Source organism: Pseudomonas sp. TZ252 (assembly GCF_056110345.1).
In genome coordinates, this window is record NZ_CM148566.1 from 2,956,809 (window position 1) to 3,013,794 (window position 56,986).

Sequence of the window (56,986 nt, forward strand, 5' to 3'; positions counted from 1 at the left end):
TCGACGAAGGCACCGGCTCGGTCACCATCCGCGCCGTGTTCCCCAACCCGAACAACGAGCTGCTGCCCGGCATGTTCGTTCACGCGCAGTTGCAGGAAGGCGTCAAGCAGAAGGCCATCCTCGCTCCGCAGCAAGGCGTGACCCGCGACCTCAAGGGCCAGGCTACCGCGCTGGTGGTGAACGCGCAGAACAAGGTCGAGCTGCGGGTGATCAAGGCCGACCGGGTGATCGGCGACAAGTGGCTGGTCACCGAAGGCCTGAACGCCGGCGACAAGATCATTACCGAAGGCCTGCAGTTCGTGCAGCCGGGTGTCGAGGTGAAGACCGTGCCGGCGAAGAATGTCGCGTCCGCGCAGAAGGCCGACGCCGCTCCGGCGAAAACCGACAGCAAGGGCTGATCAAGGGGATTCGTAATGTCGAAGTTTTTCATTGATAGGCCCATTTTCGCGTGGGTGATCGCCTTGGTGATCATGCTCGCGGGCGGCCTGTCGATCCTCAGTCTGCCGGTCAACCAGTACCCGGCCATCGCCCCGCCGGCCATCGCCGTGCAGGTGAGCTACCCGGGCGCCTCGGCCGAGACGGTGCAGGACACCGTGGTCCAGGTGATCGAGCAGCAGATGAACGGGATCGACAATCTGCGCTACATCTCCTCGGAGAGTAACTCCGACGGCAGCATGACCATCACCGTGACCTTCGAACAGGGCACCGACCCCGACATCGCCCAGGTTCAGGTGCAGAACAAGCTGCAACTGGCCACCCCGCTGCTGCCGCAGGAAGTGCAGCGCCAGGGGATCCGGGTGACCAAGGCGGTGAAGAACTTCCTCATGGTGGTCGGTGTGGTTTCCACCGACGGCAGCATGACCAAGGAAGACCTGTCGAACTACATCGTTTCCAACATCCAGGACCCGCTCTCGCGGACCAAGGGCGTCGGTGACTTCCAGGTGTTCGGCTCGCAGTACTCGATGCGCGTCTGGCTCGACCCGGCCAAGCTGAACAGCTACCAACTGACCCCGGGCGACGTGAGCAGCGCGATCCAGGCGCAGAACGTGCAGATCTCCTCCGGCCAGCTCGGCGGCTTGCCGGCGGTCAAGGGCCAGCAGCTCAACGCCACCATCATCGGCAAGACCCGCCTGCAGACCGCGGAGCAATTCGAGAACATCCTGCTCAAGGTCAATCCCGACGGTTCCCAGGTGCGCCTGAAGGACGTCGCCGATGTCGGCCTGGGCGGCCAGGACTACAGCATCAACGCGCAGTTCAACGGCAGCCCGGCGTCCGGTATCGCGATCAAGCTGGCCACCGGCGCCAACGCGCTGGATACCGCCAAGGCGATCCGCCAGACCATCGCCAACCTGGAACCGTTCATGCCGCAGGGCATGAAGGTGGTCTACCCGTACGACACCACCCCGGTGGTCTCGGCCTCGATCCATGAGGTAGTGAAGACCCTCGGCGAGGCGATCCTCCTCGTGTTCCTGGTGATGTACCTGTTCCTGCAGAACTTCCGCGCCACGCTGATCCCGACCATCGCCGTACCGGTGGTGCTGCTGGGGACCTTCGGCGTGCTCGCCGCGTTCGGCTTCTCGATCAACACCCTGACCATGTTCGGCATGGTGCTGGCCATCGGCTTGCTGGTGGACGACGCCATCGTGGTGGTGGAGAACGTCGAGCGGGTGATGGCCGAGGAAGGCCTGTCGCCAAGGGAGGCGGCGCGCAAGTCCATGGGCCAGATCCAGGGCGCGCTGGTCGGTATCGCCATGGTGCTCTCGGCGGTATTCCTGCCGATGGCGTTCTTCGGCGGCTCCACCGGGGTGATCTACCGGCAGTTCTCCATCACCATCGTGTCGGCCATGGCCCTCTCGGTGATCGTGGCGCTGATCCTCACCCCGGCGCTCTGCGCGACCATGCTCAAGCCGATCGAGAAAGGCGACCATGGCGAGCACAAGGGCGGCTTCTTCGGCTGGTTCAACCGGATGTTCCTTTCCACCACCCACGGCTACGAGCGTGGCGTGGCGTCGATCCTCAAGCATCGCGCGCCGTACCTGCTGATCTACGTGGTGATCGTGGCCGGGATGATCTGGATGTTCACCCGCATTCCCACCGCGTTCCTCCCCGACGAGGACCAGGGCGTACTGTTCGCCCAGGTACAGACCCCGCCGGGCTCCAGCGCCGAGCGTACCCAGGTGGTGGTGGACTCGATGCGCGAATACCTGCTGGAGAAGGAAAGCTCTTCGGTCAGCTCGGTGTTCACCGTGACCGGCTTCAACTTCGCCGGCCGCGGCCAGAGTTCGGGCATGGCGTTCATCATGCTCAAGCCCTGGGAAGAGCGTCCCGGTGGCGAGAACAGCGTGTTCGAGCTGGCCAAGCGTGCGCAGATGCACTTCTTCAGCTTCAAGGACGCGATGGTGTTCGCCTTCGCGCCGCCGTCGGTACTGGAACTGGGTAACGCCACCGGCTTCGACCTGTTCCTCCAGGACCAGGCGGGCGTCGGCCACGAGGTCCTGCTCCAGGCGCGCAACAAGTTCCTCATGCTCGCCGCGCAGAACCCGGCGCTGCAACGCGTGCGCCCCAACGGCATGAGCGACGAACCGCAGTACAAGCTGGAGATCGACGACGAGAAGGCCAGCGCCCTCGGCGTGTCCCTCGCCGACATCAACAGCACCGTGTCCATCGCCTGGGGTTCCAGCTACGTCAACGACTTCATCGACCGTGGCCGGGTCAAACGGGTCTACCTGCAGGGCAGGCCGGACGCGCGGATGAACCCGGACGACCTGAGCAAGTGGTACGTGCGCAACGACAAGGGCGAGATGGTGCCGTTCAACGCCTTCGCCACCGGCAAGTGGGAATACGGTTCGCCGAAGCTGGAGCGCTACAATGGCGTGCCGGCGATGGAGATCCTCGGCGAGCCGGCGCCCGGCCTGAGTTCCGGTGACGCCATGGCGGCGGTCGAGGAGATCGTCAAGCAATTGCCGAAAGGCGTTGGCTACTCCTGGACCGGCCTGTCCTACGAGGAGCGCTTGTCCGGCTCGCAGGCGCCGGCGCTGTATGCGCTGTCGCTGCTGGTGGTGTTCCTCTGCCTGGCGGCCCTGTACGAAAGCTGGTCGATTCCGTTCTCGGTGATGCTGGTGGTGCCGTTGGGCGTGATCGGCGCGCTGCTGGCGACGTCCATGCGCGGCCTGTCCAACGACGTGTTCTTCCAGGTGGGCCTGTTGACGACCATCGGCCTGTCGGCGAAGAACGCCATCCTCATCGTGGAGTTCGCCAAGGAGCTGCACGAGCAGGGCAAGGGCATCGTCGAGGCGGCCATCGAGGCCTGCCGCATGCGTCTGCGGCCGATCGTGATGACCTCCCTGGCGTTCATCCTCGGTGTGGTTCCGCTGGCGATCTCCACCGGCGCCGGCTCGGGCAGCCAGCATGCGATCGGTACCGGCGTGATCGGCGGCATGGTCACTGCGACCGTCCTGGCGATCTTCTGGGTACCGCTGTTCTACGTGGCGGTCAGCACGCTGTTCAAGGACGAGGCGTCCAAGCAGCAGGCTGAGGCCGAAAAGGGGCAATGATATGAAAAGGTCCTTCCTTTCCCTGGCGGTAGCCGCTGTCGTTCTGTCCGGCTGCTCGCTGATTCCCGACTACCAGCGCCCCGAGGCGCCGGTAGCCGCGGCCTACCCGCAAGGGCAGGCCTACGGGCAGAACACCGGCGCGGCGGCCGTTCCGGCCGCCGACATCGGCTGGCGCGAGTTCTTCCGCGACCCGCAGTTGCAGCAACTGATCGGCGTGGCGCTGGAAAACAACCGCGACCTGCGGGTCGCCGCGTTGAACGTCGAGGCCTTCCGGGCGCAGTACCGCATCCAGCGGGCCGACCTGTTCCCGCGGATCGGCGTGGACGGTAGCGGCACCCGCCAGCGTTTGCCGGGCGACCTGTCGACCACCGGCAGTCCGGCGATTTCCAGCCAGTACGGGGTGACCCTGGGCACTACCGCCTGGGAACTCGATCTCTTCGGCCGCCTGCGCAGCCTGCGCGACCAGGCCCTGGAGCAGTACCTGGCGACCGAACAGGCGCAGCGCAGCGCGCAGACCACCCTGGTGGCCAGCGTGGCGACCGCCTACCTGACGCTGAAGGCCGACCAGGCGCAGTTGCAGCTGACCAAGGACACCCTGGGCACCTACCAGAAGAGTTTCGACCTGACCCAGCGCAGCTACGACGTCGGCGTCGCCTCCGCGCTCGACCTGCGCCAGGCGCAGACCGCCGTGGAAGGCGCCCGCGCGACCCTGGCGCAGTACACCCGCCTGGTAGCCCAGGACCAGAATGCGCTGGTCCTGCTGCTGGGTTCCGGGATCCCGGCGAACCTGCCGCAAGGCCTGGGCCTGGACCAGACCCTGCTGACCGAAGTGCCGGCGGGCCTGCCGTCGGACCTGCTGCAACGGCGCCCGGACATCCTCGAGGCCGAGCACCAGCTCATGGCCGCCAACGCCAGCATCGGCGCCGCGCGCGCGGCGTTCTTCCCGAGCATCAGCCTGACCGCCAACGCCGGCACCATGAGCCGCCAGCTGTCCGGCCTGTTCGACGCCGGTTCGGGCTCCTGGTTGTTCCAGCCGTCGATCAACCTGCCGATCTTCACCGCCGGCAGCCTGCGCGCCAGCCTGGACTACGCGAAGATCCAGAAGGACATCAACGTCGCGCAGTACGAGAAGGCGATCCAGACCGCCTTCCAGGAAGTCGCCGACGGCCTGGCCGCGCGCGGTACCTTCACCGAGCAGTTGCAGGCGCAGCGCGATCTGGTCAAGGCCAGCGACGAGTACTACCAGCTCGCCGACAAGCGCTACCGCACGGGGGTGGACAACTACCTGACCCTGCTCGACGCGCAACGCTCGCTGTTCACCGCGCAGCAGCAACTGATCACCGACCGCCTCAACCAGCTGACCAGCGAGGTCAACCTGTACAAGGCCCTCGGCGGCGGCTGGAACCAGCAGACCGTGACCCAGCAGCAGACCGCGAAGAAGGAAGATCCGCAGGCCTGATCGCCTTCCGCGCCATGCAAGAACGCCGACCCTAGGGTCGGCGTTTTTTTATCCTCGCGGAAGTCGGCGGGTCCGCGTCACGGACCCGCTCGGCCTTAGCGGTTGCGGGTCAGCAGTGCGGGGCGCTCGCCCTTGCGCCGCGGTTCCAGCTCGTCGAGCTGCTCGGCGGTGGGGAAGCGATCCATGCGCACCAGGTCGCGCTTGTTGATCACCACCGGCTGGCGGCTCGGCTGCTTGCCGGTGCCGTACTCGGACGGCTCGCGCAGCGGCGCGTCGCTCATCCGCGAGGCATTCTCGCGACCCTGGCCGCGCGGCTTGCTGGCGCGCGGTTTCTTCGCCTTGCCCTGGCCGGCACCCTGACCGCGAGCGCCGCCTTGAGCGGCGCCCTGGGTCTTGCCGCGAGCTTGGCCCTGGCCCTGGCCTTGGCCACGACCCTGCTGGCCGGTGCCGCCCTGGGGTTTCTGCTGGCCACCGCGGCGTCCGCGTCCCTTGTTTTCCTGGCCCTGGTAGGGGCTGACGTAGTCGGCGCGGTTGCCGAAATTGTCGAAGTCGTCGTCGAGGAACTCTTCCGGATCGCGATTACCGTCGACTTCCGGCGGCCGATTGGGCTTGGCCGGACGCGCTTCGCGGCTCTGCCGCGGCTGCTGCGCTTGGCCGGCCTCGCGGTTTTCCTTGTTCTTGCCACCGCGACGGCGGCGCTTGCCGGCCGGCTTCTCGGTACCGTCCTGGGCCGCAGCGACATTGCTGTCGGGGTTGCTCGCCTGGGCGTCTTTCGGCTTGCGCTCGCGGCTGCTGCGCCGTTCCTTGTCGCGGCGCGGCTGCTTCTGCGGCGCCTCGCGGGGCTCCGGCTGGGCCACCTCGGGCAGCACGGCCTCGGGGTCGAAACCCTGGGCATCGCCATCGGGAATACGCTGTCTGGTCATCTTCTCGATGGCCTTGAGCAGCTTCTCTTCGTCCGGCGCCACCAGCGAGATCGCCTCGCCGCTGCGTCCGGCGCGGCCGGTACGGCCGATGCGGTGGACGTAGTCTTCCTCGACGTTGGGCAACTCGTAGTTGACCACATGGGGCAACTGGTCGATATCCAGGCCGCGGGCGGCGATGTCGGTCGCCACCAGGATGCGCACGTCGTTGGCCTTGAAGTCGGCCAGCGCCTTGGTCCGCGCGTTCTGGCTCTTGTTGCCATGGATCGCGGCGGCCGGCAGGCCGTGCTTGGTCAGGTACTCGGCGAGACGGTTGGCGCCGTGCTTGGTACGGGTGAAGACCAGCACCTGTTCCCAGGCGCCGACGGTCACCAGGTGCGCCAGCAGGGCGCGCTTCTGCGGCGCCGGCAGGCGGAACACGCGTTGCTCGATGCGCTCGACCGTGGTGTTCGGCGGCGTTACCTCGATGCGTTCCGGGTTGTGCAGGAGCTTGTTGGCGAGGTCGACGATGTCTTTCGAGAAGGTAGCCGAGAACAGCAGGTTCTGGCGCTTGGGCGGCAGCTTGGCGAGAACCTTCTTCACATCGTGGATGAAGCCCATGTCGAGCATGCGGTCGGCTTCGTCGAGGACGAGGATTTCCACGTGGGACAGGTCGACCTTGTTCTGCCCGGCCAGGTCGAGCAGGCGGCCGGGGCAGGCGACGAGTACGTCGACGCCCTTGGCCAGGGCCTGGATCTGCGGGTTCATGCCAACCCCGCCGAAGATGCAGGTGCTGTTCAGCGGCAGGTCGCGGGCGTAGACCTTGAAGCTGTCATGCACCTGGGCGGCCAGCTCACGGGTCGGGGTCAGTACCAGCACGCGCGCCTGGCGCGGGCCGTGGCGGTGTTCGCGGTCGGGATGACCGGCGGGGAACAGGCGCTCCAGTACCGGCAGGGCGAAACCACCGGTCTTGCCGGTGCCGGTCTGTGCCGCAACCATCAGGTCGCGACCTTGCAACACGGCGGGAATCGCCCGCTGTTGCACGGGAGTGGGCTGGCTGTAGCCCGCAGCCTCCACAGCGCGGGCAAGCGCCTCGGAGAGTCCGAGGGAAGAAAAGGACATGCGGGTTTTCCTATATGGGCCGGGGCGAGGCCGGCTGCTGTGAAATCACCAAGTTCTGCGAACTCCTGTCTACCTTCGGGCCCTGTCGGCCAGGGCGGAAGGTCTGGCCGCGGCGCTGCGTATGCGCTCGGTGGCCGGTGTCGAACGGGTGCCCTCGCGGGCATGGCCGCGCACCTGGTCGGGGGCGCTGGCCGGTTCGCTCCCGGCCCTGGGTGGGGGGGCCGGGGGCAGCGTCAACGGAGGGCTGCGGTCAGAGCAGGTCACGCTGGCGCAAATGCTGGCGGATCTCGTTGGCCCGGGAGCCAAGGAGGTTGCGCAGCAAACTGTGATTCAGCCAATCCTCGATTTGTTCCGCAATCGGTTCCTGCGGATAGCGTTCGATGGCATTGGTCGCGGCTTTCTCCCACCAGACGGGGCCGCAGGCCCGGTCGAACTCGTTACTGTATTCGTGGCAACCGTAGAGCAGTTCGATACTGAACTGGCGCATCGGAGCCGGCAACGGCAGGGTTCCCAGCTTGTACAGCAGACGCTTGGCACGCGGTGGGCGTGGCAGTCGATCGGTCACCTTGAGGGTGTCGTCGAGGGCTGCAGCGCTGAGAAGGGAGGAACCGTGCTTGCACAACCAGGCCTGGATCTTCGCGCGGAACAGCTGTTTCCGGCTCCAGTAATGGTGGATCAGGTCGGTACAACCCACCAGCTCCAGCCGCTTGTGGGCGGCGACGGCCAGGACGAATTCCTCAAGAGTATAGGCACCGTTGGCAATTGGATAGAGTTCATCCATTAATTCCAACGAACGGTCGAGTATTTTCGCCTCTTCCCGAGGCAGGCCGATGACGCCGGAGTTGAGCTGGTGCATCTCGTCGTCGGCCCAGCCGCGCTCGAACAGGTAGGGCGAGAGGTCGCGGTAGAGCGGGAAGTTACGGTGTTCGCCATAGCGCGCGCCGATCGCGTTGCACAGCAGGCTGCCGGGCTGGATGCGGTCGAACAGGCGCAGGGGCGAACTGTGGAAGAAGGTATCGGTGTCGATCAGCAATGCCTGGTCGGCGTCTTCCAGGGCGTCGCGCAGGGCCACGTGCTTGGCGCGGAAGTGATAGCCGTGCGGTTGGCACCAGGCGACCAACTCCTCGGCCGTCACTTCGCGGACCTGCACCGGCAGGCCGGCGTAGGGACTGGGGTCGTCGGTATAGACCCTGACCGTCAGGCCATGCGCCGCCCCGTCGCGGAGGTGGGCGAAGGCGCTGGCGATGCTGAACAGGGCTTCCTGGTGGTAGGTCTGTCGCCCGTAGACCAGGTAGATCAGATGCTTGCGTGAGTTGGCCATGTCTGTCGTGGATCGCGTGAGAGGCATCCCTGCCGGTATACGCTGCCGGGCCGAACCGCGTGGGCGGTATCAGCGTGGCAGCTGGAGATTCTTCCAGATCGCCAGGCTCGGATCGGCCTGGTTCAAAGTATAGAAATGCAGTCCCGGTGCGCCGCCCTCCAGCAGGCGTTCGCACATCTCGCTGATGACCTGCTCGCCGAAGGCCTGGATGCTGCGGCTGTCGTCGCCGTAGGCTTCCAGTTGCTTGCGGATCCAGCGCGGCAGTTCGGCGCCGCAGGCGTCGGAGAAGCGCGCCAGCTTGGAGTAGTTGGTGATCGGCATGATGCCGGGGACCACCGGGATGTCCACGCCGAGCTTGGCGACCCGCTCGACGAAGTAGAAATAGGCATCGGCGTTGAAGAAGTACTGGGTGATGGCGCTGCTGGCGCCGGCCTTCACCTTGCGCACGAAGTTCGCCAGGTCATCCTCGAAGCTGCGCGCCTGGGGGTGGACTTCCGGATAGGCGGCGACCTCGATGTGGAAGTGGTCGCCGGTCTCGGTGCGGATGAAGTCCACCAGTTCGTTGGCGTAGCGCAGTTCGCCGCTGGCCATGCCCATGCCCGACGGCAGGTCGCCGCGCAGGGCGACGATGCGGCGGATGCCGGCCTCGCGGTAGCGGCCGAGCAGTTCGCGCAACTCGGCTTTCGAGTCGCCGACACAGGACAGGTGGGGCGCGGTCGGCACCTTCACCTCGCCGTCCAGTTGCAGCACGGTACTCAACGTGCGGTCGCGGGTGGATCCGCCGGCGCCGTAGGTGCAGGAGAAGAAGTCGGGCTTGTAGCCCGCCAGGTTGCGGGCGGTGGCCAACAGCTTTTCATGGCCGGCCTCGGTCTTCGCCGGGAAGAACTCGAAGCTGAAACGGCGTTCGCTCTGACTCATGATCGGTTCCTTGGACGCGACCACGGCCGCGCCTCTTCTTGTTGATTCCGACTAGCGCCGGGTACTTCAGTAGTACTGGCGGTAGTGCTCGATTTTTTCCCGCAGGCGTCGGGCCGTCGCGGCGTGGGCATGGCCGAGGCGAGCGAGGATCAGCTGCGACTCCTGGTGGTAGTTCGCGATCTTGTCCTGGTTCCAGGTCTGCGGCGGTGGCTGCAGGTTGGTGATGCGGTCGCACAGCTTGACCAGGGCGTACTGCGCCGGGCCCTCGGCAAGCGCCTGGAGATAGTCGTCGAGGGAACGCTTGGGGCTGTCGCCCACGCGCTTGCTCAGGGCCTGCACGCCGGCACAGACGAACTCGCCGAACTGTTGCCGCAGCTCCTCGGGTGAGGTCGCCGTGTCTTCCAGGGTGTCGTGCAGGACCGCGATCTGCAGGGTTTCCCCGAGCCGTTCGATGGCACCGTCGCGATCGGCGGCCAGCAGCTCGTTGGCGACCATGCCCAGGTGCACCAGATAAGGCAGCGGCGAGCCGCTGAGGGTCTGGTTGCGGTGGGCGCGGGCGGCGAACAGCCAGGCCTGGTTGTAGCGATCGGCGAGGTGCGTGGACATCGTGGGAGCGCTCATGCGAACGGGGCAGGCGCATGGCGCCTGCCCCGTGGTCCGCTTAGTAGCGATAGGTGTCCGGCTTGAACGGGCCTTCCACGCTCACGCCGATGTACTCGGCCTGTTTCGGGGTCAGTTGGGTGACCACGCCGCCGAAGCCCTTGACCATCTCCAGGGCCACTTCCTCGTCGAGCTTCTTCGGCAGCACTTCGACGCTCAGGCGCTTGGCCTTCTCGGCGGCCGGCAGGTCGGCGTACTTCTGCTCGAACAGGTGGATCTGCGCCAGCACCTGGTTGGCGAAGGAACCGTCCATGATCCGGCTCGGATGGCCGGTGGCGTTGCCCAGGTTGACCAGGCGGCCTTCGGCGAGAAGGATCAGGTAGTCGTCGTTGTGCGCGTCGAAACCGTCCTTGCCGGTGCGGTGGATCTTGTGCACCTGCGGCTTGACCTCTTCCCAGGCCCAGTTCTTGCGCATGAAGGCGGTGTCGATCTCGTTGTCGAAGTGGCCGATGTTGCAGACCACCGCGCGTTTCTTCAGCGCCTTGAGCATGTTGGCGTCGCAGACGTTGACGTTGCCGGTGGTGGTGACGATCAGGTCGATCTTGCCCAGCAGCGCGGCGTCGATGCTGGCCTCGGTGCCGTCGTTGATGCCGTTCTTGTACGGCGAGACGACTTCGAAGCCGTCCATGCAGGCCTGCATGGCGCAGATCGGGTCGACTTCCGCGACCTTGACGATCATGCCTTCCTGGCGCAGCGACTGCGAGGAGCCCTTGCCCACGTCGCCGTAGCCGATCACCAGGGCCTGCTTGCCCGACAGCAGGTGGTCGGTGCCGCGCTTGATGGCGTCGTTGAGGCTATGGCGGCAGCCGTACTTGTTGTCGTTCTTGCTCTTGGTCACCGAGTCGTTGACGTTGATCGCCGGGACTTTCAGGGTGCCGTTCTTGAGCATGTCGAGCAGGCGGTGGACCCCGGTGGTGGTCTCTTCGGTGATGCCGTGGATGCGCTCGAGCATCTGCGGGTATTTCTTGTGCAGGATCTCGGTCAGGTCACCGCCGTCGTCCAGCACCATGTTGGCGTCCCACGGCTGGCCGTCCTTGAGGATGGTCTGCTCGATGCACCATTCGTACTCTTCCTCGGTCTCGCCCTTCCAGGCGAACACCGGGATGCCGGCTGCGGCGATGGCGGCGGCGGCCTGGTCCTGGGTGGAGAAGATGTTGCAGCTCGACCAGCGGACTTCGGCGCCCAGCGCGACCAGGGTCTCGATCAGCACGCCGGTCTGGATGGTCATGTGGATGCAACCGAGGATCTTCGCGCCTTTCAGCGGCTGCTGGCCGGCATACTTGCGGCGCAGGCCCATCAGTGCGGGCATTTCCGATTCGGCGATGATCAGCTCGCGGCGGCCCCAGGCGGCCAGGGTGATGTCGGCGACCTTGTAGTCGGTGAAACCGGCGGGCGTCATGACAGCGCTCATGCGTAACTCTCCATTCGTTGTCTGCGAATGGGCGCCGTTGGTGCGTTGACAGACCGGCGAGGCCGGCCTGAGAGCGCGCTCCGTTCGAGCCTGACAGGCCTAGGCCTGCTGCAGCGCCCCTCGAACGGAAGGCGGGAGCGACCCGAAGGGCCGCCTGAGCGGGCGATTATAGCGGCGCCACATGAAACTCCCAAGTCACCCCTGATACGCCGCTCGTCGCCGTGCGTCGCGCCCTCGGGCTGCGGCGATGCACCGCAGCGCAGAAGCGCGGGGAATTTGCGTGTCAGGATGCTAGAGTGCGCGGTCATGAGAATCGCTCCCATCTCCCGCTCACCGCTGCTGCAGTGGCTGAGCTTCGCCCTCTGTGCCTGCGTGCTGGTCAACGCGCTGGCTTGCGGCGTCCTGCACCTGCAGGCGCTGGGAGTGGGCAGCGACAAAGGGCAGAAGGCCAGCGTCGGGCTGTTCTGCGTCGCCGGTGCCAGCCAATGGCTATCCCTGGATCCCGACGACGGGTCCGCCGGCGATCCGGTACCGGTCAATCCCCAGTTGCCGGTGAGCTGCCCGATGTGCAGCGCCCTGGTGCTGTTCGTCGCGCTCGGGGTGATCTGGTCCTGGCGCTTGCAACGGCGACGCCAGGCGCGTTTCCGCCCGCCCGCCACGCGCGAGCCGGTGCCGCCCCGGTACGTCTGGCCGCCGGCCAACCCGCGCGCTTCCCCCGCCTGATCCTGAACGCCCGCCGCGCCGGGCATTTGCATCCGTCGCCCGTCCTGCCTCGTCCGCGCAGCGCTCGCCGCTGTCCATCCGGGCGAGGCGGGCGTGCCCACCATGCCTTGCTTCAGGATCGCTCGATGAAAAAGCACTCCACGGCCCGCCGCGTCCTCGCGCTGGGTCTCAACCTCACCCTGGCCGGCGTTCCGGCCTTGCTCTGGGCCGATGAGGAACCCACCGAACTGCCCGCCCTCACCGTCAGCGCCGGCGCCGCCGGGGAAACCCCGCCGGCCCTCGATCTCGACGACAGCGCCGGTGGCGGCTCGCGCCTGGGCCTGAGCCTGCGCGAGACTCCCGGCTCGGTAAGCGTGGCCAACCGTGCCAGCTTCGAGCGGCGCGGCCTGCGCAGCACCCAGGACATCGCCAACAGCCTGCCCGGCGTGAACGCCTCGGCGCCGCCCGGCTTCGGCGGCTTCGTCACCTACCGCGGCTTCAGCTCGAACCAGGTCAACCAGTTGTTCAACGGCATTCCGGTGCAATACAGCAGCGCCATGCGTCCGCTGGACGACTGGATCATCGACCGCGTCGAGCTGGTCGGCGGTCCGTCCTCCTTCCTCAACGGCGCCGGTGCCGTCGGCGGCTCGCTGGACTACATCAGCAAGCTCGCCGACCGCTACGGCGATTTCATGGAAGGCCGGGTGCGCTACGGCAGCTACGACGATTCGGAAGTCGCCTTCGGCTTCAACCAGGCCCTGGGCATCGGCCCTGAGCCGAAGCACTTCGTGCGCCTGGACGTCAGCCGCAGCGGCGGCAACGGCTACGTCGACCGCAATTCGCGCGAATCGTGGAACGTCGCTTTCTCCCTGCTCAGCGACCTGACCCCGGACCTTTCCCACACCCTGGCCCTGGAGTACCAGGACGAGCAGGAAGACAGCCCCTACTGGGGCACGCCGGTGCTCAATCCCTACGCCGGCGAGCTGAAGATCGACAAGAGCCGTCGCCACGAGAACTACAACGTCGCCGATGGCCGCTACGAACAGCGCGTGCGCTGGCTGCGCTCGATCCTCGAATACCGGGTCAGCGACAGCACGCGCTGGCGCAACACCTTCTACCACTACGACGCCGAGCGCGATTACCGCAACCTCGAGACCTACCGCTACAACGCCGACAACAGCGGGGTGGTGCGCTCCAACGCATTCCTCCAGCGCCACGACCAGCAGCTCAACGGCAACCGCTTCGAGCTACAGCACAGCCAGCCGCTGTTCGGACTGGCCAGCGACTGGGCGCTGGGCTTCGACTACAGCATCAACAAGCAGACGCGCTTCCCGAGTACCGCCTCCGGGCCGTTCGGTACGGTCGATCCGGCCAGTTTCGAGCCGGGCCACTTCTACGACCTGCCGGGCATGCGTCCCGGCCACCGGAAGGACCGCAGCAACGAGGTGCGCACCAGCGCGTTGTTCGCCGAGAACCGCCTGGGCCTGACCGACGAGCTGTCGCTGGTCACCGGGCTGCGCTACGACCACCTCGACCTCGACGTGCGCAACCATCGGGTACCCGACAAGGACAATCCCGCACACTTCGAACGGCGCTGGGACGTGCTCACCGGGCGCGCCGGGCTGGTCTACCAGTTCACCCCGCACGCCAACGTCTACCTGCAATACAGTACCGCCGCCGACCCGCCGGGCGGGGTGCTGACCAGCGCCAGATTCGACCAGGTCCGCGACTACGACCTGTCCACCGGCGACCAGTGGGAGCTGGGCAGCAAGTTCGATTTCCTCGACGGTCGCGGCAGCGCCACCCTGGCCGCCTACCGCATCGTCCGCCGGGACTTCTCGGTGGCCGACCCGAACAACCCCAACCTCAGCGTGCCGGTGGGCCAGCAGACCTCCAGGGGCATCGAGGCCGCCGCCTCCCTGCGGATCACCCCGAAGCTGCTGGCCGAGGGCAATTTCGCCTGGGTCGACGCGCAGTACGACGAGTTCACCGAGAACGTCGGCGGCGTCGCCGTCTCGCGCAAGGGCAAGACGCCGCCGAACGTGCCGGAGCGGGTCGGCAACCTGTGGCTGACCTACGACTTCGACCCGGCCTGGCAGGGCGGGGTGGACGCGCGCTACGTATCCTCGGTGTACGCCAACAACGCCAACACCTGGCACGCGTCGTCCTATACGGTCTACGGGACTTTCCTCAGCTACCGGCTGGACGAGCGCACGCGGATCACCGGGCGCGTGCGCAACCTCACCGACGAGGTCTACGCGCGCTTCGTGCAGAGCACGCCGCTGTACTACGTCGGCGACCCGCGCACCTTCGAGCTGAGCGTGCAGACGCGCTTCTGAGGAGTCGTCGATGAAACGCTACCTGTACCTGTGGCACCGCTGGCTGGGCATCGGCTGCTGCCTGCTGATGGTGCTCTGGTTCGTCTCCGGCATGGTCATGCTGTATGTCGGCTATCCCAAGCTGACTCCGCTGGAACGCCTGGCCCACCTGCCCGAGCTGGACGGCTGCGAGGCCTGCGTACCGCTGCGGACGGCCCTCGCCGGCGGCGACGGAAAGACCCCGCGGAGCATCCGGCTGGCCAGCGTAGGAGGCCTGCCGACCTACCTGCTGGACGATGCCGACGGACGCACGCGTGCGCTGGCGGCGCGCGACGGCCGACCGCTGGCGGTGGACGCGGACAGGGTGCTGGCTTCGGCCCGTGCTTTCAGCGGCGAAGTACCGATGCAGTTGCAAGGGCGGATCGAGGAAGACGCCTGGACCCATACCCGCAACCTCGATCCGCACCGGCCGCTATGGCGGGTGCAGACCGCGGACGAGCAGGGCCGGCTGCTCTACCTGTCCTCGCAGACCGGCGAGGTGGTACGCGACGCCAGCCGCCGGGAGCGTGCCTGGAACTGGCTCGGCGCCTGGCTGCACTGGCTCTATCCGCTGCGCGGCGGCTGGTTCGACGGGCAGTGGGCGAACCTGGTGATCGGCCTGTCGCTGCTGGCGACCCTGGCGACCGTCCTCGGCATCCTCGTCGGCCTGCTCCGCTGGCGCTTCCGCAAGCCCTACCGCAGCGGCTCGCGCTCGCCCTATGCGGGCGGTTTCCAGCGCTGGCACCACCTCGCCGGCCTGCTCTTCGGCGCGCTGGTGCTGAGCTGGATCTTCAGCGGGCTGATGTCGATGAATCCGTGGAACCTGTTCGGCCGCGGTACGCCGCTCGACCTCGCGGCCTACCAGGGCGGTAGCTGGGACCGGGCGCTGCCCGCCGGACTGGAGGCGGACGCTGTCCTGCGGCGCTTGCGTGCCGCCGGGTTGCGGGTGCGCGAGCTGGAGTGGCGGGCGCTCGACGGCGAGCCCTATGCGCTCGGGCGCAGCGCCAGCGGCAACAGCCTGCTGCTGACGGCGGATGGCGAAATCCTCCGCGAGCTACCCGCGGATCGCCTACTGGCGGCGGCTCGCGCGCTGCTGCCGGGCGTGCCGATGCAGGCCGAACGATTGGAACGCTACGACTTCTATTACTACCCGCGCGAAGAACACAGCATGATGGGCTACCTGGAACGGCGCCTGCCGGTCTGGCGCCTGCGTTTCGACGATCCCCGGCATACCTGGGTGCACCTGGATCCCTACAGCGGCGCGGTGGTTGGCGTGCTCGACGACGGTCGGCGCGGCAGCCGCTGGCTGTTTTCCCTGTTGCATAGCTGGGACTGGCTGCCGCTGCTGACCCGGCGTCCGCTGTGGGACCTGTGGATGCTCGGTTTCAGCCTCGGCGGCCTGGTGGTCTGCGCCAGCGGCTGCTGGATCGGCTGGCGTCGCCTGCGCGGCCGCCGTCCGAAGCGTCGCTGAGAGGGGCTACCTGGCAAGACTGGGCGTCGCCGCACGCCCGGATTTGCTGGTAGCCTTGGTTGAATTCGCAGTAATGGATCGCACATGGGCACACACAAGATCGAGATCCGCCGCCGCAACGTCGAGAAGATTCTCCTGGCCGCCGAAAAAGTCTTCGCCGAAAAAGGCTACGCCGGCACCTCCATGGGCAACATCGCCGAAGAAGCCGAACTGCCGCGCTCCAACCTGCACTACTACTTCAGCACCAAGGACGAGCTGTACCGCGACGTCCTCCTCGGCCTGCTCGAGGTCTGGAAGCAGGACGCCCTCTGCTTCGAGATGTTCGATGACCCAAGGGTGGTATTGACCAGCTATATCCGCGCGAAGATGAACCACTCGCGTACCCGCCCGCATGGCTCCAAGGTCTGGGCCAACGAAATCATGCATGGCGCGCCGCTGCTCGGCGCCACCCTCGACGACAGCCTCTACGAATGGGCCAAGATGAAGGAGGCGAAGATCCGCCAGTGGGTCGAGGAAAAGCGCATCCTGTCGATCGAACCGAGCAGCCTGCTCTACATGATCTGGGCCTCCACCCAGCACTACGCCGACTTCGGCTACCAGGTCGAGGTGCTCAACGGCCACCAGCCGCTCAGCGACATGCAGTTCGAAAGGGCGGTACAGACGGTGACCAGCGTGGTCCTGCGCGGAATCGGATTGGAGCCCTGAGCAGCGGAGCCTTCGCTAGAAGGCTCTGGCGAAGGCTCAGCTGGCGCGGGTGAAGTCCACCGCTTCAGCCTGTTCGAGGAACACCGTGGTCTGCGCCGGGACCGTCTCGGCGAGCAGCCGTCCGCCGCGGATCGAGTAGCGCACCGGGACCTGCCGGCGCACCGCGTCGAAGCCGTCGCGGGCCGGCAGCACCAGCAGGTTGGCCGGATGGCCGACCTCGATGCCGTATTCCCGCAGGCCGAGGGTGCGGGCGCTGTTGCGGGTGATCAGGTCGAGGCCGCCGTCGATCTCGTCGTAGCCCATCATCTGCGTCACGTGCAGGCCCATGTGCAGCACCTGCAGCATGTTCGCGGTGCCCAGCGGGTACCAGGGGTCGAACACGTCGTCGTGGCCGAAGCAGGTGTTGATCCCGGCGCCGAGCAGTTCCTTGACCCGGGTGATGCCGCGGCGCTTCGGGTAGTCGTCGAAGCGACCCTGCAGGTGGATGTTCACCAGCGGGTTGGCGACGAAGTTGATTCCCGACAGTTTCAGCAGGCGGAACAGCCGCGAGGTGTAGGCGCCGTTGTAGGAGTGCATCGCCGTGGTGTGGCTGGCGGTGACCCGTGCGCCGAGGCCGTCGCGATGGGCGAGCATGGCCAGGGTCTCGAGGAAGCGCGACTGCTCGTCGTCGATCTCGTCGCAATGCACGTCCACCGGCAGGTCGTAGCGCTTGGCCAGGTCGATGGCCTTGTGCAGCGACTCGACGCCCAGCTCGCGGGTGAATTCGAAATGCGGGATCGCCCCCACCACGTCGGCGCCCAGGCGCAGCGACTCCTCCAGCAGTTCCAGGCCGTTGGGGTAGGAGAGAATGCCCTCCTGAGGGAAGGCGACGATCTGCAGGTCGACCCAGGGCGCCACTTCGCCGCGCACCTCGAGCATGGCCTTGAGCGCGGTGAGGGTCGGGTCGGAGACGTCGACGTGGCTGCGCACGTGCTGCACGCCGTTGGCGATCTGCCATTTCAGGGTCTGCCAGGCGCGCTGCTTGACGTCCTCGTGGCTGAGCAGGGCCTTGCGCTGGGCCCAGCGCTCGATGCCTTCAAACAGCGTGCCGGAGCGGTTCCACTCCGGCTGGCCGGCGGTCTGGGTGGTGTCGAGGTGGATGTGCGGCTCGATGAACGGCGGCACGGCAAGACCGCCGGCGCCGTCCAGGCGCTCGCCGGCGTCGTCGGCGGCCTGTTCCATCGGCACCAGGGCGGCGATACGGCCATCGGCGACGCGCAGTTGCCAGAGACCTTCGCGGCCGCGCAGGCGCAGGTTGTCAATCAGCATGGAGGACCTCTTCTGGTTTGTTCGGGCTGCGGCTCAGCAGGGGATTGAGCAGCAGGTAGGCGATGGCGGCGCCGAGCACCGCGTTGACCGGCACTATCCCCGGCAGCCAGTGGCCGGCGGCGGTGCCGCAGGCGACGGCGAGGATCGCCGCCCAGTTGATCGCCTGGATGTCCGCGCAGGGGTGCTGGCGGTAGCGCCGGCGGCGACTCAGGTAGTCGGCGATGATCACCCCGCCGATGGGCGGGATGGCGGCGGAGAGGAAGGTCAGCCAGCCGACGAAGTGGTTGTACAGCCAGAGCGCGGCGAGGGTGCCAAGGGCGCCGTTGAGCATCGCCAGGAAGCGGCTGGAGAGGCCGGTGATGTTGGCGAAGCCGAGGCCGGAGGCATACAGCGCGTTGTCGTTGGTGGTCCAGATGTTCAGGCCGAGGACCAGGATCGCCGGGATCAGCAGGCCCTGGGCGATCATCACGTCGGAGATGTCCGACTTGCCCACCGCCGCCGCGCCGGCCGCGCCGAAGATGAACATCAGCGAGTTGCCGAGGAAGAACGCCACCAGGCACACCACCACGGCGGTACGCGCGCTGCGGCCGAAGCGGACGAAGTCGGCGGTGAGGGTGCCGGCGCTGACGAACGAGCCGACCACCAGGGCGATCGCGGTCGAGAGGCTCAGCGGCGCGCTCGGCGTCACCTGCTGCAGCGCCGCCAGTCCGCCGGCGTCGCGCACCGCGAGCCATACCGAGTAGCTGCCGAGAACGACGATCGCCGGGACCGCGATGGCCGACAGCAGGGTCAGACCGGCGATGCCGAAGAACACCGTGAGGGTCATAAGCGCTCCGGAAACCAGGATCAGCAGGTTGACGTCGAGGCCGGTGGCCTTGGCCGCCGGGATGGCGAACATCGCTACGCCGACGCCGAACCAGCCGACCTGGGTGCCGCCGAGCAACGCCGAGGGCAGCCAGGAGCCCTTGCTGCCGAACGAGTAATGCGCCAGCAGGTGGGTGGAAAGGCCGGTGCGCGCGCCGATGAAGCCGAGGATCGCGGTGTACAGGCCGAGCATCAGGTTGCCCAGCAGCACGGCGAGGAAGAAGTCGTCGTAGCTCAGGCCGGTGCCGAGGGTGCCGCCGGTCCACATGCTGGCGGAAAAGAAGGTCAGGCCGAGCATCACCACGCTCAGGGCCAGCGCGCTCTTGCGCGCTGCCAGCGGGACCGGTTGCTGGCTGTAGTTGCTGTCTGCGGACATGCGCGAGTCTCCGTGGGGCGCCGGCCGTCCGGGAGCGTCGGCCGGGCCGCGGCGAATGGTAGTCGAAGGCGGGTCGATCCGACAGACGCCGTTGCGCGTCGTCGGACCGCAGCGGCACGCAGGAAGCGTGCCGGCGCGCGGCAGGGCGGCGTCCGCCGGGGATGCGGGCGCCGCCCTGCGTTCAGGAGGCTTCGCGGTAGGGGTTGCGCGGATCCTGGGTCCAGTTGAGATAGGGCTTGCCGGTGTCCTGCGGCACCATTTCGATGCAGTTCTCCACCGGACAGGTGATCTGGCACAGGTTGCAGCCCACGCACTCGGCGTCGATCACTTCGTAGCGGTGCGTACCGTCGGCCCGGGGCAGGCTGGCGATGGCCTGGTGCGAGGTGTCCTCGCAGGCGATATGGCAGCGGCCGCAACCGATGCAGGCGTCCTGGTCGATGCGGGCGATCACCTGGTAGTTGATGTCCAGGTACTTCCAGTCGGTGGTATTGCCCACCGCGCCGCCGCTGAAATCGGACAGCCGCTGGTAGCCATGGCTGTCCATCCAGCGCGCGAGACCGTCCTGCATGTCCTCGACGATACGGAAGCCGTGCAGCATCGCCGCCGTGCATACCTGCACCGCGCCGCAGCCGAGCGCGACGAATTCCGCTGCGTCGCGCCAACTGCCGATACCGCCGATGCCACAGATCGGCAGGCCGCGGGTCTGCGGGTCGCGGGCGATCTCGGCGACCATGTTCAGGGCGATCGGCTTCACCGCCGAGCCGCAGTAGCCGCCGTGGGTGCTCTGGGTGCCGACCACGGGCAGGGCGACCATGCGCTCCAGGTCGACGCTGGTGATCGAGTTGATGGTGTTGATCAGCGACACCGCGTCGGCGCCGCCACGATGGGCGGCGCGCGCCGACTGGCGGATGTCGGTGATGTTGGGGGTGAGCTTGACGATCACCGGCAGCGAGCAGTGGGTCTTGCACCAGCGGGTGACCATCTCCACGTACTCCGGTACCTGGCCCACCGCCGCGCCCATGCCGCGCTCGGGCATGCCGTGGGGGCAACCGAAGTTCAGCTCGATACCGTCGGCGCCGGTGGCTTCCACCAGCGGCAGGATGTATTTCCACGACTCCTCGACGCAGGGCACCATCAGCGACACGATCAGCGCGCGGTCTGGCCAGTCCTTCTTCACCTGGGCGATCTCGCGCAGGTTGATCTCCAGCGAGCGGTCGGTGATCAGCTCGATGTTGTTGATCCCCTGCACCTGGCGGTTCGGTCCGAAGTGCGCGGAATAACGCGACGACACGTTGACCGCCGCGGGGTCTTCGCCGAGGGTCTTCCAGACCACCCCGCCCCAGCCCGCCTGGTAGGCGCGGACCACGTTGTAGGCCTTGTCGGTGGGCGGCGCGGAGGCCAGCCAGAAGGGGTTGGGCGACTTGATGCCGGCGAATTCGATAGACAGGTCGGCCATCACGCAGCCTCCACGTTGAGCATGAGTTGGGCGTGGATCGCTTCCGCCGCCAGTTTGCCGTGCTGCACCGCCTGCACGGTGAGGTCCTCGCCGAGCGCCACGCAGTCGCCGCCGGCGTAGATGCCGGGGATGCTGGTGCGCATCTGTCCGTCGACCTGGATGCGCTCGCCGTCGCGCCGCAGTTGCGCTGCCAGCGGATCGCCCAGGCTGGCGCCTTCGAAGGCCTGGCCGATGGCCTTGAAGATGGCGTCGGCGGCCAGTTCGAAGTGCTCGCCGGTGTCGCCCAGGCGACCGTTCTCCAGGCGCGTGCGGGCGAAGCGCATGCCGCGCACCCGGCCGTGCTCGTCAAGCAGTACCCGTTCCGGTCGGGCCCAGGTCAGCAGGCGCACCTGGCTGGCCTTGGCGATCTCCTGCTCGTGGCCGGTGGCGCCCATTTCCTCGAAGCCACGGCGGTAGACTAGGTTGACGTCGCGGGCGCCGAGCCGGCTCATCTGCACCGCCATGTCGATGGCGGTGTTGCCGGCGCCGATGACGATGCAACGGTCGGCGACGGGCAGGTCGAGCAGGTCGTCGCTCTGCCGCAGCTCGCGGATGTAGTCGGTGGCGGCGAGCAGGCCGGGGGCGTCCTCGTCTTCCAGGCCGAGGCGCTTGCTGGCGGCCAGGCCGATGCCGAGGAACACCGCGTCGTACTCGTCGTGCAGGGCGCCGAGCGCCAGGTTGTCGCCGAGACGCTGGCCGTGGCGCAGTTCGATACCGCCGATCTGCAGGAGGAATTCCACTTCGCGCCGGGCGAAGTCGTCCACCAGCTTGTAGCGGGCGATGCCGTACTCGTTGAGGCCGCCGGCCTTGGCGCGGGCCTCGAAGAGCACCACGTCGTGGCCGTGCATGGCCAGGCGGTGGGCGCAGGACAGCCCGGCCGGCCCGGCGCCGACCACGGCGATGCGCTTGCCGGTGGCCGGCGAGCGCTTGAACGGATGTTCGCCGAAGCCGGCGTGGTCGAGGGCGTAGCGTTGCAACTGGCCGATCAGCACCGGTGCGCATTCCTGGGCGTTGTTGCGTACGCAGGCCCGCTGGCAGAGGATTTCCGTGGGGCAGACGCGGGCGCAGCTGCCGCCGAGGATGTTCGCCGAGAGGATCTTCTGCGCCGCGCCCTGGACATTCTCCTGGGCGATGCTGCGGATGAACCCGGGGATGTCGATCTCGGTCGGGCAGGCGTTGACGCAGGGCGCGTCGTAGCAGTACAGGCAGCGGGCGCTTTCCAGGGCGGCCTGGCGGGCGTTGAGCGGCGGCGCGAGGTCGGCGAAGCGCTCGGCGAGCGTGTCCGCGCCGGCGTCCGGACGGGGGAGGTGGTTCAGGGAATCGATCACGGTTGTAGCCTCTCTTCTGGTTTCTTCTCGGGGCAGTCAACGGCAATACGGCACCGTCCGGCCTCTACGGGCCGGTCCGGTATTGCGGGAAGGATCAGCGCTCGACGGCGACCGGGCGCTGGCGTTCGGCGCGGCGGCCGAGCACTTCGTACACCGACGGGTAGGCCGGGCGCTCCACGTAGCGTCCGGCGCCGGGTTCGGCGCGCAGGTCGCCTGCGGCCCAGAGCAGCTTGCCCTGGCTGATGGTGTGGCTGGGAATGCCGCGCACGGTGCGACCTTCGAAGATGTTGAAATCGACCCGCTGGTGATGGGTGGCGGCCGAGAGGGTGCGGCTGCCCTGCGGGTCCCAGAGCACCAGGTCGGCATCCGCGCCGACGCGGATCGCGCCCTTGCGCGGGAACAGGTTGAAGATCTTCGCGGTGTTGGTGGAGGTCAGCGCGACGAACTCGTGCAGCGACAGGCGCCCGCTGTTGACCCCGGCGTCCCACAGCAGCGCCATGCGGTCCTCGATGCCGGCCGTGCCATTGGGAATCTTGCTGAAGTCGTCGCGGCCCATGGCCTTCTGCTCGGCGCAGAAGCAGCAGTGGTCGGTGGCGGTGGTATGCAGGTTGCCGGACTGCAGGCCGCGCCACAGCGCTTCCTGGTGTTCGACGGGACGGAACGGCGGGCTCATCACGTAGCCGGCCGCGGTGGCCCAGTCCGGGTGGCGGTAGACGCTGTCGTCGAGCAGCAGGTGCCCGGCCAGCACCTCGCCGTAGACCGGCTGGCCCTTGGCGCGGGCATAGGCGATCTCGTCCAGCGCCTCGCGGCTGGAAATATGCACCAGGTACAGCGGCGTACCCAGCGTCTCGGCGATGCGGATGGCGCGGCTGGCGGCCTCGCCCTCGACTTGCGGCGGACGCGACAGCGGATGCGCCTCGGGGCCGGTGAGGCCCTGGGCGAGGAGTTTCTGCTGCAGGTGGAAGACCAGTTCGCCGTTCTCCGCGTGCACCGTCGGCACCGCGCCCAGCTCCAGGCAGCGCTCGAAGCTGGCCACCAGGGTATCGTCGGCGGCCATGATGGCGTTCTTGTAGGCCATGAAGTGCTTGAAGCTGTTCACCCCGTGCTGTGCCACCAGCTCGCCCATTTCCCGGGCGACCTCGTCGCTCCACCAGGTGATGGCGACGTGGAAGCCGTAGTCCGCAGCGGATTTCTGCGCCCAGCCGCGCCAGGTGTGGAAGGCCTCCAGCAGCGACTGTCGCGGGTTGGGGATGACGAAGTCGATGATCGAGGTGGTCCCTCCGGCCAGCCCGGCCGCGGTGCCGCTGAAGAAGTCCTCGCTGGCCACCGTGCCCATGAAGGGCAACTGCATGTGGGTATGGGGGTCGATGCCGCCCGGCATCAGGTACTGGCCACCGCCGTCGAGGACGTCGCAGCCGGAGGGGGTTTCGAGGTTCTCGCCGATGGCCTGGATGAGGCCGTTGGCACAGAGCACGTCGGCTCGATAACTCTCTTCGTGAGTAACCACGGTGGCGCCACGGATCAACAGGGACATGCCGTCTTTCCTCGCAGGCTGACCGGTCGTTGCCGGTTCTTGAAATTGTTTTTTCGCCATGCGCCGAGGACTTTTGTAATCCTGTCAGCGCTGACAGGATTCGAATCTAGATGCTGATCATCGATTGAGCAAGATTATTTTCAAATGGTTGTTTGAGTTTGTAACTTATTGATTTTAAATAATTAAAAATAAATATCACCAAAATGGTGAGGGTTCTCACCATTTTGACGCGCTTGACAAGAATTCAAAAAGGTCGAGATTTCCCATGCAAAATCAGCCGCTTGAAAGCCGTGTTCGAACGGTTGTGGGGAGATGAAAAAAGTTCGCCTGCACTCCTTTGGTTCCTGACCGGGGCGACAGGCTCGCGCATTTCCCCCGGTGACACGCCGGACTGCCCGTCGGCGTGTCACCGACGTTGTCGATGAAGTGTTTCAGATCAGTCGGTTACCTCCAGTAGACCGGCCTGCCCAGTGACGTCGCGGGGTTTTCGGCACGCTTATTGAGTGCCGCCCGCCACGGCATTGTCCGGACCGGAGGTGCAGTACTGGTGGTGCGGTACTCCGGCCATCGCATTAGCCCGATGAGCGAATAACTAAAAGAATTCTGGAGAGGCCCATGCAACAGAGCAGATCGGAAGTGACCGAGCGCGACGGCTTGGTCGAGCTGTCCGCCGGCAGCGACGTACTCGACAGCCCCCGCTACAACCACGACATCGCCCCGACCCGGGTGGAACAGCGTACCTGGAACAGGTGGCACATCACCGCGCTGTGGATCGGCATGTCCATCTGCGTGCCCACCTACACCCTCGGCGGCGTCCTCACCGCCTACTTCGGCCTCAGCGTCGGCGAAGCGCTGCTGGCGATCCTGCTGGCCAACCTGGTGGTGCTGATCCCGCTGACCCTCAATGCCTTCGCCGGCACCCGCTACGGCATTCCCTTCCCGGTGCTGCTGCGCGCTTCGTTCGGCATCATCGGCTCCAACGTGCCATGCCTGATCCGCGCCGTGGTCGCGTGCGGCTGGTTCGGCATCCAGACGCTGTTCGGCGGGCTGGCGATCCATCTCTTCCTCGGTTCGATCTTTCCCGCCTGGAAAGCCCTCGGCGGTACCGGCGAGGTGATCGGTTTCCTCCTGTTCTGGGGGCTGAACCTGTGGGTGGTGCTGCGCGGCGCGGAGTCGATCAAATGGCTGGAGACACTCTCGGCACCGCTGCTGGTGCTGGTCGGCCTCGGCCTGCTGGTGTGGGCGCTGCCGCACATATCGGTCAGCGAACTGCTGGCGCAGCCGCCGAAGCGCCCGGAAGGCGCCAGCGTCACTGGCTACTTCATGGCCGGGCTGACGGCGATGGTCGGCTTCTGGGCCACGCTGTCGCTGAACATCCCCGACTTCAGCCGCTATGCGCGCAGCCAGAAGGACCAGATACTCGGACAGATCTTCGGCCTGCCGCTGACCATGTTCCTGTTCGCCGCCCTCGGCGTGGTGATGACCGCCGCCTCGGCTTCGCTGGTGGGCGAGACGGTTTCCGACCCGGTCAGCCTGATCGGGCACATCCCCAGCCCCGGCTGGGTGGCGGTGGCGATGGCGTTGATCATCGTCGCCACCCTCTCGACCAACACCGCGGCGAACATCGTCTCGCCGACCAACGACTTCCAGAACATCGCACCGAAACTCATCGGCCGCACCCGCGCCGTCTGGCTCACCGGTTTCATCGGCCTGGCGCTGATGGCCCACGAGTTGCTGAAGAAGCTCGGCTGGATCGTTTCCGACCTCAGCCTGGAAAGCGTCTACTCCAACTGGCTGCTCGGCTACTCCAGCCTGCTCGGGCCGATCGCGGGGATCATGGTGGTGGACTACTTCCTGGTGCGCAGGCAACGCCTCGACCTCGCCGGACTCTACCGCGACGACGTCTACCCGGCCTGGAACTGGCCCGGCTTCGCCGCCTTCGCGGTGCCGGTGGCGCTGACCGTCATGGCCCTCGGCAACCGCCAGTTCCACTGGTTCTACGACTACGGCTGGTTCACCGGCTCGCTGCTCGGCGGCGCGCTCTACTACGGCCTCTGCGGCCGCCGCGCGCGGAGCCCGGCGGCATTGGCCAAACCGCTGCCCTGATGGGCATACAGGCGGCCGGCGAGCCGCCGACACCTACTCCAAGCCTGAGGAGACGACAATGAGCACTGCCCGGAACGTCCTGCAATCCACCCAGCGACACATCGATGGCCAGCGCCTCTGGCAATCGCTGATGGATCTCGCCCGCCTCGGCGCCACCGCCAAGGGTGGGGTCTGCCGCCTGGCCCTGAGCGATCTCGACCGCCAGGCCCGCGATCTCTTCGTGCAATGGTGCGAAGCGGCCGGCTGCACGGTCAGCGTCGATCGGGTCGGCAACATCTTCGCCCGTCGTCCCGGGCGTAACCCGGACTTGCCCCCGGTGATGACCGGTAGCCACATCGACACCCAGCCCACCGGTGGCAAGTTCGATGGCTGCTTCGGGGTGATGGCCGGCCTCGAGGTGATCCGCACCCTCAACGACCTCGGGGTGGAAACCGAGGCGCCGCTGGAGGTGGTGGTGTGGACCAACGAGGAAGGCTCGCGCTTCGCGCCCTGCATGATGGGCTCGGGCGTATTCGCCGGGAAGTTCACCCTGGAGGAGACCCTGGCCAAGCGCGATGCCGACGGTGTCAGCGTAGGCGAGGCGCTGGACGCCATCGGCTACGCGGGAGCGCGCGATTGTCTCGGACATCCGGTGGGCGCCTATTTCGAGGCGCACATCGAACAGGGGCCGATCCTCGAGGACGAGGAGAAGACCATCGGCGTGGTGCTCGGCGCGCTCGGGCAGAAATGGTTCGACCTGTCCCTGCGCGGCGTCGAGGCACACGCCGGGCCAACGCCGATGCACCTGCGCAAGGACGCCCTGGTCGGTGCCGCGGCGGTGGTCGAGGCGGTCAATCGCGCGGCCCTCGGCCATCAGCCGCATGCTTGCGGCACGGTCGGCTGCCTGCACGCCTATCCCGGTTCGCGCAACGTGATACCCGGCGAAGTGAAGATGACCCTGGACTTCCGCCATCTGCAACCGGAGCGCCTGGACTCGATGATCGCCGAAGTCCGCCATGTGATCGCCGCTACCTGCGAGAAGCATGGCTTGCAATACGAGCTGGTGCCGACCGCCGATTTCCCGCCGCTGTACTTCGACCAGGGATGCGTCGGCGCGGTGCGCGAGGCGGCGCAGGCGCTGGGCATGCCGCAGATGGACATCGTCAGCGGCGCCGGCCACGACGCGATCTTCCTCGCCGAACTCGGTCCGGCGGGGATGATCTTCGTGCCCTGCGAGAACGGCATCAGCCACAACGAGATCGAGAACGCCAGCCCCGACGACCTGGCCGCCGGCTGCGCGGTGCTGTTGCGGGCCATGCTCAAGGCCTCCGAGGCGATCGCCGGCGGCCGCCTGGCGGCCTGAGTGGCGCTTCCATCGAGGCGCCGGCATTGACCGCCTTCTACACGGGGTCGGTAGGGCGAATAACGCCAGGGGCGTTATCCGCCGATGCGCGGCTGGGCGGCGGATAACCGCGTTGCGGTTATGCGCCCTACGTGGTGCTGCGCGGGGTACGGTGGGGCGTTGTCCGCCGATGCGTCGCTGGGGCGGCGCGCGGGGCTCAGATCACCTTGCCGTCGCGCAGCCTTTCCAGCGCGGTCGCGTCCAGGCCGAGGAGCGTCTCGAGGACCTCGTCGGTGTGCTGGCCGAGGGTGGGCGGCGGGTTGCGGTATTCCACCGGCGTCTCGGACAGGCGGATCGGGCTGGCCACCTGCGGCACTGTGCCGGCCAGCGGGTGCGGTAGCTCCACGCGCAGGCCGCGGGCCTGCACCTGCGGGTCGGCGAACACCTGCGCCAGGTCGTTGATCGGCCCGCAGGGCACGCCGGCGCGCTCCAGGGAAAGAATCCACTCGGCGGTGGTGTGCAGCACCGTGGCCTGGCGGATCAGCGGGATCAGCACCTCGCGGTTGGCCACCCGCGCCTTGTTGGTGGCGAAGCGCGGGTCGTCGGCCCATTCCGGGTGGTCTGCCAGCTCGGCGAACTTGCGGAACTGGCTGTCGTTGCCGACCGTGAGGATCATGTCGCCGTCGGCGGTGGGGAAGTCCTGGTACGGCACGATGTTCGGGTGTGCGTTGCCCAGGCGCCGCGGCGGCACGCCGGTGGTCAGGTAGTTGAGGGTCTGGTTGGCCAGGCAGGCGACCTGCACGTCGAGCAGGGCCATGTCGATGTGCTGGCCGATGCCGCTAACGTCGCGGTGGGCGAGGGCGGCGAGCACCGCGGTGGAGGAGTACAGCCCGGTGAGGATATCGGTCAGCGCCACGCCGACCTTCACCGGACCGGCGCCTTCCTCGTTGTCGGCGCGCCCGGTGAGGCTCATCAGGCCGCCCAGGCCCTGGATCATGAAGTCATAGCCGGCGCGCTTGGCATAGGGGCCGGACTGGCCGAAGCCGGTGATCGAACAGTAGATCAGCTTCGGGTTGACCTGCTTCAGCGATTCATAGTCGAGGCCATAGGCCTTGAGCCCGCCGACCTTGAAGTTCTCCAGCAGGATGTCGGCCTTGGCCGCCAGTTCGCGAACGATGCGCTGGCCTTCCGGCTGGGTGAAGTCCACCGTCACCGACTTCTTGTTGCGGTTGGCCGACAGGTAGTAGGCCGCCTCGCTGGTGTCGTTGCCTTCGGCATCCTTGAGGAACGGCGGGCCCCAGGCGCGGGTGTCGTCGCCGCTGCCGGGGCGCTCGATCTTGATCACCTCGGCGCCGAGGTCGGCGAGGATCTGCCCGGCCCAGGGGCCGGCCAGGACACGGGACAGGTCGAGTACGCGGATATGGGAAAGGGCGCCGGGCATGACGGTTCTCGCTGCTGGGGGCTGGAAACGGAAATGGCCGGGAAGACGGGTTCCTTGCCCGTCTCCCCGGCGGCCGGCGCGCTACCGTGAAAAAGCGCGCCGGGGTGTTGCTCGGTGGCTCAGAAGAATGCCTGGATGCCGGTCTGCGCGCGGCCGAGGATCAGCGCGTGGACATCGTGGGTGCCCTCGTAGGTGTTCACCACTTCCAGGTTGACCAGGTGGCGGGCGATGCCGAATTCGTCGGAGATGCCGTTGCCGCCCAGCATGTCGCGGGCCAGGCGGGCGATGTCGAGGGCCTTGCCGCAGCTGTTGCGCTTCATGATCGAGGTGATTTCCACCGCCGCGGTGCCTTCGTCCTTCATCCGCCCCAGGCGCAGGCAGCCTTGCAGGGCCAGGGTGATCTCGGTCTGCATGTCGGCCAGCTTCTTCTGGATCAGTTGGTTGGCGGCCAGCGGGCGGCCGAACTGCTGGCGGTCGAGCACGTACTGGCGGGCGGTGTGCCAGCAGAATTCGGCGGCGCCCAGGGCGCCCCAGGAGATCCCGTAGCGCGCCGAGTTCAGGCAGGTGAACGGACCGCGCAGGCCGCGCACTTCGGGGAAGGCGTTCTCTTCCGGAACGAACACGTTGTCCATCACGATCTCGCCGGTGATCGAGGCACGCAGGCCGACCTTGCCATGGATCGCCGGGGCGCTCAGGCCTTCCCAGCCCTTCTCGAGGACGAAGCCGCGGATCTGCCCTTCGTCATCCTTGGCCCAGACCACGAAGACGTCGGCGATCGGGCTGTTGGTGATCCACATCTTGCTGCCGCTCAGGCGATAGCCGCCGTCGACCTTCTTCGCCCGGGTGACCATCGAGCCCGGGTCGGAACCGTGGTTCGGCTCGGTCAGGCCGAAGCAGCCGATGTATTCGCCGCTGGCCAGCTTGGGCAGGTACTTCTGCCGGGTGGCTTCGTTGCCGAATTCATGGATCGGCACCATCACCAGCGAGGACTGCACGCTCATCATCGAGCGATAGCCGGAGTCGACGCGCTCGACTTCGCGAGCGATCAGGCCATAGCAGACGTAGTTGAGGCCGCTGCCGCCGTAGGCTTCGGGAATGGTCGCGCCGAGCAGGCCGGTCTCGCCCATCTCGCGGAAGATCTTCGGGTCGGTCTGTTCGTGGCGGAAGGCTTCGAGCACGCGCGGGGCCAGCTTGTCCTGGGCGAACTGCTGGGCGCTGTCGCGAACCATGCGCTCTTCTTCGGTGAGCTGCTGGTCCAGCAGCAGGGGATCTTCCCAGTTGAAGCTAGCTTTGGTGGCCATGCGTACATCCTCGTCAAGCGGTAGCGGAGGCTGGCGTGGGCCAGCCGGAATGGAAGCATCCTAAGAGCCTAGCGAATGGGGCGGCAAACGAGGAATTCGCACGCACTTGTGCTATTTTCTCACTCCGAGAAAATGAGTCTCGTATTTCATGCCCTTGAAGAGGCGCGAGGAATCGTGACCTGGGCGTCATAGATGCGAAACCGGCACTCCGGAGTCCTCCATGCGACGCAAGATCCCTTCCACCGCCGCGCTGGTCAGTTTCGAATCCGCCGCGCGCCACGAGAGCTTCACCAAGGCGGCGGAGGAGTTGTCCCTGACCCAGAGCGCGATCTGCCGGCAGATCGCCACGCTCGAGGAGTTCCTCGGTGTCGAGCTGTTCCGTCGCTCGCGGCGCGGGGTCAAGCTCACCGAGGCCGGGCTGTCCTATAGCCGGCGGGTGGCGGTACGCCTCGACGCGGTGGAGCGCGACACCCTGGCGGTGATGGGGCACCAGGGCGGCGGCGCGATCGAACTGGCGGTGGTGCCGACCTTCGGCACCCAATGGCTGTTGCCGCGGCTCAAGCGTTTCCAGCGGCTGCACCCGGAGGTCACGATCAACCTGACCAACCGCACCCGCCCGTTCCTCTTCGCCGACACCGAGTTCGACGCCGCGCTGTACTTCGGCGACGCCGACTGGTCGGGTACCGTCTCGCATTTCCTGATGCGCGAGAATCCGGTGCCGGTGTGCAGCCCGGAGCTGCTGGGCGGGCGTCGAACGCTGAGCGCCGAGCAGGTCGCCGGGCTGCCGCTGATGCAGCAGAGCACCCGGCCCTACGCTTGGCGCCAGTGGTTTCACTCCCAGGGACTGAACGTCGCCCACGACATGAGCGGGCCGCGCTACGAGCTGTTCTCCATGCTTGCCCAGGCGGCCATGCACGGCATGGGCGTGGCCCTCATACCGCCCTTCCTGATCCAGGACGAGCTGGCCGACGGAAGGCTTATCGTGCCCATGCAACATGCCTATTTGAGCGAGAATGCGTATTACCTGATCATTCCCGAGCGCAGGGTCGAATCGGCGATGCTCAATGCCTTCCGCGACTGGCTGGTGGAAGAGGCCAGGCAGTACCGCGAGGCCAACGGGCTGGGCTGAACGCGCAGGAACATCGGGTGGCGCAGGCAGGACGCGCCGCCCCCGGGACCGGGCCGATCCGCCGGGTCCCGCGGAGCCGCGGCGGCGATACCGCCGGGCATCCTCCACGACGGCCAGGATGGCGGCCGTGGGGCACCACACCAGGAGTTCACATGAATTTCCACACCCGCAAGTGGGTCAAGCCAGAAGATCTCAACCCCAACGGCACCCTGTTCGGCGGCAGCCTGCTGCGCTGGATCGACGAAGAAGCGGCGATCTACGCGATCATCCAGCTGGGCAACCAGCGCGTGGTCACCAAGTACATTTCCGAGATCAACTTCGTCAGCTCGGCGCGCCAGGGCGACATCATCGAGCTGGGCATCACCGCCACCGACTTCGGTCGTACCTCGCTGACCATGACCTGCCACGTGCGCAACAAGATCACCCGCAAGAGCATCCTCACCATCGACAAGATGGTCTTCGTCAACCTCGGCCCGGACGGCCTGCCGGCGCCCCACGGCAAGACCGAGATCACCTACATCAAGGACCAGTTCAAGGAAGACGAAGTCCTGCCCTGATCGGCGCGACGAGCGGCCGGCACCCGTGCCGGCCGCCGTGTTTCAGAACAGCCGGGTGAGCAGCCAGTAGAGCGAGGCCGAGAGCAGGATCGCCGCCGGCAGCGTCAGCACCCAGGCCATCAGCAGGTTGCGGATGGTCTTCCACTGTAGTTCCGAACCGTTCGCCGCCATGGTCCCGGCCACCCCGGAAGACAGTACATGGGTGGTGGATACCGGCAAGCCATACAGGTCCGCCGCGCCAATGGTCAGCATCGCCACGGTTTCCGCCGAGGCGCCCTGGGCGTAGGTCAGGTGGGTCTTGCCGATCTTCTCGCCGACCGTCACCACGATGCGTTTCCAGCCGACCATGGTGCCCAGGCCGAGGGCGATGGCCACGGCGATCTTCACCCATAGCGGGATGAACTTGGTGGCGTCGTCGATCTTCCGCTTGAACGCCTGCAACTTGCCGCGGGTGTCGGCGTCGAAGCGGCCGACGCCGTCCTTGTCCATCAGGCGGATCGCCTCGGAGGTCAGGTACATGTCGTTGCGCACGTTGCCCATGGCTTGCGCCGGTACCCGCGAGAACGCGCCATAGCCTTTCACTTCCTGGCCGATCGAGCCGGTCAGGGCGGCCAGCGCCGGGATCAGCTCAGGCGATGCCTGCTTGCTGCGTACGTAGTCGGAGAGTACCTGGCGCGGATCGGCCGGCGCCGGTTGCGGCGCGCTCTTCACCAGCGCTTGCTGGGTGACCTCGGCGACGGCGGCGAACTGCACCGCCTGGTCCGCCGGCATGGTGCGGTTCAGGGCGTAGGCCATCGGCAGGGTGCCGACCAGGATCAGCATGATCAGGCCCATGCCTTTCTGTCCGTCGTTGGAGCCGTGGGCGAAGGACACCCCGGTACAGGTCAGGATCAGCAGGCCGCGGATCCACCAGGGCGGCGGCGCCTTGCCCTTCGGCGCCTTGTACAGCGCGCGGTTCTTCACCAGCAGGCGCAGCGCCAGGAGCAACAGGGCGGCGCAGGCGAAGCCGATCATCGGCGAGAGCAGCAGGGAATAGCCGACTTTGGTCGCCTGGCCCCAGTCCACCCCGCTGGTGCCGTCGCGCCCGTGCATCAGCGCGTTGGCCACGCCGACGCCGATGATCGAGCCGATCAGGGTGTGCGAGGACGACGCCGGCAGGCCCAGCCACCAGGTCCCGAGGTTCCACAGGATGGCGGCGATCAGCAGGGCGAAGACCATGGCGAAGCCGGCCGAGGAACCGACCTGCAGGATCAGTTCCACCGGCAGCAGGGCGATGATGCCGAAGGCCACCGCGCCGCTGGAGAGCAATACGCCGAGAAAGTTGAAGCAACCCGACCAGACCACCGCGAAGTGCGGCGGCAGCGAGTGGGTGTAGATCACCGTGGCCACCGCGTTGGCAGTGTCGTGGAAGCCGTTGACGAACTCGAAGCCGAGGGCGATCAGCAGGGCCACGCCGAGCAGCAGGAAGGGCGTCCAGGTGGTGATCGCGGAACCGACGTCATCGACGTCCTGCATCAGGCTGTAGGCGCTGAACAGCAGTCCGGTGGCGAGCACGGCGAAGAATACGAAGGCGGTGAGGCGGCCGGGACGCTGCTCGAGATGGGGCTTGTGCGCGTTGCCGGCGGCACTGGCGACGGCGTCGGCGGGAAGGACATCGGAGGTCATGGTGCGGGTCCGCGCTGGGGATGACCGGCACATGATGGGCAGGCGATTGTGACAAGTTATGTCTTTCGCATACCGGCTTCGTCTGGCGAAGAAAGGACAAGGGCCGCGGGAGGCCGCCGGAAGCCGGATGGGGTCGGGCGCCAGGCGGCCTGCCCGCTGCGGCCGCGAAGATTAATGAATTCCTGTGGCGAGTGCCATCATTTCGTCGCTAAAAAGTTGGCATGTTGAGGGATTTGCCGATCCGGACACGCGCGGGGAAGGCGAGAGCCACTGGACTAGACTGAGAAGTGCGCGGCGGGGCCGGTCGCTTGCCGGCCCGGTGCGCGGGACGAGCGCCTTCGTCCCGGGGTGGCCCGGCCGGGCGGTCGGGGAGGTCGATATGCGGATGCCGTGCCGGCTCGCGCTGGCGCTGTTGCTGTGCTTCGCCGGCCCGGCCTGTCTCGCGGCCTCCGGACCGGTACGGGTGCTCTCGGTGGATGGTGCGATCGGCCCGGCCAGCGCCGATTACCTGGTGCGCGGCATCGAGCGTGCCGCCGAGGACGGCGCGCAACTGGTGGTGCTGGAACTGGACACGCCCGGCGGCCTGGACGCATCGATGCGGCGCATCGTCAAGGCGATCCTCGCCAGCCAGGTGCCGGTCGCCGGTTTCGTCGCGCCCAGCGGGGCGCGGGCGGCGAGCGCCGGCACCTACATCCTGTATGCCTGCCATATCGCGGCGATGGCGCCGGGGACCAACCTCGGCGCCGCCACCCCGGTGCGCCTGGGGACGCCGGACAAGCCCGCAGAGAAGCCCCCGGCGCGGGACGCCGAACCCATGGCGCGCAAGCAGGTCAACGACGCCGCCGCCTATATCCGTGGCCTCGCGCAGTTGCGCGGGCGCAACGTCGAATGGGCCGAGCGCGCGGTGCGCGAGGCGGTCAGCCTGGCGGCGCACGAGGCGGCGGCGCAGAAGGTGATCGACCTGCAGGCCCGCGACCTGCCCGACCTGCTGCGCAAGCTCGACGGCCGCAGCCTGCGCGTCGGCGAGCGCGCGCTGACCCTGGCTACCGCCGGCGCCACGGTCGAGCGCCAGGCACCGGACTGGCGCGCGCGGTTGCTGGCGGTGCTCACCGATCCCAGCGTGGCGCTGATCCTGATGATGATCGGCATCTACGGGCTGATCTTCGAACTGGCCAATCCCGGCATGGCGTTGCCCGGCGTGCTCGGCGGCATCTGCCTGCTGCTTGGCCTGTACGCCCTGCAGATGCTGCCGGTCAACTACGCCGGGCTGGCGCTGATCGCGCTGGGCCTGGCGTTCATGGTGGGCGAGGCGTTCGTCGCCAGCTTCGGCGTGCTCGGCATCGGCGGAATCGTCTCGTTCGTGGTCGGCGCGCTGATCCTGATCGATACCGAGGTGCCCGGCTACGGCATTCCGCCCGGCCTGGTGGTGGCCTTGGCGTTGCTCAGCGCCGCGCTGATCGTCGGTCTGCTGGGCATGGCCCTGCGTACTCGCCGGCAAGCGGTGGTAAGTGGCACCGCCGGATTGGTCGGCAGCCTGGCGACGGTGGCGGCGGTGGATTCCGAACAACCCTGCGCAGGCTGGGTGCAGCTCCAGGGCGAGCGCTGGCGGGTGCTCGCCGCGCGGCCGCTGGCGGTGGGCCAGCCGGTCTGGGTGCTGGCGCGCAAGGGCCTGCTCCTGGAAGTCGCGCTGGCCGACGAAGGAGGTGGATGATGGGTATTTCCTATGGTTTGGCGATGTTGCTGGTGTTCCTCGCGCTGCTGCTGTTCAGCGCGCTGCGCATCCTCCGCGAGTACGAGCGCGGCGTGGTGTTCCAGCTCGGGCGGTTCTGGAAGGTCAAGGGGCCGGGGCTGGTGCTGGTGATCCCGGCGATCCAGCAGATGGTGCGCATCGACCTGCGCACCATCGTCCTCGACGTGCCGCCGCAGGATGTGATTTCCCGCGACAACGTTTCGGTGAAGGTCAACGCGGTGGTGTACTTCCGCGTGCTCGATCCGCAGAAGGCGATCATCCAGGTGGAGAACTACCTGGCCGCCACCAGCCAGTTGGCCCAGACCACCCTGCGCGCGGTGCTGGGCAAGCACGAGCTGGACGAGATGCTCGCCGAGCGCGAGCGCCTGAACCTGGATATCCAGCAAGTGCTCGATGCGCAGACCGACGCCTGGGGCATCAAGGTGGCGAATGTGGAAATCAAGCACGTCGATCTCAACGAATCGATGGTTCGCGCCATCGCCCGGCAGGCCGAGGCGGAGCGTGAGCGCAGGGCCAAGGTGATCCATGCCGAGGGCGAGCTGCAAGCCTCGGAGAAACTCATGCAGGCGGCGCAGATGCTCGGCCGGCAGAGTGGCGCCATGCAGTTGCGCTACATGCAGACCCTCGGCGCGATCGCCGGCGACAAGAGTTCGACCATCGTCTTCCCGATGCCGATCGAACTCTTCGGCGGCAAGTACGCAGGTGCCGCGCCGCGGAACGAAAAGGCCGCCGGAGAGGAAGAGGAGAGGTGAACGCGTGCGGTTTGTGATGGAAATATCATCGAGCCGCGACACGGGGACATGCGTGCCCGGGGTCGGGATGGCTATGCTGTGGCGATCCACTCCCGGGACGCTCCTTCATGCTGCGATGCGCACTCCTGCTGCTGACATTGCTCCTCCCTTGCGCGCTGCCTGCCGCCAACCTGCGCCTGGTCGGCGACTCCTGGCCGCCTTTCGTCGATTCGCGCCTGCCTGGCAACGGCCTGGCGGTGGAACTGGTGACCACCGCGCTCAAGCGCGCCGGCTTCGACTCGAGTTTCCAGCAGGTACCCTGGTCGCGTGCCCTGTACGGCGTGCGCAGCGGCGACTACGACATCGCCCTGAGCGCCTGGTACGAGCCCGCCCGCAGCCTCTACGGGCAGTTTTCCCGCGCCTACCTGAGCAACCGCATCCGCCTGCTGCAACGCAAGGGGCGGGGTATCGAGTTTTCCCGCCTGAGCGACCTGCGTCCCTACCGCATCGCGGTCGTGCGCGACTATGCCTACGCGCCCGAATTCGACCGTGACAGCCGTTTGCAGAAGGTCAACGTGACCAGCTTCGCCAACGCCGCGCGGATGCTCGAGGCGGGGCGGGTCGACCTGGCGGTGGAGGACGAGCTGGCGCTGGGGGTCGCCTTCAAGGGCGAGCTGGCCGATTTGCGCGACAAGCTGGAGGTACTGCCCACCCCGCTTGGCGAGAACGGCCTGCACCTGCTGGTGAGCCTGAGGAATCCCCGGCATGACGAGATCGTCGACGGCTTCGACCTGGCCATCCGCGGCATGCGCGACGACGGCAGCTACCAGCGCCTGCTGGAGCGCTACGGCGCGCGCTAGGGCTGGCCTGGCAGCGGCTGCGCGCCGGCCAGTTCCTTCTTCAGCAAGTGCGCGGCCAGGGTGCGCAGCGGGGCGAGCTGGCGACAGATGTGCGCCAGTTGGGTCTGTACCAGGCGATGGCTGTCGTCCATGTCCTCGGGCATCTGCTCCAGTTCCTTGGCCAGCGCTTCCTCCTCTTCGCTGTAGATGGCGACCGGGCGTTTCTGTTCCAGGCTCGCGGCGATTTCCTCGAGGCTGGCGGAGAGCCGCTCGGCGGCGCGCTCCAGGAGGCCGTCGCTGGCGTCCTCGGGCAGGCTTTCGCGGTGCGCGCCGAGGCCGGATAGATAGCTGAGCAGGGTGTGCGAGAGGACCAGGAAGCGGAAGCCGATCTCGGCGTCCTTCCTGAAGTGGCCGGGTTCCAGGAGCATGTTCGACAGGGTGGTCGAGAGCGCCGCGTCGGCGTTGTGCGCGTTGCGCCGGGCGGTGCGGTAGTCGAGGTCGTCGCGCTTGCCGGTGGCGTACTGCTGCATGATCTGCCGCAGGTAGCGGCTGTTGCAGGCGAGGGTGTTGGCGAGCATGCGGTTGAGCCGGCGGCCCTGCCAGTCGGGTAGCACCAGGAACACCGCGAGGCCGGCGATCAGGCTGCCCAGCAAGGTATCGAACAGGCGGGGCAGGATCAGCCCGTAGCCATCGCCGACCTGGTTGAAGCAGAACAGCACCAGCAGGGTGATCGCCGCCGTCGCCAGGGTATAGCGACTGCTGCGGGTGGCGAAGAAGGCGACCCCGGCGGCGACCGCGAACAGCGACTGCACCAGCGGGCTGGGGAACAGGTCGATCAGCGCCCAGCCGACCACCAGGCCGACCACCGTACCGAGGATCCGCTGCACCAGGCGCAGGCGGGTCGCGCCATAGTTGGGCTGGCAGACGAACACCGTGGTGAGCAGTATCCAGTAGCCCTGGGTCGGATGGATCCAGTGCAGCACGCCGTAGCCGGCGGTCAGCGCCAGGGACATGCGCAGGCCGTGGCGGAACAGCAGCGAGGTCGGGGTGAGCTGCTGGCGCAGGCGCTCGAAGGCATCCTTCAGGCTGCGCGGCGAGCGGTCGAGCAGGGCGCTGTCCTGTTCGTCGGCGATGGCGTCCGGGTTGCTCGCCCCGGCCAGCTTGCGGTCCAGCGTGGTGAGGTTGGCGGCCAGGGCGCCGAGCGAGCGCAGCAGGCCCTTCCAGGCCGGGTTGCTCTGCTGGCGCAGGTGTTCGAGCGAGGCCTGGAGGTCCTCCAGGGCCAGCTCGCGGTCGGCGTAGTCGAACGGCTGGCGCAGGCGGATAGCCCGCGCCAGGGCCTGGCAGGCCTTGCCCTGCTGGTTGAGCAGGCGCTGGCAGCGGAACAGCACGTCGCTGTGGAAGAACGCCTCGGCCAGCCGGTTGTACGGGTAGTGCGAGGAACTGGCGCGCTCGTGGACGTCCTGGGCGATGAAATAGAGCTTCAGGTAGCGGCTCACCTTGGGGCCCGGCCGACCATGGCCGAGACGGTTGAGAATGGTCTCCTTGGCCTGGTTCAGCGCCACCACCACCTTGCCGTTCTGCCGTGCCAGGGCGAGGCGCTGGCCCTCCACGTCGAGCTGGCGCAACGGTTCGAACAGGCTCGACTTGATCCTCAGGTATTCGCCCAGCTCGAAATACAGGCGGGAAAGACTCTGCTGCACCGGCTGGTTGGAGAACAGCGCGTTCCACAGTACCGAGAGCAGCCCGTACCAGGCCGCCCCGGCCACCAGCAGCAGCGGTTCGTGCCAGACATCGGCGACCTCGCCGCCGCGCTGGTCCACGCCGATCATGGTGTAGATCGAGAGGATCAGGGTCGCCGAGGCGATCGCCGCATAGCGCTCGCCGAGGGCGCCGAGGAGGATCATGCCGAACGCCGACAGCGCCATCCCGGAAACGAACAGCCAGGGATAGGGGAACAGCAACTCGACGGCGAAGGCGGCGACGCTGAAGCACAGCAGGGTCACCAGCAGCGCTTGCAGGCGGCCGAGCCAGTTGTCGTCGGTCTCCGCCAGGGCGCTGGCGATGATCCCGAGGAACAGCGGGATCAGCAGCTCGATGCGGTCCTGCCACCAGCACAGCAGCAGGGCGCCGGCCAGGGCGATGAACACCCGCAGGCTGTAGGCGAACTTGTCGAGGGCCCAGAGGCGGCGGAGCGTGTGTGTCAACGAAGAGGGCGGCATGGGGCGGAGTGCTATCCGATGGTCCGTGGTTCAGCCTATGTGGCCTGTCCGGCTAATTCAATCGGCCGATTTCGCGCGACTGGAAGTCCGCTGCCCGCCGCAGTCGCAGGAAACGCTGCCGTGGGCAACTCGGTCGAGCCGGGCATCTGGCGGATGCAGGCTTCGTGCCTGCGAACGCTAAGACGTCGTCGCCGCGCCGGACGTTACCCGGCGGCGATATCGCGCGCCGGAGCGGGCCCGGCGAGCGAAGCGGCGGCGCGCTACAGCAGGCGGACCTTGAACGAGCGCCCCTTGATCTTGCCTTCGCTCAGGCGCTTGAGGGCCTGGTGGGCGAGGCCGCGCTCGATGGCGACGAAGGCCTGGAAGTCGAAGATGGCGATCTTGCCCACCGCGCTGCCGGGCAGCCCGGCGTCGCCGGTGAGGGCACCGAGCAGGTCGCCGGGGCGCACCTTGTCCTTGCGTCCGCCGGCGATGCACAGGGTGCTCATCGGCGGCAGCAATGGCTCCGGGCTGGCCTTCAACTGGCCGAGGGCGTACCAGGCCAGCGGCTGCTTCTGCAGGTCCTCGATGGCCTGCGCGCGGCTGGCCTCGGCCGGCGCCACCAGCGACAGGGCCAGGCCTTTCTCGCCGGCGCGACCGCTGCGTCCGATGCGATGGATGTGGACCTCCGGGTCACGCGCCAGCTCGACGTTGATCACCGTTTCCAGGGCGGCGATGTCCAGCCCGCGGGCGGCCACGTCGGTGGCCACCAGTACGTTGCAACTGCGGTTGGCGAACACCGTCAGGACCTGGTCGCGCTCGCGCTGCTCCAGGTCGCCGTGCAGGGCCAGGGCGGAAATCCGCTGCGCCTTCAGTGCGTCGGCCAGCTCCTGGCACTGCTGGCGGGTCTGGCAGAAGGCCACGCAGGACTGTGGCCGGAAATGCTGGAGCAGGCGTACCACGGCGTCCATGCGCTGTTTCGGATCGATCTCGAAGAAGCGCTGCTCGATCTGGCTGTCGGCGTGCAGCGACTCGACCTTCACCTGTCGCGGATCGCGCATGAAGGTCTTCGCCAGCTTCTCGATGCCGTCCGGGTAGGTGGCGGAGAACAGCAGGGTCTGCCGGCGCTCGGGGAGCTGGCCGATGATCTCGGCGATGCTGTCGTAGAAGCCCATGTCGAGCATCCGGTCGGCTTCGTCGAGGACTAGGGTATTGAGCCCGTCGAGGACCAGGGTGCCTTTGCGCAGGTGCTCCTGGATGCGCCCCGGGGTGCCGACCACCACGTGCGCGCCGTGCTCCAGCGAAGCCACCTGCGGGCCGTAGGGGACGCCGCCGCAGAGGGTCAGGACCTTGATGTTGTCGGCGGCGCGGGCCAGCCGGCGGATCTCCTTGGCGACCTGGTCGGCCAGTTCGCGGGTCGGGCACAGCACCAGCGCCTGGCAGCCGAAGTAGCGCGGGTTCAGCGGGCTGAGCAGGGCGAGGCCGAAGGCCGCGGTCTTGCCGCTGCCGGTCTTGGCCTGGGCGATCAGGTCGTGGCCCTGGAGGATCAGCGGCAGGCTCTGCGCCTGGATCGGCGTCATCTCCCGGTAACCGAGGGAGTCGAGATTGGCCAGGAGGTCCGCGGAAAGCGGCAGCGAGGAGAAAGCGGTGGAGGTCACGGGGCAGGGCTCGGCAGGCGATACGAGCGGCTAGTCTAGCAGCCTGCGGCGGCTTGCCGCGTGCGATCGCCGCCGGAGCAGCAGCGACAGGCAATGTATCTTTGGCCAGTACCGTTCGTCCGAAAAACGAAAAAAGCGCGTTTCTGTATTTTTATACAGGTTCGCTTTCCTCAGTTTTTTGTCGTAGAGTGCTGACACTGTGTTTGCATGGGTCGCCGTCGATCGTGACCTGATGCGGTCGGAAATTCCAGCCCGTCCTGCTCGACTCCTTGTAACTCCTTGCAACTCAGTTACCGGCTACGATTTCGTGGCTAAATCAATACCCATAGTTCCAAGGAGAACTTGCAATGTCCCGTCAGAACGGCACCGTTAAGTGGTTCAACGAAACCAAAGGCTACGGCTTCATTACCCCGGAAAGCGGCCCGGACGTTTTCGTTCACTTCCGTGCCATCGAAGGTAACGGCTTCAAGACCCTGGCCGAAGGCCAGAAGGTCAGCTTCGAAGTCGTACAAGGCCAGAAAGGCATGCAGGCCGAGCGCGTTCAGGTGATCAACTAAGATCCCTGGGCCCCAGCCCGAAGAACCCGGATGGAAGCATCCGGGTTTTTTATTGCCCGGAGAAAACCGTCACACTGTCTTCGCCTGCCGTTCACCCTGTCTTGACGAGTTCCCGCCCAGAGTGGCCCGGTCCCGTTCGGAGTCGTTTCGATGAAGCCTGTGCAATCCCGTCGTCTGGCCTTCGCCGCGCTGTTGTCGCTGTCGTTCTCTTCCGCGTCCTGCCATGCCGCCACCGAGCACTGGGGCTGGATCGAGCAGTCCTGGCTGATGCCCGAGCGCATGCAGGCCAAGGCCAAGCTGGATACCGGCGCGCTGACCTCGTCGCTGGACGCGAGGAATATCCATCGCTACAGGAAGGACGGCGAGCGCTGGGTGCGCTTCGATGTCGTGCTGCCCACCGCCGACAGCAAGGCGCCGGTCAGCGTGACCTTCGAGCGCAAGGTGCTGCGGCTGATCAAGGTACGCGGCGCCGGCGGCAGCGACAGCCGTCCGGTGGTGGCGATGGACATCTGCCTGGGCGCCAAGCTGCTGCGCGAGCAGTTCTCCCTGCGCGACCGCGGCAACATGAACTATCCGGTGCTGCTCGGCCGCCGCACGCTCGAACACCTCGGCGCGGTCGACGTGTCCCGAACCTTCACCCGCAAACCTACCTGCAGCGCGCTCGCCGCTCAGTAGAAGAACCAGCGCAGCAGTCCAGCGCCCAGCGCCACCCAGAACAGCACGATCAGCGCAGCCATCCACAGGTTGCGCGGGTGCGTCTCGACCTCGCGAGCCCGCGCGCGGCACTCGGCGAGCAGCGTGGGTGGGGTGAGGCGGATCGCCAGCCAGATCCCCAGCGGCACCAGCAACAGGTCGTCGAGGTAGCCGAGCAGCGGTATGAAGTCCGGGATCAGGTCGATCGGACTCAGCGCATAGGCCACCACCAGCAGAGCCACCAGTCGGGCCAGCCAGGGCATGTGCGGATGGCGGCTGCACAGCCAGAGGACGATGACCTCGGTCTTCAGCTCGCGAGCCCAGCGCTTGAGCGTAGCGATCCAGGCCATCCTAGAGGTCCGGGTCCTTTTCCGGATCGACCCGGCGCGGGCTGGTGCGACCGTCCTCGCTGCCGAGCTGGAAGAAGATCGCCGCGGCCAGCATCGACATCAGGCCGACGCTGACATAGGTGGCGTGGAAGGCGCCGAGTACGGTGTCCTGCCCCGTATCCAGGTCGGTCTGGAAACCGCCCAGCAACGCCGCCGCGCAAGCCACGCCGAGGCTGATCGACAACTGCACGACCACCGACATCAGGCTGTTGCCGCTGCTGGCGTTGCTGTCCTGCAGGTCGATCAGGGTGAGGGTGTTCATCGCCGTGAATTGCAGGGAGTTCACCGCGCCGAGCAGGCTCAGGTGCAGCAGCAGCCAGACGTAGGGGGTGTCTTGGTCGACCAGGCCGAAGCCGGCGATCAGGCAGCCGAGGATCAGGGTGTTGCCGACCAGCAGCTTGCGATAGCCGAAGAAGTCCAGCAGTGGCTTGGCCATCGGCTTGGCGACCATCGCGAACAGCGCCAGCGGGATCATGGTCATGCCCGCGGTGGAGGGCGGGTAGCCCAGTCCCACCTGCAGCAACAGCGGGGTGAGGAAGGGCAGGGCGCCGCTGCCCAGGCGGGCGAACAGGTTGCCGAGGATGCCGACGGCGAAGGTCCGCGCCTTGAACAGGCTCGGCGGGAACAGCGGCTTGTCGATGCGTAGCGCGCGCAGCCAGTAGGCGGTGAGCAGGACCAGTCCGCCGATCAGCAGCAGGACCACGCGCAGGTGCGACAGGTGCAGCTCGCCGAGCCCTTCCAGGGCGATGGAGATCAGCACCATGGAGCCGCCGAAGAGCAGGAAGCCGATGCTGTCGAAACGGCTCGGCACCGGGCTGCGCAGGTCCGGCATCAGCTTCATCGCCACCAGGCAGCCGAGCAGGCCGACCGGCAGGTTGATCAGGAAGATCCAGTGCCAGGAGGCGTACTCCACCAGCCAGCCGCCCAGCGTCGGTCCCGCCAGCGGGCCGAGCAGGCCGGGAATGGTGACGAAGCTGAGCACCCGCACCAGGTCCTGGCGCGGGTAGACGCGCAGGATCACCAGCCGTCCCACCGGCATCATCAGCGCGCCGCCGACGCCCTGTACGATGCGCGCGCCGACCAGCAGTTCGAGGCTCGGCGACAGCGCGCAAAGCAACGAGCCGAGGCTGAACAGCAGTACCGCGCCGAGGAATACCCGGCGTGTGCCGAAACGGTCGGCGATCCACCCCGAGGCCGGTATCAGCAGGGCCACCGTGAGCAGGTAGGCGATCACCACCGCCTGCATGCGCAGCGGGTTTTCGTTCAGCGAACTGGCCATGCTCGGTAGTGCGGTGTTGAGGATGGTGCCGTCGAGGGCTTGCATGAAGAAGGCGACGGCGACCAGCCAGGGCAGTTGGCGGGCGATGCGGGGGGTGAGCTGGAACGGCTCGCTCATGGATGGGCTCCCTCGGGCGGACAGGGCCCAAGCATAGAGAAGTTCTCGCCGCGATGGGACGGCCGACGACCGGATCGGGGCGAACAGCGGGCATTGCGGCGGAAGTCGCGGCCAGAGAGGTCGCCTTTCATTGTCCTGGGTCAAGCCGAAGCGCTGGCGCTCGCCGGCTGCTGTGCTAGTACTCAAGAGTCACCCCGTCAGTGGCTGCGGATGCGACGCCGGCGCTTCGTCATCGCACGGACATGTCCCGCGTTGCATGCTCGACGGCGCGTGCTTCACCGCCTTGTCGCGATGTTCTCCACGCAGCGCTCGGCGACCCCGGTCGCCGCTGCCGTCGCCGAAGCCCACCTTCCGTGGAAACAGGAGTCCTCCCATGGCCCAGGAACTTTGCGCTATCTGCCACGAACGTCCCGCCGTCGCCCGCGTCAGCCTGGTACAGAACGGCCAGCGCCGCGAACTCGCCCTCTGCGAACTGCATTACCGCCAGTTGATGCGCCAGCAGCGCATGCGCTCGCCGCTGGAGTCGCTGTTCGGCGGCGGCAGCCCGTTCGACGAGATCTTCTCCGGCTTCGGCGAGCAGAGCCCGGTCACCCCGGTGCGCGCCCGCGAGCCGGAGGCGGTGGACATCGCCGAATACTTCAGCAAGCAGACCACCGAGTACCTGCAACGCGCCGCGCAGGTCGCCGCCGAATTCGGCAAGCGCGAAGTGGACACCGAGCACCTGCTCTACGCCCTGGCCGACGCCGACGTGGTGCAGGCGGTGCTCAAGCAGTTCGGCCTGTCGCCGGCCGACCTCAAGCAGTACATCGAGGCCAACGCCGTGCGCGGCGCCAGCAAGGGCGAGGCGAGCGAGGACATGACCATCTCGCCGCGGGTGAAGAGCGCCTTGCAGCATGCCTTCGCCCTGTCCCGCGAACTCGGCCACAGCTATGTCGGCCCCGAGCACCTGTTGCTCGGCCTGGCGGCGGTGCCGGACAGCTTCGCCGGGACGCTCCTGAAGAAGTACGGCCTGACCGAGCAGGCGCTACGGCAGAAAGCGGTCAAGGTGGTCGGCAAGGGCGCCGAGGACGGCCGCGTGGACGGCCCGAGCAACACTCCGCAACTGGACAAGTTCAGCCGCGACCTGACCCGGCTGGCCCGCGAAGGCAAGCTCGATCCGGTGATCGGCCGCTCGAAGGAAGTCGAGACCACCATCGAGGTTCTCGCCCGGCGCAAGAAGAACAACCCGGTGCTGATCGGCGAGCCCGGCGTCGGCAAGACCGCCATCGTCGAAGGCCTGGCCCAGCGCATGGTCCAGGGCGAGGTGCCGGAGGTGCTGCGCGACAAGCGCCTGGTCGAACTGAACATCAACGCCATGGTCGCCGGCGCCAAGTACCGCGGCGAGTTCGAGGAACGCCTCAAGCAGGTGATGGACGAACTGCAGGCGGCGCAGAGCGAGATCATCCTGTTCATCGACGAGGTGCACACCATCGTCGGTGCCGGCCAGGGCGGCGGCGAAGGCGGGCTGGACGTGGCCAACGTGCTGAAGCCGGCGATGGCGCGTGGCGAGATGAACCTGATCGGCGCCACCACCCTCAACGAGTACCAGAAGTACATCGAGAAGGACGCCGCGCTGGAGCGGCGCTTCCAGCCGGTGTTCGTCCCCGAGCCGACGGTGGAGCAGACCATCTCCATCCTCCGTGGCCTGCGCGACAAGCTCGAAGGCCACCACAAGGTGACCATCCGCGACGAGGCCTTCGTCGCCGCCGCCGAGCTGTCCGATCGCTACATCGGCAACCGTTTCCTGCCGGACAAGGCCATCGACCTGATCGACCAGGCCGCCGCCCGCGTGCGCATCGCCAGCACCTCGCGGCCGGCCGAGATCCAGGAACTGGAGGCCGAGCTGGCGCAGCTCAAGCGCGAGCAGGACTACGCCGCCAGCCGCAAGTGGTACGACGAGGCGAAGGTCTTCGAGAAACGCATCCAGGAACGCAAGGAACACCTCGAGCAGATCACCGAGCGCTGGCAGCAGACCCAGGGGTCGAAGACCGAGGAGGTGCGGGTCGAGGACATCGCCGAGATCATCTCCAGGCTCACCGGCATCCCGGTCACCGAACTGACCGCCGAGGAGCGCGAGAAGCTCCTGCAGATGGAAGAGCGCCTGCACCAGCGGGTGATCGGCCAGCAGGAAGCGATCACCGCGGTCAGCGACGCCGTGCGCCTGGCCCGCGCCGGGCTGCGCCAGGGCAGCCGGCCGATCGCCACCTTCCTGTTCCTTGGCCCGACCGGGGTGGGCAAGACCGAGCTGGCCAAGGCCCTGGCCGAGGTGGTGTTCGGCGACGAAGACGCGATGATCCGCATCGACATGAGCGAATACATGGAGCGCCACGCGGTGTCCCGGCTGATCGGTGCGCCGCCGGGCTACGTCGGCTACGACGAGGGCGGCCAGCTCACCGAGCGGGTGCGCCGGCGGCCTTACAGCGTGATCCTGCTCGACGAGATCGAGAAGGCCCACGCCGACGTCAACAACATCCTCCTGCAGGTGTTCGACGACGGCCGCCTGACCGACGGCAAGGGGCGCGTGGTGGACTTCACCAATACCATCATCATCGCCACCAGCAACCTAGGCTCCGAGCTGATCATGAAGAACGCCCAGGCCGGCGAGTTCGCCCAGCCGCCGGAGAAGCTCAAGCGCGAACTGATGACTACCTTGCGCGGACATTTCCGCCCGGAATTCCTCAACCGCCTCGACGAGGTGATCGTCTTCGAGTCGCTGAGCAAGGCGCAGATCGAGGACATCGTGCGCCTGCAACTGGAGCGGGTGAAGCGCGCCGCGCACGCTCAGGACATCTACCTGCACATCGACGACAGCCTGGTCGGCCACCTCGCCGAAGAGGCCTACCAGCCGGAGTTCGGCGCCCGCGAGCTGAAGCGGCAGATCCGCCAGCAACTGGAGACGCGCCTGGCCACGGCGATGCTCAAGGGCGAGGTGAAAGAGGGCGAGACGGTCACCTTCTTCTACGACGCCAAGGACGGCGTCGGCTACCGCAAGGGCGCCGCGCCGAAGCCGGCGGCACGCAAGAAATCCGGCGCCGGCGAGACGCCCAAGGGCCGCGCGACGGCGGCGAGGAAGCCGGCGGCGAAGAAAGGCGCCGCCGCCAAGGGCAAGGCCGACAAGCCGAAGGCCAAGTGACCCGACCAAGGTTGGGGAACAAGGCACCGGCCGGTCGGTCGAAATCTCACCCCGGCCTGCGAATGCGGCCGGGGCGTTCGATATCTCATGAGGAATTGCCGATGCGCGTCACCACCCACGCTACCCTGGCCGCGGCCCTGCTGCTCAGCGCCGCCTCCGCGTTCGCCTTCAATCTCGGGGATGCCGCCAAGGCGGTCGCCGGGGCATCCCAGGGCGACTCCGCCCAGGTAGCCACCACCCCGCAGACCAGCGGTCTGCTCGGCGCACTCACCGGCCAGCTCGGGGTCAGCCAGGAGCAGGCGGTCGGCGGTACCGGCGCCCTGCTCGGCCTGGCCAAGAACCAGTTGGCCGGCAACGATTATTCACAACTGGTTAAGACCATCCCCGGCCTCGACAAGCTGGCCGGCAACAACGCCCTGGCCGGTCTCGGCGGGCTCGGCAACGTGCTCGGCAAGAGCGGCGGCGACAGCAAGGGCCTCGGTTCGCTGCTCGGCAATGCGGACAGCATGGGCGACGTGAACAAGGCCTTCGGCACCCTGGGCATGGATAGCGGGATGACCGAGAAGTTCGCCCAGGTGCTGGTCGACTACTTCGGCAAGCAGGGCGCCAACAGCGAGCTGCTGGGCAGCCTGAGCAATCTCTGGGGAGTGAGCAAGGCGGGCGGCTCGTCGCTGCTCTGATCTGCCGCCAGCGGATCGGCGGATAACCGCGCTGCGGTTATTCGCCCTACGAAGTGGGTGCGGCGCCCGGATATTCGTTGCCTGCACCGGTAGGGCGAATAACGCCCCCGGCGTTATCCGCCCTACGAGATGGGTGTGTTTCGGCCGGTACTTCAGCGCAGTTGCCGCAAGCGGGCGATGCGTTCGTCCTTTTCTTCCCACATGCGCGAGACCCATTCCTGCACGTACTGGCGGAACACCGGGTCGTTCTCGTAGTCGCCCTGCCACAGGGCGGGATCGATCGGGCGGGTCTGGATGTCGACGATCACCTTCGGCACCCGTCCGCAGAGCAGGTCCCAGAATCCCGGCACCTTGTCGCTCGGGTAGACCACGGTGACGTCGAGCAGGGCGTCCAGTTGCTCGCCCAGCGCGGCGAGGACGAAGGCCACCCCGCCGGCCTTGGGCTTGAGCAGGTGGCGATAGGGCGACTGTTGCCGGGCCTTCTTCTGCTCACTGAAACGCGTGCCTTCCAGGTAGTTCACCACGGTCACCGGGATGCGCTTGAACTTCTCGCAGGCGGCCTTGGTGATCTCCAGGTCCTTGCCCTTGAGTTCCGGGTGCTTCTCCAGGAAGGCCTTGGAATAGCGCTTCATGAACGGATACTCCAGCGCCCACCAGGCCAGGCCGAGGAAGGGCACCCAGATCAGCTCCTTCTTGAGGAAGAACTTGAAGTACGGGGTGCGCCGGTTGAACACCTGGATCAAGGCGGGGATGTCGACCCAGGACTGGTGGTTGCTCACCACCAGGTACGAGGTGTCCTGGCGCAGGTCGCTGGCGCCGCGCACGTCCCAGACCGTCGGCGTGCAGGTGGCGAAGATCCACTTGTCGATCTCCGCCCAGGTCTCGGCGATCCACATCACGCCCCTGGAGCAGAGGTCCTTCAGGCGCTGGCCGGGGAGCACCAGCTTGAGCAGTGCGATCAGCATCATCGGGCCGATCAGGATCAGCGTGTTGAGAAGCAGCAGAAGGCTGCTGGTCAGGCCGGTCAACAGTTCCCGCATGGTTGGTTTCCCTGTCCTGGGTGTGGGTCGACGCGGCCCATCATACGCATCCGCGCCGCGCCGCCCAAGCCGCCGGCGTGGCGAACGAAACCGCGCCGTGCTAGTCCTATGTGGACCTCGTATCACTTCAGGAGATGCCCGCGTGAAGCGTGCCCTTGCCTTGCTCTCGCTGTTCGCCCTGCCGGTCCTCGCCGCCGAACCCAACCTCTACGGCCGCTACGAATGGGTCTCCCTGCCGGAGCTGGACCGCACCCTGCAGGCGAAGATGGACACCGGCGCCTACACCTCCTCGCTGTCGGCCAAGGACATCGAGTTGTTCCAGCGCGACGGCGAGGAGTGGGTGCGCTTCCGGCTGGCCACCAAGGAGGCCGATGGCTCGGTGTTCGAGCACAAGCTGGCGCGCATCGGCAAGATCAAGAACCGCGCCGACAACCGCAACGGCGAGGACGAGGATGAGGACCGCCTGAGCGAACGCCCGGTGATCGACCTGCAGGTCTGCCTGGGCGGAGCGATGAAGACCATCGAGGTCAACCTCACCGACCGCAGCGCCTTCAACTATCCGTTCCTGATGGGCACCAAGGGCTTGCGCAAATTCCACGTCGCGGTCGATCCCTCCGAGCGCTTCGTCGCCGACAAGCCCACCTGCAAGTAAGCGTCCTACGCCACCGGCGGCGCGATTGACGCGCGCGCCGGCTTGCGGCACCGTTCCGGCATTCCCGTCAGCCGCCGTCACACCATGCCGCATATCCTGATCGTCGAAGATGAAGCCGCGATTGCCGACACCCTGCTATACGCCCTGCAGGCCGAAGGCTTCACCACCACCTGGGTGACCCTCGCCGGCGAGGCGCTGGCGTTGCAGGAGCGCCAGCCGGCGGATCTGCTGATCCTCGACGTCGGTCTGCCGGACATCAGCGGTTTCGAGGCCTGCAAGCGCCTGCGGCGGTTCTCCGAGGTGCCGGTGATCTTCCTCACCGCGCGCGATGCCGAGATCGACCGCGTGGTCGGCCTGGAGATCGGCGCCGACGACTACGTGGTCAAGCCGTTCAGCCCGCGCGAGGTGGCGGCTCGGGTCAAGGCCATCCTCAAGCGCATGGCGCCGCGCCCGGCGGCGCTGGAAGGGGCCGCGCCGAGCGGGCCGTTCCAGGTCGACGAGGAGCGCGTGCGGATCCACTACCGCGACACCCCGCTCAACCTCACCCGCCACGAGTTCCGCCTGTTGCAGACGCTGCTCGGGCAGCCCGAGCGGGTATTCAGCCGCGAGCAGTTGCTCGACGCCCTCGGCGTCGCCAGCGAGGCCGGCTACGAGCGCAACATCGACAGCCACATCAAGAGCCTGCGCGCCAAGCTGCGCCAGGTGAACGAACGCGGCGAAGCGATCCAGACCCATCGCGGCCTGGGCTACAGCTACAGCCCGGACCACGCCTGATGCCGCTCGGCGTTCGGATCTTCCTGGTCTACTTCCTGTTCGTCGGTCTCACCGGCTACTTCGTGCTGAGCACGGTGATGGACGAAGTGCGCCCCGGCGTGCGCCAGTCCACCGAGGAAACCCTGGTGGACACCGCCAACCTGCTCGCCGAGATCCTCCGCCAGGACGTGAAGAACGGCACCCTGGCACAGAGCGACCTGCCGGAGATGCTCGAGGACTACGGCAAGCGGGTGCCGCAGGCGGATATCTGGGGCTTGCGCAAGGAGGCGGTGAACCACCGCATCTACGTCACCGACGCCAGCGGCAAGGTGCTGCTGGACTCCGCCGGGGTGGCCGTCGGCCAGGACTATTCGCGCTGGAACGACGTCTACCTGACTCTCCGGGGCCAGTACGGCGCGCGCTCCAGCCGCGAAGACCCGGACGACCCGGATTCCTCGGTGATGTACGTGGCGGCGCCGATCAAGGATGGCGGGAAGATCATCGGGGTGGTTTCGGTGGCCAAGCCGAACAGCAGCCTGCAACCCTACATCGACCGCTCGCAGCGGCGCCTGGCCTGGCTCGGTGCCGGGCTGATCGCCCTCGGGCTGCTGGTCGGCGGCCTGCTCTCCTGGTGGCTCAGCGGCGCGCTGCGGCGCCTCACCCAGTACGCCCAGGCGGTCAGCGAGGGGCGCCGCGCCGAGCTGCCGCGCTATCGCGGCGGCGAGATGGCGCAACTGGCCGACGCGGTGGAACGCATGCGCACGCAACTGGAAGGCAAGGACTACGTCGAGCGCTACGTGCATACCCTGACCCACGAACTGAAGAGCCCATTGGCGGCGATCCGTGGCGCCGCCGAGTTGCTCGACGGCGAGATGCCGGCCGAACAGCGGGCGCGCTTCGTCGGCAACATCGCCGGCGAGAGCGAGCGCCTGCAACAACTGATCGAGCGCCTGCTGAGCCTGGCCCAGGTGGAGCAGCGGCAAGGTCTGGAGGAGGTCGGCAAGGTCGACCTGCGGGAGATCGCCGCGTCCCTGCTGGAAGGCCAGGCGGCGCGTATCCAGCGCCAGCGATTGCGGGTGGAGAACCGCCTGGAAGGTCCCTGCGAGGTTCGCGGCGAGCAGTTCCTGCTGCGCCAGGCGCTGGCCAACCTGCTCGACAACGCCCTCGACTTCACCCCGCCCGGCGGCATCCTTCGCCTGCTCGCCGAGGCCGACGGCGAGGGTATCGCCTTGCGCCTGTTCAACCAGGGGCCGGCGATTCCCGACTACGCCCTGGCGCGCCTCACCGAACGCTTCTACTCGCTGCCGCGCCCGGCCAGCGGGCGCAAGAGCACCGGGCTGGGACTGAACTTCGTCGCCGAGGTGGCGCAACTGCATGGCGGCCGGTTGCAGGTCGGCAACCGCGACGACGGCGTCGAGGCGCTGCTCTGGCTGCCGCGCGGCTGAGGCGTCTCCACGGAAACTCCATCGACTCTCCACACGGCGACCCGAAGCCCGCCATCGCGGCGCCGCAGACTTTCCGCCATCACCCCGACGGAGAGTCCCCCCATGAACCGCACGCTGGCCTACAAGCTCGGCGCCATCGCCCTACTCATCCTGCTATTGCTGATTCCCCTGTTGATGATCGACGGCCTGATCCGCGATCGCCAGGAGGTTCGTGACGGCGTGCTGCAGGATATCGCCCGCAGCTCCAGCTACAGCCAGCGCCTCACCGGCCCGCTGCTGGTGGTGCCGTACCGCAGGACGGTGCGCGAGTGGGTCACCGAGGAGAAGACCGAGAAGCGCGTGTTGCAGGAGCGCGAGCAGCGTGGCGAGCTGTACTTCCTGCCCGACCGCTTCGCCCTCGACGGGCAGATGCGCACCGAGCTGCGCTACCGTGGCATCTACCAGGCGCGCCTGTACCACGTCGACAACAAGGTCGCCGGCTACTTCCAGGTGCCTGCGCACTATGGCATCGAAGAAGACCTGGAGGACTACCAGTTCGAAACGCCGTTCCTGGCGATGGGCATCAGCGACATCCGCGGCATCGAGAATGCCCTGCGCCTGTCCCTCAACGGTGCCAGCGTCGACTTCGAGCCGGGTAGCCGGGTCGGCCTGCTCGGCAGCGGTGTGCACGCACCGCTGCAAGGCGTCGACGGGCGCCAGGCGCAGCGCCTGGAGTACGCCTTCGACCTGTCGTTGCTCGGCAGCGAGCGGCTGGACATCGTGCCGGTGGGCCGCGACAGCCAGGTCATCCTGAAGGCCGACTGGCCGCACCCGAGCTTCGGCGGCGAGTTCCTGCCCAGCGAGCGGGAGATCACCGCCCAGGGCTTCACCGCGCGCTGGCAGACCAGCTTCTTCGCCACCAACATGGAAGAGGCGCTGCGCAGTTGCGTGGAGGAGCAGCGTTGCGACGGTTTCCAGGCGCGCGCCTTCGGCGTCGGCCTGGTCGATCCGGTGGACCAGTACCTGAAGGCCGACCGCGCGATCAAGTACGCGCTGCTGTTCATCACCCTGACCTTCGCCGGCTTCTTCCTCTTCGAGGTGCTCAAACGCCTGGCGGTACACCCGGTCCAGTACGCGCTGGTCGGCCTGGCGCTGGCGTTCTTCTACCTGCTGCTGCTGTCGCTGGCCGAGCACGTCGGCTTCGAGCTGGCCTACCTGGTCTCCGCCGGAGCCTGTGTCGGCCTGATCGGCTTCTACCTGTGCTTCGTCCTGCGCAGCGTGGCCCGAGGGCTGGGCTTCAGCGTCGGCCTGGCAGGGCTGTACGGCCTGCTCTACGGCTTGCTGAGCGCGGAGGACTACGCCTTGCTGATGGGCTCGCTGCTGCTGTTCGCGGTACTTGCCGCGGTGATGGTGCTGACCCGCCGCCTGGACTGGTACGGGGTCGGCCGCAAGGACCTCCCGGCCGTACCCGCCAAGGCCTGACGACGAGGGCGGCGGCGCCGGCCGCCGCCGATTTCCAAGGAGGAAAAGCATGCGCCTGTTCTTCGAGTTCACCCTCTGTGCCGCCCTCGGCCTGCTGGTCAGCGGCGTGATCCTGATCTTCCTGCTGTTCTTCGGCAAGTTCGGCCTAATCGAGTACTGGATCGCCAGCGGCAAGCCCCTGGCCCACGCCATGCTGGTGCTGATGCCGGACGGATTCTGGGAAGGCCTCAGCGGCATCGAGGGCGCCGCCGGCAATCCGCACGTGCGCTCCTTCCTGGAGCTTTGCATGGGGCTCGGACAGAGCGCGCTGTTGCTGGGCCTGCTGCTGTTCCGCCTGGTGTGCTGGAAATGAATGGCTATGTCGGCCTGCGCGACGACCGTCGCGACGGCGAGCGCCTGGCGGCGCGGATCGGCCTGCTGTTCCCCGGCCCCTCGGCGGCCTGGCTGCAACGCGCCGAACGCCTGCGGCGGCAGCAGGCGTCGGCGGGCCTCGGGGTCAGGCGCGGGTGGCCTGCATCGACGGGCGCTGGCTGACTTCGGCGAACCAGGCGGCGAGTCGTGGGTAGCGGCCGCGCCAGTCCCACTCCGGCTGGCGCAGGTCGAGATAGCCCAGGGCGCAGGCGACGCCGATGGCGGCGATGTCGAAGCGCGCCTGCAGTTCGGCGATGCAGTCGCCCTCCAGCCACGCCAGGGACCGCCCGATCTTTTCCCGCTGTGCTTCGAGCCAGGTGTCCCAGCGCTTCTCCTCGGGGCGGACGAAGGTTTCGTAGCGGGACAGCACCGCGGCGTCGAGGACGGCGTCCGCCAGCGAGGCGATGGTCAGGCGTCGCCAGCGGGCGCTGCCTTCGCGGGGGATCAGCGGTTCGCCGACGTGCTGCTGGTCGAAGTAGTCGCAGATCACCCGGCTGTCGTGCAGCACCTGGCCGTCCGGCAGGCGCAGGGCGGGAATCTTGCCGGCCGGGTTGCTGGCGTTGAGCTGCCGGATGGGCGCGACCGGCGTCGGCGTGACTTCCTCGAGCGCCACGCGCTCGCGTTGGCCGGTTTCGTGGAGCAGGACCAGGACCTTGCGCACGAAGGGCGAGGCGGCGGCGTAGAACAGCGTATGGGTAGCGCTCATGCGGGCTCCTTGGAAGGATCAGTCGCGGACGACGCGCAGACGATCGGCGGCAGGCTCGGCGCTCCAGGTTTCTCCGGGGCGACCGCCGAGCAGGGCGTTGCCGGGCGCCGGCCGGTCGCTGGGCAGGACGCGGAATGTCGCCTGCTCACTGTCGAAACGCAAGAGCGCCCCGCTGGCGGCGTCGTGCAGCCAGACACGGTCCATGGCGTCGACCCGCAGGCTGTCCGGGCGGGCCTGGCTGTCCGGCAGCGGCCAGCTCTGCCACGAGGCATCGCTGGGATCGTAGCGGTACAGCCGGGCGCCACCGCTGTCGCTGGCCCAGAGCCTGCCGATGGAGTCGGCGCCGATCCCGCGCAAGGCCTTCGTGCCTTCAGGCGCGGGCAACCGCTCGGTGCTGCCGTCGAGCGGATCGACATGCACCAGCGCGTCGTCCTGCGCGTACCAGACCTCGCCGTCCGGGGTGACGCAGATGCCGTTCGCCGCCTTGCCCTGGGGCGAGGGCCAGACCTCCACCAGGCGCCTGGCTGGGTCGAGGCGACCGTGGAAGCCGCGGCTGCCGGTGAACCAGAGGCGCCCGTCGTCGTCGAATACCGCGGACTCGAGCCCGGCCGGCGCGGCCTTGGCCGGTAGCGGGAAACGTTCGCTGCCCAGGCGCTCGCCGCCGATGCGAAGGATGGCGTTGAGGCCGCTGTCGAGCACCCAGGCGTTGCCGCTCTCGTCGCTGACGATGGCTCGCGGCCGCGCGCCTTCGCCGAGCGGCACCTGCACGCTCTCGCCACTGGTCGGGTCGAGGCGCCCCAGCGAATGCCCGCCGTCCGCGCCGTACCAGACCGCACCCTGTGCACTGGGCGCGACCGCGTAGGGCGCGGAGCCCTTGTCCAGCGGGTAGTACTGTTCGCCGGCCAGGGCGGCGCCGGTCGACGACAGGGCCAGGAACAGGCCCAGCAGCGGGTAGGGCAGGTGACGCATACGGTTCTCCCGGAACGACGAGCGGAACGTGGAAAGGCTCTGTCTTGCTATTCTGGCAGCGCATTGAGCATAGGAGGAACTGCGAATGGCCACAGTGGAAATACTCGGGGCGGAATGCCGCGCGGGGGGCGCGGTGAACGACGATGCGCTGGGCTGCACGGCGCAGGCCGCCTGGGTGATCGACGGTGCCACCAGCATCGGTCGCAGCGTGCTGGGCGTGGAAAGCGACGCGCGCTGGCTGGCCCAGGCGGTGGACCGGCACCTGCGGTTGCTGCTGGAAGTCGAGCCCGAGCAATCCAGCGAGACCCTGCTGCGGCGCCTGCTCAACGATATCCAGGGCGACTTCCGCGCCCAGAGCGGCCGCGACTGGCACGACCTCGAAGACATGCCGGCGGCCTGCCTGAGCCTGCTGCGGATTCGCGGCGGAGAAATCGAACTGCTCAACATCGGCGACAGCCGGATCCTCGTCGAAGGCGCCGACGGCCAGGTACGCAGCTTCGGCGATTCGGCCCTACACGAACTGGATCGGCAATCCCTGGCGCATTTCTGCCGGATGCGCGAGGAACATCCGCAGTGGGATCACGCCGAACTGTTCAAGGCCAGCCGCCCGCGCGTGCGGCAGAACCGCCTGCTGATGAACAAGCCCGAGGGCTACTGGGCGCTGGACATCAGCGACCGCTGGCTCGGCCAGGTGCAGCGCGAGACCTTGCCGCTCGCCGCGTTGCGTTCCTTCGTGCTGATGACCGACGGCTTCGACCGGCTGGTCGAGCCTTTCCGCCGCTATACCGACGAACAGTTGCTGCGGCGCCTCGAGGACGTCGGAGTGAGCGCCATGCTCGACGAGTTGCGCGAGATCGAACAGGGCGACGACCAGGCCCTGGCTTTCCCGCGTTTCAAGATCCACGACGACGCCAGCGCGCTGTGGGGTCGGATCGCGGGGTGAACGATGATCTCCGGCGCCCGGAATGCAGGTCCTCCCCATTGCGCCGGCTGCCGATATCCCGGCCCTCTCCCTCAGGCGGGAGGAGGGCATCCGGTGCCCGGAAGGTACGTTCTGCGGTAGGGCGAATAACCGCGAAGCGGTTATCCGCCGTTACGCACCTGTGACGCGTCGTTCACCACTTGTAGCTGACGCTGCCCACCACGCTGCGCTGGTCGCCGTAGTAGCAGTAGTAGCCGTCGCAGGACGCCAGGTAGTCCTTGTTGAACAGATTGTTGGCATTGACCGCCACGCTGACGCCTTTCAGGCTGCCGTTAAATTGGCCCAGGTCGTAGCGCACGGCGGCATCGTACAGGGTGTACGAGCCGGCGTAGCCGTCGTAGGTGTTGGCCTGGTCGCCGTAGGTCGAGCCTACGTAGCGGGCGCCGGCACCCACGCTGAAACCGTTCAGCGTACCCTCGTGCCAGGTGTAGTCGGCCCATAGCGAGGCCTGGTTGCGCGGCGCCTGTTGCAGGCGGTTGCCTGCGTACTGGCCTTTTTTCACTTCGGTGTCGGCGTAGCTATAGGCGCCGATCATCTTCAGGTTGTCGGTGACGTTGCTGGTGGCTTCCAGTTCTATCCCGGAGACCTTCACTTCGCCCGTCTGCGAAGTGACCGGCGTGCCGCCTATGTTCTGCGACACGCTGACGTTCTCCTGGCGCAGGTCATAGACCGCGGCGGTGAACAGCGAGTCGGAGCCTACCGGCTGGTACTTCACGCCGATTTCCCATTGCTTGCCTTCGGTCGGCTTCAGCGAACTGGTGCTGTTCATATCGGCGCCAGTGGTGGGCTGGAACGACTCCGCATAGGAGATATAGGGCGCCACGCCATTGTCGAAGATGTAGCTGAGCGCCGCGTTGCCGCTGAACTTCTTGTCGCGGCTGGTATTGGTGGCGTCGCCCTTGTTGTAGAAGGTGGCGCCTGTGTGCACCCAGTCCTCGCGACCGCCGAGGGTCAGGCGCCAGTTGTCGAGGGCGATCTGGTCCTGGACGTAGAGGCCGGTCTGGTAGGTCTTCTGCTTGTAGTCGTAGAAGGCCGTCGAACGATCCGGTTTGACGATCGGCTGGCCGTAGATCGGGTTGATGACGTTGCTCGGCGGCGCGCTGCCAAAGATCGATGTGTATTGGTTGTCGGTGCGGTTGTGATCCAGGCCTAGCAGCAGGGTGTGGCGCAGGGCGCCTGTTTCGAAGTCGGCCTGGAAGTTGTTATCTACTACGAACTGACTGACGTCTTCATCCACCGAGGTGGTGCTGCGTTCCAGTGTGCCGTCGGCATGAGCTGTGCCCGCTGTAATCCCCTGGAACGACAGGTCGTTGCGCAGGTAGCGCAGGTTCTGGCGGAACTGCCAGACATCGTTGATCCGCCGCTCGAAGGCGTAGCCCAGCCAGTAGTAGGTGCGGTCGTAGTATTCCCAGTCCGGATCGCCGAGGTTCTTGTGATGGGAAACCTTGCCGAACGGCGCGTCGTACTTGGTTCCGCGCAGCGGCAGGAACTGGCTGGTGA

The 56,986-nt window shown here is 67.2% G+C and carries 46 protein-coding genes and 1 riboswitch (2 of these 47 only partly in view); of the genes, 25 read left to right on the top strand and 21 right to left on the bottom strand.

The window, feature by feature from the left end; genetic code table 11:
- The 3 genes in view from mexA to oprM are tightly spaced (at most 15 nt apart) and all read left to right on the top strand, a layout consistent with a single transcriptional unit that may run on beyond the window.
- A protein-coding gene (gene mexA / locus ACYAF3_RS13610) for a multidrug efflux RND transporter periplasmic adaptor subunit MexA (RefSeq protein WP_003118819.1) crosses the window boundary here: on the top strand, positions 1-398 show its 3' end. It extends 754 nt beyond the left edge of the window; only the last 398 of its 1,152 coding nucleotides appear in the window; its start codon lies beyond the left edge, outside the window; it ends in the stop codon at positions 396-398.
- 15 nt (positions 399-413) lie between these two features.
- Complete coding sequence (gene mexB / locus ACYAF3_RS13615; RefSeq protein WP_023126914.1) at positions 414-3,554, top strand: multidrug efflux RND transporter permease subunit MexB; 3,141 nt, start codon at positions 414-416, stop codon at positions 3,552-3,554.
- 1 nt (position 3,555) lies between these two features.
- Positions 3,556-5,013 (top strand): multidrug efflux RND transporter outer membrane channel subunit OprM, encoded by a 1,458-nt coding sequence (oprM, locus tag ACYAF3_RS13620; RefSeq protein WP_003084633.1) that lies wholly within the window; start codon positions 3,556-3,558, stop codon positions 5,011-5,013.
- 95 nt (positions 5,014-5,108) lie between these two features.
- On the opposite strand, the gene ACYAF3_RS13625 is transcribed toward oprM, so the two are convergent.
- The 5 genes from ACYAF3_RS13625 to ahcY all read right to left on the bottom strand — a co-directional run bounded on the left by ACYAF3_RS13625 (position 5,109) and on the right by ahcY (position 11,344).
- Complete coding sequence (locus tag ACYAF3_RS13625) at positions 5,109-7,034, bottom strand: RNA helicase RhlE2 (protein WP_023107638.1); 1,926 nt, start codon at positions 7,032-7,034, stop codon at positions 5,109-5,111.
- A gap of 250 nt (positions 7,035-7,284) precedes the next feature.
- Positions 7,285-8,355, bottom strand: coding sequence for a hypothetical protein (locus ACYAF3_RS13630; protein WP_003084637.1), 1,071 nt, complete (start codon positions 8,353-8,355; stop codon positions 7,285-7,287).
- 69 nt (positions 8,356-8,424) lie between these two features.
- A complete protein-coding gene (gene metF / locus ACYAF3_RS13635; RefSeq protein ID WP_003084639.1) occupies positions 8,425-9,273 on the bottom strand; it encodes a methylenetetrahydrofolate reductase [NAD(P)H] in 849 nt (282 codons plus the stop codon).
- A gap of 66 nt (positions 9,274-9,339) precedes the next feature.
- The gene (locus ACYAF3_RS13640) at positions 9,340-9,894 is read right to left on the bottom strand and encodes an HD domain-containing protein (protein WP_105579185.1); all 555 of its coding nucleotides are present in this window, start codon (positions 9,892-9,894) and stop codon (positions 9,340-9,342) included.
- A gap of 40 nt (positions 9,895-9,934) precedes the next feature.
- On the bottom strand, positions 9,935-11,344 hold the full coding sequence (ahcY, locus tag ACYAF3_RS13645) for an adenosylhomocysteinase (protein ID WP_003099900.1): 1,410 nt from the start codon (positions 11,342-11,344) through the stop codon (positions 9,935-9,937).
- 22 nt (positions 11,345-11,366) lie between these two features.
- Positions 11,367-11,472: riboswitch (S-adenosyl-L-homocysteine riboswitch) on the bottom strand.
- A 178-nt stretch (positions 11,473-11,650) separates the two neighbouring features.
- Here ahcY and ACYAF3_RS13650 point away from each other — a divergent pair.
- From ACYAF3_RS13650 to ACYAF3_RS13665, 4 genes are all read left to right on the top strand, one after another.
- Positions 11,651-12,067, top strand: coding sequence for a DUF2946 domain-containing protein (locus tag ACYAF3_RS13650; protein ID WP_003160904.1), 417 nt, complete (start codon positions 11,651-11,653; stop codon positions 12,065-12,067).
- Between the two features lie 125 nt (positions 12,068-12,192).
- On the top strand, positions 12,193-14,385 hold the full coding sequence (locus ACYAF3_RS13655) for a TonB-dependent receptor (protein WP_105579186.1): 2,193 nt from the start codon (positions 12,193-12,195) through the stop codon (positions 14,383-14,385).
- A 10-nt stretch (positions 14,386-14,395) separates the two neighbouring features.
- The gene (locus ACYAF3_RS13660) at positions 14,396-15,874 is read left to right on the top strand and encodes a PepSY domain-containing protein (RefSeq protein WP_003118826.1); all 1,479 of its coding nucleotides are present in this window, start codon (positions 14,396-14,398) and stop codon (positions 15,872-15,874) included.
- Between the two features lie 84 nt (positions 15,875-15,958).
- Positions 15,959-16,579, top strand: coding sequence for a TetR/AcrR family transcriptional regulator (locus ACYAF3_RS13665; protein WP_003084655.1), 621 nt, complete (start codon positions 15,959-15,961; stop codon positions 16,577-16,579).
- A 36-nt stretch (positions 16,580-16,615) separates the two neighbouring features.
- Here the strand turns inward: ACYAF3_RS13665 and ACYAF3_RS13670 are convergent, their stop codons facing one another.
- From ACYAF3_RS13670 to hydA, 5 genes are all read right to left on the bottom strand, one after another.
- On the bottom strand, positions 16,616-17,887 hold the full coding sequence (locus ACYAF3_RS13670) for a cytosine deaminase (protein WP_003084657.1): 1,272 nt from the start codon (positions 17,885-17,887) through the stop codon (positions 16,616-16,618).
- A complete protein-coding gene (gene codB, locus ACYAF3_RS13675) occupies positions 17,877-19,127 on the bottom strand; it encodes a cytosine permease (RefSeq protein WP_128669573.1) in 1,251 nt (416 codons plus the stop codon). The genes ACYAF3_RS13670 and codB overlap by 11 nt, the downstream gene beginning before the upstream one ends.
- Positions 19,128-19,308: 181 nt before the next feature.
- Entirely contained in the window at positions 19,309-20,586 is a 1,278-nt protein-coding gene (preA, locus tag ACYAF3_RS13680) for an NAD-dependent dihydropyrimidine dehydrogenase subunit PreA (protein ID WP_003118829.1), read from the bottom strand.
- A complete protein-coding gene (locus ACYAF3_RS13685; RefSeq protein ID WP_003084667.1) occupies positions 20,583-21,950 on the bottom strand; it encodes an NAD(P)-dependent oxidoreductase in 1,368 nt (455 codons plus the stop codon). Before ACYAF3_RS13685 ends, preA begins: the two co-directional genes overlap by 4 nt.
- A 94-nt stretch (positions 21,951-22,044) precedes the next feature.
- Positions 22,045-23,484 carry a dihydropyrimidinase gene (gene hydA / locus ACYAF3_RS13690; RefSeq protein ID WP_058342944.1) on the bottom strand — a complete coding sequence of 480 codons (1,440 nt, stop codon included), beginning with the start codon at positions 23,482-23,484 and terminating at the stop codon, positions 22,045-22,047.
- A gap of 615 nt (positions 23,485-24,099) precedes the next feature.
- Here hydA and ACYAF3_RS13695 point away from each other — a divergent pair.
- Both ACYAF3_RS13695 and ACYAF3_RS13700 read left to right on the top strand, forming a co-directional pair.
- The gene (locus ACYAF3_RS13695; protein ID WP_003084674.1) at positions 24,100-25,590 is read left to right on the top strand and encodes an NCS1 family nucleobase:cation symporter-1; all 1,491 of its coding nucleotides are present in this window, start codon (positions 24,100-24,102) and stop codon (positions 25,588-25,590) included.
- A gap of 58 nt (positions 25,591-25,648) precedes the next feature.
- Complete coding sequence (locus ACYAF3_RS13700; protein WP_023100141.1) at positions 25,649-26,932, top strand: Zn-dependent hydrolase; 1,284 nt, start codon at positions 25,649-25,651, stop codon at positions 26,930-26,932.
- Between the two features lie 196 nt (positions 26,933-27,128).
- On the opposite strand, the gene ACYAF3_RS13705 is transcribed toward ACYAF3_RS13700, so the two are convergent.
- A complete protein-coding gene (locus ACYAF3_RS13705; protein WP_003099921.1) occupies positions 27,129-28,352 on the bottom strand; it encodes a CaiB/BaiF CoA transferase family protein in 1,224 nt (407 codons plus the stop codon).
- Between the two features lie 119 nt (positions 28,353-28,471).
- Positions 28,472-29,653, bottom strand: coding sequence for an acyl-CoA dehydrogenase (locus tag ACYAF3_RS13710; RefSeq protein ID WP_003084682.1), 1,182 nt, complete (start codon positions 29,651-29,653; stop codon positions 28,472-28,474).
- A gap of 220 nt (positions 29,654-29,873) precedes the next feature.
- On the opposite strand from ACYAF3_RS13710, the gene gcvA reads away from it, so the two are divergent.
- Positions 29,874-30,782, top strand: a complete 909-nt coding sequence (gene gcvA, locus ACYAF3_RS13715; protein ID WP_003084684.1) for a transcriptional regulator GcvA — start codon at positions 29,874-29,876, stop codon at positions 30,780-30,782.
- A gap of 152 nt (positions 30,783-30,934) precedes the next feature.
- Complete coding sequence (locus tag ACYAF3_RS13720) at positions 30,935-31,339, top strand: acyl-CoA thioesterase (RefSeq protein WP_003084686.1); 405 nt, start codon at positions 30,935-30,937, stop codon at positions 31,337-31,339.
- A gap of 42 nt (positions 31,340-31,381) precedes the next feature.
- On the opposite strand, the gene ACYAF3_RS13725 is transcribed toward ACYAF3_RS13720, so the two are convergent.
- Complete coding sequence (locus ACYAF3_RS13725) at positions 31,382-33,004, bottom strand: inorganic phosphate transporter (RefSeq protein WP_105579187.1); 1,623 nt, start codon at positions 33,002-33,004, stop codon at positions 31,382-31,384.
- Between the two features lie 379 nt (positions 33,005-33,383).
- On the opposite strand from ACYAF3_RS13725, the gene ACYAF3_RS13730 reads away from it, so the two are divergent.
- The 3 genes from ACYAF3_RS13730 (at position 33,384) to ACYAF3_RS13740 (ending at position 36,345) form a co-directional block, all read left to right on the top strand.
- Positions 33,384-34,715: an NfeD family protein gene (locus tag ACYAF3_RS13730; protein ID WP_023120164.1), complete on the top strand. Its 1,332-nt coding sequence runs from the start codon at positions 33,384-33,386 to the stop codon at positions 34,713-34,715.
- Entirely contained in the window at positions 34,712-35,506 is a 795-nt protein-coding gene (locus tag ACYAF3_RS13735) for a slipin family protein (protein ID WP_003118835.1), read from the top strand. Before ACYAF3_RS13730 ends, ACYAF3_RS13735 begins: the two co-directional genes overlap by 4 nt.
- 107 nt (positions 35,507-35,613) lie before the next feature.
- Positions 35,614-36,345, top strand: a complete 732-nt coding sequence (locus tag ACYAF3_RS13740) for a substrate-binding periplasmic protein (RefSeq protein ID WP_003109736.1) — start codon at positions 35,614-35,616, stop codon at positions 36,343-36,345.
- Here ACYAF3_RS13740 and yccS read toward each other — a convergent pair.
- Both yccS and dbpA read right to left on the bottom strand, forming a co-directional pair.
- Positions 36,342-38,543 (bottom strand): YccS family putative transporter, encoded by a 2,202-nt coding sequence (gene yccS, locus ACYAF3_RS13745; protein ID WP_019371386.1) that lies wholly within the window; start codon positions 38,541-38,543, stop codon positions 36,342-36,344. The genes ACYAF3_RS13740 and yccS overlap by 4 nt on opposite strands.
- Before the next feature lie 260 nt (positions 38,544-38,803).
- Entirely contained in the window at positions 38,804-40,180 is a 1,377-nt protein-coding gene (gene dbpA, locus ACYAF3_RS13750) for an ATP-dependent RNA helicase DbpA (RefSeq protein ID WP_003084703.1), read from the bottom strand.
- 347 nt (positions 40,181-40,527) lie between these two features.
- Between dbpA and ACYAF3_RS13755 the strand changes: the two genes are divergently transcribed.
- Both ACYAF3_RS13755 and rloA3 read left to right on the top strand, forming a co-directional pair.
- Positions 40,528-40,737 carry a cold-shock protein gene (locus ACYAF3_RS13755; RefSeq protein WP_003084710.1) on the top strand — a complete coding sequence of 70 codons (210 nt, stop codon included), beginning with the start codon at positions 40,528-40,530 and terminating at the stop codon, positions 40,735-40,737.
- Positions 40,738-40,887: 150 nt separating this feature from the next.
- On the top strand, positions 40,888-41,412 hold the full coding sequence (gene rloA3, locus ACYAF3_RS13760; protein ID WP_003099931.1) for a retropepsin-like aspartic peptidase RloA3: 525 nt from the start codon (positions 40,888-40,890) through the stop codon (positions 41,410-41,412).
- On the opposite strand, the gene ACYAF3_RS13765 is transcribed toward rloA3, so the two are convergent.
- Complete coding sequence (locus tag ACYAF3_RS13765; RefSeq protein WP_003142684.1) at positions 41,406-41,780, bottom strand: YkvA family protein; 375 nt, start codon at positions 41,778-41,780, stop codon at positions 41,406-41,408. The genes rloA3 and ACYAF3_RS13765 overlap by 7 nt on opposite strands.
- Position 41,781: 1 nt before the next feature.
- A complete protein-coding gene (mdtD, locus tag ACYAF3_RS13770; RefSeq protein ID WP_003084717.1) occupies positions 41,782-43,215 on the bottom strand; it encodes a multidrug transporter subunit MdtD in 1,434 nt (477 codons plus the stop codon).
- Positions 43,216-43,588: 373 nt separating this feature from the next.
- Here mdtD and clpG point away from each other — a divergent pair, with 373 nt between their 5' ends.
- Both clpG and ACYAF3_RS13780 read left to right on the top strand, forming a co-directional pair.
- Positions 43,589-46,387, top strand: a complete 2,799-nt coding sequence (gene clpG / locus ACYAF3_RS13775; RefSeq protein WP_003117917.1) for an AAA family protein disaggregase ClpG — start codon at positions 43,589-43,591, stop codon at positions 46,385-46,387.
- Between the two features lie 101 nt (positions 46,388-46,488).
- A complete protein-coding gene (locus tag ACYAF3_RS13780; RefSeq protein ID WP_003084725.1) occupies positions 46,489-47,067 on the top strand; it encodes a DUF2780 domain-containing protein in 579 nt (192 codons plus the stop codon).
- Between the two features lie 152 nt (positions 47,068-47,219).
- On the opposite strand, the gene ACYAF3_RS13785 is transcribed toward ACYAF3_RS13780, so the two are convergent.
- Positions 47,220-48,107, bottom strand: coding sequence for an acyltransferase (locus ACYAF3_RS13785; RefSeq protein ID WP_003113270.1), 888 nt, complete (start codon positions 48,105-48,107; stop codon positions 47,220-47,222).
- 142 nt (positions 48,108-48,249) lie between these two features.
- On the opposite strand from ACYAF3_RS13785, the gene rloA2 reads away from it, so the two are divergent.
- From rloA2 to ACYAF3_RS13815, 6 genes are all read left to right on the top strand, one after another.
- Positions 48,250-48,759 (top strand): retropepsin-like aspartic peptidase RloA2, encoded by a 510-nt coding sequence (gene rloA2 / locus ACYAF3_RS13790; RefSeq protein ID WP_003084733.1) that lies wholly within the window; start codon positions 48,250-48,252, stop codon positions 48,757-48,759.
- An 84-nt stretch (positions 48,760-48,843) separates the two neighbouring features.
- Positions 48,844-49,533, top strand: a complete 690-nt coding sequence (creB, locus tag ACYAF3_RS13795; protein ID WP_033944966.1) for a two-component system response regulator CreB — start codon at positions 48,844-48,846, stop codon at positions 49,531-49,533.
- Positions 49,533-50,957: a two-component system sensor histidine kinase CreC gene (gene creC, locus ACYAF3_RS13800; protein WP_003113267.1), complete on the top strand. Its 1,425-nt coding sequence runs from the start codon at positions 49,533-49,535 to the stop codon at positions 50,955-50,957. Before creB ends, creC begins: the two co-directional genes overlap by 1 nt.
- A gap of 102 nt (positions 50,958-51,059) precedes the next feature.
- Positions 51,060-52,418, top strand: coding sequence for a cell envelope integrity protein CreD (gene creD, locus ACYAF3_RS13805; RefSeq protein WP_023109575.1), 1,359 nt, complete (start codon positions 51,060-51,062; stop codon positions 52,416-52,418).
- 49 nt (positions 52,419-52,467) lie between these two features.
- On the top strand, positions 52,468-52,770 hold the full coding sequence (locus ACYAF3_RS13810) for a hypothetical protein (RefSeq protein WP_003084737.1): 303 nt from the start codon (positions 52,468-52,470) through the stop codon (positions 52,768-52,770).
- Entirely contained in the window at positions 52,767-52,952 is a 186-nt protein-coding gene (locus tag ACYAF3_RS13815; RefSeq protein ID WP_003084739.1) for a hypothetical protein, read from the top strand. Before ACYAF3_RS13810 ends, ACYAF3_RS13815 begins: the two co-directional genes overlap by 4 nt.
- Here ACYAF3_RS13815 and ACYAF3_RS13820 read toward each other — a convergent pair.
- Positions 52,915-53,535, bottom strand: a complete 621-nt coding sequence (locus ACYAF3_RS13820; RefSeq protein WP_003113265.1) for a glutathione S-transferase — start codon at positions 53,533-53,535, stop codon at positions 52,915-52,917. The genes ACYAF3_RS13815 and ACYAF3_RS13820 overlap by 38 nt on opposite strands.
- Positions 53,536-53,553: 18 nt before the next feature.
- Positions 53,554-54,504: a Vgb family protein gene (locus ACYAF3_RS13825; protein ID WP_023081624.1), complete on the bottom strand. Its 951-nt coding sequence runs from the start codon at positions 54,502-54,504 to the stop codon at positions 53,554-53,556.
- Between the two features lie 85 nt (positions 54,505-54,589).
- Between ACYAF3_RS13825 and ACYAF3_RS13830 the strand changes: the two genes are divergently transcribed.
- On the top strand, positions 54,590-55,447 hold the full coding sequence (locus ACYAF3_RS13830; RefSeq protein WP_003099950.1) for a PP2C family serine/threonine-protein phosphatase: 858 nt from the start codon (positions 54,590-54,592) through the stop codon (positions 55,445-55,447).
- A 172-nt stretch (positions 55,448-55,619) separates the two neighbouring features.
- Here ACYAF3_RS13830 and fiuA read toward each other — a convergent pair whose 3' ends face one another.
- Positions 55,620-56,986: the 3' portion of a TonB-dependent ferrichrome receptor FiuA gene (gene fiuA / locus ACYAF3_RS13835; protein ID WP_033956674.1), read on the bottom strand. The gene runs 1,027 nt beyond the window's last position; 1,367 of the gene's 2,394 nt are visible here — the last part of the coding sequence; the start codon falls outside the window, past its right edge; the stop codon is at positions 55,620-55,622.

Excerpts from the sequence above, each read along its gene's own strand:
- ACYAF3_RS13810 (WP_003084737.1), top strand. The coding sequence starts at position 52,468 with ATGCGCCTGTTCTTCGAGTTCACCCTCTGTGCCGCCCTCGGCCTGCTG.
- ACYAF3_RS13630 (WP_003084637.1), bottom strand. The coding sequence starts at position 8,355 with ATGGCCAACTCACGCAAGCATCTGATCTACCTGGTCTACGGGCGACAG.
- ACYAF3_RS13820 (WP_003113265.1), bottom strand. The coding sequence starts at position 53,535 with ATGAGCGCTACCCATACGCTGTTCTACGCCGCCGCCTCGCCCTTCGTG.
- ACYAF3_RS13625 (WP_023107638.1), bottom strand. The coding sequence starts at position 7,034 with ATGTCCTTTTCTTCCCTCGGACTCTCCGAGGCGCTTGCCCGCGCTGTG.
- ACYAF3_RS13700 (WP_023100141.1), top strand. The coding sequence starts at position 25,649 with ATGAGCACTGCCCGGAACGTCCTGCAATCCACCCAGCGACACATCGAT.
- gcvA (WP_003084684.1), top strand. The coding sequence starts at position 29,874 with ATGCGACGCAAGATCCCTTCCACCGCCGCGCTGGTCAGTTTCGAATCC.
- ACYAF3_RS13815 (WP_003084739.1), top strand. The coding sequence starts at position 52,767 with ATGAATGGCTATGTCGGCCTGCGCGACGACCGTCGCGACGGCGAGCGC.
- ACYAF3_RS13725 (WP_105579187.1), bottom strand. The coding sequence starts at position 33,004 with ATGACCTCCGATGTCCTTCCCGCCGACGCCGTCGCCAGTGCCGCCGGC.
- ACYAF3_RS13695 (WP_003084674.1), top strand. The coding sequence starts at position 24,100 with ATGCAACAGAGCAGATCGGAAGTGACCGAGCGCGACGGCTTGGTCGAG.
- hydA (WP_058342944.1), bottom strand. The coding sequence starts at position 23,484 with ATGTCCCTGTTGATCCGTGGCGCCACCGTGGTTACTCACGAAGAGAGT.
- ACYAF3_RS13755 (WP_003084710.1), top strand. The coding sequence starts at position 40,528 with ATGTCCCGTCAGAACGGCACCGTTAAGTGGTTCAACGAAACCAAAGGC.
- clpG (WP_003117917.1), top strand. The coding sequence starts at position 43,589 with ATGGCCCAGGAACTTTGCGCTATCTGCCACGAACGTCCCGCCGTCGCC.
- creC (WP_003113267.1), top strand. The coding sequence starts at position 49,533 with ATGCCGCTCGGCGTTCGGATCTTCCTGGTCTACTTCCTGTTCGTCGGT.
- oprM (WP_003084633.1), top strand. The coding sequence starts at position 3,556 with ATGAAAAGGTCCTTCCTTTCCCTGGCGGTAGCCGCTGTCGTTCTGTCC.
- ACYAF3_RS13780 (WP_003084725.1), top strand. The coding sequence starts at position 46,489 with ATGCGCGTCACCACCCACGCTACCCTGGCCGCGGCCCTGCTGCTCAGC.
- ACYAF3_RS13660 (WP_003118826.1), top strand. The coding sequence starts at position 14,396 with ATGAAACGCTACCTGTACCTGTGGCACCGCTGGCTGGGCATCGGCTGC.
- ACYAF3_RS13830 (WP_003099950.1), top strand. The coding sequence starts at position 54,590 with ATGGCCACAGTGGAAATACTCGGGGCGGAATGCCGCGCGGGGGGCGCG.
- creD (WP_023109575.1), top strand. The coding sequence starts at position 51,060 with ATGAACCGCACGCTGGCCTACAAGCTCGGCGCCATCGCCCTACTCATC.
- ACYAF3_RS13735 (WP_003118835.1), top strand. The coding sequence starts at position 34,712 with ATGATGGGTATTTCCTATGGTTTGGCGATGTTGCTGGTGTTCCTCGCG.
- ACYAF3_RS13650 (WP_003160904.1), top strand. The coding sequence starts at position 11,651 with ATGAGAATCGCTCCCATCTCCCGCTCACCGCTGCTGCAGTGGCTGAGC.
- ACYAF3_RS13710 (WP_003084682.1), bottom strand. The coding sequence starts at position 29,653 with ATGGCCACCAAAGCTAGCTTCAACTGGGAAGATCCCCTGCTGCTGGAC.
- mdtD (WP_003084717.1), bottom strand. The coding sequence starts at position 43,215 with ATGAGCGAGCCGTTCCAGCTCACCCCCCGCATCGCCCGCCAACTGCCC.
- ACYAF3_RS13655 (WP_105579186.1), top strand. The coding sequence starts at position 12,193 with ATGAAAAAGCACTCCACGGCCCGCCGCGTCCTCGCGCTGGGTCTCAAC.
- ACYAF3_RS13825 (WP_023081624.1), bottom strand. The coding sequence starts at position 54,504 with ATGCGTCACCTGCCCTACCCGCTGCTGGGCCTGTTCCTGGCCCTGTCG.
- yccS (WP_019371386.1), bottom strand. The coding sequence starts at position 38,543 with ATGCCGCCCTCTTCGTTGACACACACGCTCCGCCGCCTCTGGGCCCTC.
- ACYAF3_RS13720 (WP_003084686.1), top strand. The coding sequence starts at position 30,935 with ATGAATTTCCACACCCGCAAGTGGGTCAAGCCAGAAGATCTCAACCCC.
- codB (WP_128669573.1), bottom strand. The coding sequence starts at position 19,127 with ATGTCCGCAGACAGCAACTACAGCCAGCAACCGGTCCCGCTGGCAGCG.
- ahcY (WP_003099900.1), bottom strand. The coding sequence starts at position 11,344 with ATGAGCGCTGTCATGACGCCCGCCGGTTTCACCGACTACAAGGTCGCC.
- ACYAF3_RS13670 (WP_003084657.1), bottom strand. The coding sequence starts at position 17,887 with ATGCTGATTGACAACCTGCGCCTGCGCGGCCGCGAAGGTCTCTGGCAA.
- creB (WP_033944966.1), top strand. The coding sequence starts at position 48,844 with ATGCCGCATATCCTGATCGTCGAAGATGAAGCCGCGATTGCCGACACC.
- ACYAF3_RS13740 (WP_003109736.1), top strand. The coding sequence starts at position 35,614 with ATGCTGCGATGCGCACTCCTGCTGCTGACATTGCTCCTCCCTTGCGCG.
- metF (WP_003084639.1), bottom strand. The coding sequence starts at position 9,273 with ATGAGTCAGAGCGAACGCCGTTTCAGCTTCGAGTTCTTCCCGGCGAAG.
- ACYAF3_RS13765 (WP_003142684.1), bottom strand. The coding sequence starts at position 41,780 with ATGGCCTGGATCGCTACGCTCAAGCGCTGGGCTCGCGAGCTGAAGACC.
- mexB (WP_023126914.1), top strand. The coding sequence starts at position 414 with ATGTCGAAGTTTTTCATTGATAGGCCCATTTTCGCGTGGGTGATCGCC.
- ACYAF3_RS13785 (WP_003113270.1), bottom strand. The coding sequence starts at position 48,107 with ATGCGGGAACTGTTGACCGGCCTGACCAGCAGCCTTCTGCTGCTTCTC.
- ACYAF3_RS13640 (WP_105579185.1), bottom strand. The coding sequence starts at position 9,894 with ATGAGCGCTCCCACGATGTCCACGCACCTCGCCGATCGCTACAACCAG.
- rloA3 (WP_003099931.1), top strand. The coding sequence starts at position 40,888 with ATGAAGCCTGTGCAATCCCGTCGTCTGGCCTTCGCCGCGCTGTTGTCG.
- ACYAF3_RS13705 (WP_003099921.1), bottom strand. The coding sequence starts at position 28,352 with ATGCCCGGCGCCCTTTCCCATATCCGCGTACTCGACCTGTCCCGTGTC.
- ACYAF3_RS13665 (WP_003084655.1), top strand. The coding sequence starts at position 15,959 with ATGGGCACACACAAGATCGAGATCCGCCGCCGCAACGTCGAGAAGATT.
- ACYAF3_RS13730 (WP_023120164.1), top strand. The coding sequence starts at position 33,384 with ATGCGGATGCCGTGCCGGCTCGCGCTGGCGCTGTTGCTGTGCTTCGCC.